Consider the following 55,240-nt stretch of genomic DNA (forward strand, 5'->3'; position numbering starts at 1 on the left):
AAGGCTCGAAAGAAACTCCAGCAGCGACATTCGCCGATATTGCCGGAAAAGCGTTTCGAACCGCTCTTCGCTCAGCGCATTCAGAGAAGGCAGCAGCGTTGATCTGCGAGAAACCTCCAGGTAACGGCTCTGAATCGGGACGCCCACGCGAGCGCAGTAGCAGTCGAACATTTGCTTGAGCGGTTGTCCCTCTCTGGAGAGAAAGAATACCTGCTTGACGCCGTTCTCAATGAGTTTGCGATGCAGTTCGCTCACCCAATACAGGAGCGTGTCTGCCATTTCTCCGAAAAGTTCGAACGAATCAGATCTTCCTTCAAAGCTAGCTCCTCTGATGTCACTCGTCGCCGATGGAGGTTTTTTCACTGCATATATTCCGTGTAGGGGGATCGATGTCGATTAGCGTTTTGAGGAGTGTGATAGCGGATAAGCCAGGTATATCCGGTAGACTGCGATACCGGAATGACTGCGCCTACCATATGCTCAAGCCGTTTTGCATGCCGCAGGCTGACCCGAACCCGCGGCATTCCCCTGCTTTCAAGTACGGCTGTCGATTGCTGTAAGGCTTTCAAAGTACTGACCAAACTTTGCAGCCTTTATAGACCAGTCCCATTCTTTGATTCTTTCAACGTTTTCTGTTGAAAGCCGGGTCAACAACGCAGGCTCTTCGACGAGCTTGCGGATACTGTCCTTGAGCGCTTCGACTGTTCTCTCAGGCAAGATAAAGGCCTTCTGCAATTCACCGAATGCCTGCGGCACGATGCCGACATCAGTACTGATAACCGGTACTCCGCAGGCCATCGATTCCAGAACAGGGTTAGGCGTACCTTCTATCTTCGACGTACACACATAGACGTCGATCTTTGAGTAGTAGTTAGGCATCTGGTCATGGGGGATGAATTGATCCTGTCGGTCAGCGAACAGACTTTTTACAGCAAAACCTTCTTGCTGAAGCTGCTCAATTGCTGGCTTGAGGATCGTATTCACACCTTTGAAGTCTTCGAGCTCTGCCGCCCACTGACTGTTTCCAACCCAGCCAATCACCAGTTCACGTTGACCGACTTCTTTAAGGCGTTCAATATTCATGGGCATGAATTTTGTCAGGTCGACACCATCCTCGATCACGCGGGTGGGTTCCGGATAGCCGCTTACTTCGGAATAAATACGGTTTAACTTTTCAGAGCCCACAGTGTAGCCAGCAACGATATCGGTAAAAAGATGGGCGCGACCACTGAGTTCTTCTTCTTCCAGAAGCAGGTGATCGTAAACACTTGTGCTGAGCTTTTTAGTGGCAATAAAGCGCTCATGGAACAGCTCATATGGCATGCCAAGGCTTTCAACATAACTTCTGTAGTACGGCGTGCCGATGAGTGTTAAATGCTCTCTCCAGAAGAAGTGCACGATGTCACAGTCTTCGGTCATCATGAATATTTTGTCGATGTTGTCGATGATATCCATCGGTATCACAACGAAATCGAACTGATCACTCAAGTAGCGTTCCAGTTGCCGGGCGATATTTCCAAACGCCCAGTTATCTGTATCGATGATCAGTGCGATTTTCGTCTTTTCATGCTCTTCCGGTACCAACTTTACGGGAGCGGAAATATGATCGGCTTCATTGTTGAGCCCTAGTTCATCGTGCCGTGACTGAACCCAATGATCTACCGCATCACCCCAGATCTTGAAACCGTGTTTTGCCTCAAGGTGCATCGCTGACTTGTGAAGAACACCGCGAGAAAAACGTTCTTTTTCATAGTTGCGATCAGCGTCTGAATCCGGCATTGGGTGGTCATGCACCAAAGCGCATACCGATGCGCAACCGACTTTGTAGCCTTGCTGGAACAGGCGCACCGAGAAATCGATATCCTCGAAGCCAACAAACATACCTTCGTCATAACTACCGACACGAGCGAACGTGTCCTTGTTAACGACGCAAGCGCCACCAAACAGGAACGTCCCGAGGAATGGCTGACTGATAACGTCCTGTATTTTTGTCTGCAGGGAAGCGCTTCCAGCACCGATATGAAGTTCGCCCTCTTCATACGACACATAAACGTGACCGCCCCTGGCGAAGATTGTTTGACCATCTGGGTCCAGCAAGGGAAGGCTCATGAAATGACAACCAAGAACCGCTAGATCATGCTGAATCTGCTTTAGCGGATTCATCGTGAAGTAGATATCGTTGTCGAGACACATCAGCCATTCCGTCGTGACATGTGGAATGGTTCTATTACGGCCGCCTGAAACACCGAAATTTTGCCCAAGCTCTACAATACGGGTGCGGAAAGATAGCGTTTTGCACGCCTCGCGCATCCGCTCGATTTCTTCTGCCGAAGAGCCGTTATCCATAATCAGCACTTCACCGGCGAAATGCGGTAAGAACTCTTCAATGGTCTTGAGCAGCTTGATCGAGAGCGACGAGCGGTTCATCGAAAGGAAAGAGATCGTTAGGTTCTCACCACTACTGCCGATGTTCGGCCCCGTTTCCCGCCAGGCATCAGACGCCAGAAGAGCGTGCGCATTGTCATAAACGTAGAGCCCGCGCGAAAGCCCCGGGATGATATCCAGCCCTAGCACTTTCATTAGTTAGGGTTCCTGCGAACAATTCTGAAGACCTTTTTTATCAACGTTCGAGCATGGCGAGGAACCAGCCCTCCCAAACGGAGATAACGGTAATAACCGACTCGCATTTGATCACGTTCTGCGGTTACTTTTGCCACTTCGGTCTGAAGCGCATGTACTACTGCATTCAACTCATGCTGAGTGGAGTTGAACACATGCAGTCTTTCTTTTACCAGTTCGTTTTCCGTCAGCGTTGCCTGATAATTAAGTCGTGTTTTTCTCAAGTCCGCCTTAAGCGTATCAACTTCCATTTGAATGGCCGTCAAACCCTGGTGGAGAGTGTCCACCTTCAACCTTTCGTCCACAAGCAACGTCCCGTCCATTGCATGAACCATGCGCGCATACGCGTCCATACTGATCGGGAAAACTGCAGCACCATTAGTGATTTCAGGTGCATTCCAGATGCCGAAATAATAGCTGCAGTTCTCAGTATTAAATTCCGGTTTTTCACCACCATTTACAAGGTATGCACCTTGGACTGAGTTGAATTTCATCCAGCTATCGGGAACTGTTTCATAGTCTCGCTCAATATCCAGCGACGTTGAGCCGAATCCAAAGACCGCGGTTCCTATGCTCCAATTGACGTTGTCTCCCAGTACGCTGCTGGCGAGCTGTTGAAACTCTTCGAAACGGTATTTGCGCAAGTGGTACGGGTTGCGCTGATGTTCTTCCGGGAAATACCAATAGTCATTTGGGCAACTAATGATAATGATCGCGTCTTTCTTTGCGACGCGTTTCAGCGATTGCAAATAGGCTGCCGGATCTTCAATGTGCTCAATGGTTTCACACGAAACGATTACGTCAAAATACTCGGACGGAAACTTTTCTTCGATGGTTGTCGCGTCAGCTGCAGTAAACTCGATCCCAGGACCACCAAACGAACGGGTTGCGCGATTCACTGCGTCGACGAACACATCTACGCCGACAACCTCTTCGGCTCCGGCCTGCTTTAAAAGGTAACTTCCATAACCCTCGCCGCAGGCGATATCCAGGACTCGCTTGTTTTTAACAAAGGGCGTGGCAACCGAGTATCTCGCGAAATGGATTGACGCTTCTATGTTCGCTCTCTCTGGAGCAGAGTTGATATCTAACCGTTCCATTTGTGGCCTATTCAAATACTGTTGAGATCGTTGGTTGAAAATTCCACTGTCGCGGAAGGCTTAACATGCCAACCGCTTTGAAGTTATCTTCAACACGGAACGAGCACGCATTTTTTGCTTCTGCGTAAGTTATGAATCCAACATTGTCGTTAATTGCTACCCGCCATTTGTACTGACCGCTCAGCAGAGGGAGATCTGCAAAGTCAATCGATACAGTTCCTGCGCTTGAGGAACGGTAGGCCGGGATTTTGTCCATCAATGTGGTAGCGCCACATAGATACAGCTCGTCATGTCTATATAGATTGAAGACGAAACTGATCTCTTCCGGCGGTGTATCAACCAGTGCGACAAAATCGAAACACACACTCACGGATTGCCCGGTTGTCACGGTCTCCAGTGCAGTGCCTTCGGTGTCAGTCAGGCGGACATCCGTAATTTTAAACAGCTGATCCGCAGATTCGCTGTTATTCAGAGTCGCTTTGGGGACGACACTTTTTGGCTTGCCGGCATCTGACTCTCCAGAATCTGAAGTGTCGTGATTTTCAGCAGCAGCTGCTGCCAGCGTGGCGGCGAATGCTGCGGTGGTACTTTGAGCAACCTGAGCTTCCATTTCGATCATGTATTGATCGATGACTCTAGGCGCAGGACCGAACATGACTTGTCGGCCTTCTTTGAGGTACAACGCTCGCTCACAAACCGATTTAACTTGATACTGGTCATGTGATACAAAAAGGATGGTGCAACCACGATCACGTATTTCGTAAAATTTCGAAAGGCAGCGTCGCTGGAATGCTGCATCGCCGACAGCAAGAATTTCATCGACGATCAATATTTCGGGTTCGACGTGAACAGACACCGAAAATGCCAGCCTGGCAAACATACCGCTCGAGTAGTGTTTTACAGGACTGTCTATAAACTGCCCAATGTCAGCAAAACCGGCGATTTTATCAAATCGATTATCAATTTCTTCTTTTGATAATCCCAATATCGACGCACTTAGGTAAACGTTCTCGCGCCCTGTAAACTCTGGATTGAAACCAGAGCCGAGTTCAAGCAAAGCTGATAAACGACCTTGACGTTCTACATGACCATGCGAAGGAGTAAGGGTCCCGCAGATGATCTGCAATAGCGTGGATTTGCCCGATCCGTTACGCCCCACAATACCGACGGTTTCGCCTTTCTTTACATCAAAGTTGATATCCCGCAGTGCCCAGAATTCATCGCTGGGATTAGTAGCGCCTTTCCAGAGAATTTGCTTCAGTCGGTCTTGTGGTTTTTCATAAAGATGATAAATCTTTGAGACGCCCGCAACCGAAATTGCTAAGTCATTAGAGGACATCAGCAAACCCCTTTCTTGTCTTCTGGAACCAGATATAGCCTAGCCATGCAATGATGACTGCGCACAGTGTGTAAACCGCCAAACCCTGAAAGTTTGGGGGTCTCCCCCATATCATCACTTCCCGTGCTTGCTCAATAATGAAGGTGAGTGGGTTGATCATTAGCCATGGACGTACCGCCTCAGGCAATGATGTGGCAGGGTAGAAAACCGGGGAAAGAAACATTAGCACGGTGGTGAAAAGACCAATAGTTTGAGCCACGTCGCGTAAATACACGCCCAGTGAAGCAAGAAACCAGGCCGCCCCCAGCGAGAGTATGATGAGTGGCAATATTACCAACGGTATAAATACAGCGGTCCATTGAACAAAGCCGTTGAAAATCAAGAAGGCGAACAATAAGACAGCAAGACTCACCGTCGCATGGAAAAGTGCCACGCCAATACTGATGGCCGGAAGTATTTCGATAGGGAATACAACTTTTTTGACGTAATTAGCATTATCCAGGATCAGCCTTGGAGAGCGATTCAGGATTTCTGAAAACAAGCCGTGAACGATCATGCCTACGAACAATATAACGGCAAAGTCAGTTTTGCTGTCGGTCCCGCCCGTGCCCCAGCGCGATTTGAACACTACCGCGAAGAAGAAGGTGTATACCAACAGCATCAGAACCGGGTTAAAAAAAGACCATGCCAAACCCAGCATTGACCCGCGATACCGTCCGATTACTTCTCTCTTTGTCATTTGTAGAGTGAGTCGGCGGTGGCGCCACAAACACGAAATCAAGGTGACCGGAGAAACTGAATGCTTGCTATGTGGATTGATCGGTGTTGCCTTATGCATCGATACACTCACTTTTTGAATCCTTTGGGGGGTTGCTCTGCCTGCGTCAATAATCTGCGTGCATAGTTTCAGTGCAGAGTTCAGCACACCAATCTGATTGCTTGCTTGCAAATGCCGGATCGGCATCACGAGCCACCTCTCCGTCCCTGCGTGGCCTAGTATAAGCGAATCACAGAGCCATTTTTTCAAGGATTGGTCGCCGAGAGGGCATGACCCTTTGTTGCGGAAAATGCTGCTGGTCTCCATCAACACTCACTGAGGAACTGAATCCCCCAAGAGCTAAAATCTTGCGGTTGAGAGGGGGGGAAGTAAATGATCTGAGTGGATCCGCCAAAAAGCTCTTGCCAGTGTCGGTGTCGCGAGTGATTGGAGCCTTTGTAGGGTCTGCTTTCTCTGAACGGATTCTGCCGAAGGTTGTTTCGGGGCTGGTAACGCACGATCGATACTTTCTAGCGAGCCTGATTTTTTCTTTATACGATAAAGCGCACCGACGTTAATCCGCGCCGTGTTGAATAGGCTCACCAGCTGATCTCCAGATCTACTCCCCAAAGCACTTCCGTTGGCTGTTTTTCTTGGGTGTCTCATGATAGGCATTCGCCCCTTGGAGGCGACAGAATCCAAACGTATGGAAGCAAGTGTAACACCCTCGAATTCGGTCGTATAACCCCTAAATTGTTCGTAACCGTTCATAATCCCCCACGTTCAAACCGAGGCTTGATCGCCGACACAGGTACATGATTTCTGTCGCGAAGGTGCCCTCATCATCCGCCCCCGGGTCGTGCCCTTAGGAGGGGGGGGCGCGCGCCGCCGATTTTGTAACACCACGACTCGCGCTCTACAGTGAAGTCGAAAGCATCGCCGCCTGTTGCTTTTCAGACCGATGAGGAGGTCGTGACATCGGCCGGAAGTGGCCAGCGTGGGCCATGCCGACAGACTCACTGCCTATCGAGGTCATCCACGAATTGTTCCGGCATGAGCTAATCTGCTTTGCGGTTGTCGCAAACAAGTCGTCGGCAAAAACTACTCGTATAGACCTGTAAGCGATTTTGTGCTCCTCTGCCTGAGTCAGCTTGGCGCAGGATCAATTTGCTAGCGGCTGTTGTCGTTGTACGTCTTGCGGGCATGCATACATATGGTGTGCGATTATTGATCGCTGGGAAGTCTCTATCGTCAGGTTTAAGGTGGTGAGGTGGGATGTTTATGTACAATGACGTAACAGATCTAGTGATGAGGGACAGGCCTGGCAGGTCAAGTACTTATGGACAAATTTAGAGTTTTTTTGCTGGGTCTGCCTCGTAGGCAAAAAAGATTGTTACAGGTGGCCACTGATACGGTGCTGGTTTGGTTTGCCCTATGGCTTGCCTTCATCGTTCGGCTGGGCATTGACGGTATGTACAATCCACTAAAAGTCCATTTCTGGCTTTTCGTGTGCGCGCCAGTGGTGGCCGTCCCTCTATTCGTCCGCTTCGGAATGTACCGTGCGGTCATGCGCTACTTTGGTAATGACGCATTGATTGCCATCATCAAGGCCGTCAGCCTGTCATCGCTGCTACTTGCGGTCGTTGTCTATTGGTACAGCAACCACGAAGCTGTAGTACCACGTTCGATTATCTTCAACTATTGGTGGTTGAGCCTCGTCATCATTGGCGGGCTTCGTCTTTGTATGCGTCAATATTTTATGGGGGACTGGTTCACCGCCGCCCAGCACGTTCCGTTCACCAATCGTGACAATGGCCTGACCAAGGTGGCTATTTATGGAGCTGGTGTTGCGGGCAATCAACTCGTTGCTGCTCTGCGTATGGGGCGGGTCATGCGGCCTGTCGCTTTTATCGACGATGATGCAAGCATTACGGATCGTTCGATTGCTGGCTTAAAGGTTTACAAACCTAAGCATATTCAGCAGATGATTGATGTGACGGGGGCGGAGGAAATCCTTCTCGCTCTGCCATCGTCTACTCGAGCGCGACGTCGGGAGATTCTCAATCTTCTGGAAGGTTTTCCGCTTCACGTTCGCAGCGTGCCGAATTTTACTGATTTGGCCAGTGGCCGGGTGACGGTCGATGACATCCAGGAGGTTGATATCGCCGATTTGCTGGGGCGCGATTCAGTTCCGGCGCAACCCGATCTGCTAGCGCGCTGTATCAAGGGTAAGACTGTGATGGTAACGGGAGCCGGTGGCTCAATTGGCTCGGAGTTGTGCCGGCAGATTTTTTCGATTGGTCCGACCACGCTTTTGTTGTTCGAACATAGTGAGTTCAATCTTTACAGCATCTTGTTCGAGCTTGAGCAGCGTATTGCCCGTGAGTCACTGTCTGTCCGTCTATTGCCTATACTGGGTTCCATTCGTCATCCCCATAAGCTAGTGGATGTAATGAAGACCTGGAATGTAGACACGGTCTATCACGCAGCCGCTTACAAACACGTTCCTATGGTTGAACACAATATTGCTGAAGGTGTGCTGAATAATGTGATTGGAACACTCAATACCGCTCAGGCTGCATTGCAGGCAAGTGTTGCGAACTTTGTACTGATTTCCACAGACAAGGCGGTACGCCCGACCAATGTGATGGGTAGCACCAAGCGGCTGGCCGAAATGATCCTTCAGGCGCTGAGTCGCGAGATTGCGCCGGTGTTTTTCGGCGATAAGGCTAACGTGTCGCGGGTAAATAAAACCCGATTCACGATGGTCCGGTTTGGCAATGTGCTGGGTTCTTCCGGATCAGTTATTCCTCTGTTTCATAAGCAGATCAAGTCGGGAGGGCCATTGACGGTCACCCATCCGAAGATCACCCGATATTTCATGACCATTCCTGAGGCGGCGCAGTTGGTCATTCAGGCTGGATCGATGGGGCAGGGTGGTGACGTGTTTGTGCTCGATATGGGCGAACCGGTGAAGATTGTCGAGCTGGCGGAGAGGATGATTCACCTTTCGGGCCTGAGCGTTCGCTCAGAGAAAAATCTTCAGGGCGATATCTCAATCGAATTCACTGGTCTGCGTCCGGGCGAAAAGCTTTATGAGGAGTTGCTGATTGGTGACAACGTGGCAGCAACCCCGCATCCAATGATCATGAGTGCAAATGAAGATCATCTGCCCTGGGAGGTGCTCAAGGCCAGGCTGACTGAACTGCTTGCTGCCGTTGAACTGGACGACTATTCCCGGGTTCGTCAGTTGCTGCGCGAGACAGTAAGTGGTTACACACCGGATGGCGATATCGTCGACTGGATTTACCAGCAGCGTCGCCTCGAACCTTGATCCCTACATCTTACGTTGAGAGCGGCGTGCTTTTACGTCGATGGATCGGGCGCTAAAGATCAAGAGTGGAGATTACTTGGCAATGGGGTTACAAAGTTGAGGCGATCAAGTAATTGAAGTTGTTATTTGAACCCGGTGAGCTCGGATTTATGGTTGCCCTGCAACAGTCATAATTAAAGAAAATACCCAGTGTCGAATCATGTAGGGTATTTTCGTCATTGTCTGATTGCAAGGCGACGCGTTTGACAAAACCAGTCTTGTTTAAATCTTCCACTTCTGAATATCAGCTTGTTTGTATGCGCTATGCAAATTCCTCCCGCTCTTTGTCGTCATCGTGGAAATATGAAGAGGTGGAGCAGTTGATTTGGAAAGCGTCAGAAGTTAAGTTTTCACGTACTGATGTCGGTGTTCAAGAGATCAACAAGTCTCTGTACCCAATAGCCGGGCTAATCCAACCTTCATCGGTGTCTGCTCAGGGAGTTTAAATCTTTCAAGAAGTCGTTGGTTATTTGCCCGCGAGTGGCGAATATCTCCGGAGCGCGCCGAACCATAGCTGACAGGTGGCAGTTCTCCTACTACCTCGCCCAAGGTTTCCAGCATCTGGTTGAGTGTGGTGGCTTGATTCATTCCGACGTTGATTGCGCCCACTTCGACCTGCGGTGCTTCGACGGCCTGCACCAACACCTTTACCAAATCTTCCACATAAACAAAGTCTCGGGTTTGTTCTCCGTCGCCGAAGACTGTAATGGGGAGACCTTTATGCGCCCGCTCGCTGAAAATGCTAATCACGCCAGAGTAGGGGGAGGAGGGGTCTTGGCGTGGGCCAAAGATATTGAAAAACCGGAACACAACCGGCTCAAGAGCGTGCTGGCGTCGGTAGAAGTCGAAGTAATACTCGCTCGCTAATTTGTCCGAGGCATAGGGTGTCAACGGTGCCTTAGGCGTCTCCTCGTCGATAGCTTGCCCTTCTCCATTGTTGCCGTATACCGCGGCACTCGAGGCAAATACCACGCGTTTAACTTCAGCTTGGCGCATGGCTTCGCAGACGTTCAAGCTACCTATGAAGTTGCTCTGGTGGGTGCGTACAGGATCGTCTACCGAGGCTTGGACCGAAGCCACTGCGGCTAAATGCACAACTGCCCGACAACCGATCATGACCCGCGCAACCAAAGCGGCATTGGCAACATCGCCTTCGATAAATTCGACGTTTGGATTTTCTTGCGGCAGGTTGCTGCGCTTTCCGGTGGACAAGTCATCGAGAATTCGCACTGCGTAGCCCTTGGCGAGCAAAGCATCGGTCAGATGGGAGCCAATAAAACCGGCGCCGCCGGTGATTAAAATAGGGGCGTTAGCCATGATGGTAAACCTATCAAATGATGTCGGGGTTTTGTGCCGTGAGCACAGCTTGTGCCCTGAAATACGCAGTTTTTTGCGAGCGAAGCCAGAAAAAGTGGCTCTTGGGTGGTATAGGGCTGTATGGTTTTCTGACGCTTAGCGGGAGCAAGTGTCCCATAACGACGCTACGCAATCGAGTCGTGTTTGTGATCAAACGGTCTTTCCACGTTCGTTTTTCCAGGTTTAGAAGGATTGACGCCGTTGCGTTATGACGCGCTGATAGAGTTGGGCTTGTCCGCTCTATACCTTTAATAACGCTTGCAGTAGTGAGATGCGTTTTGGTATCTCGACGTGTACGACAGTGCTAAGTTCGCTGCCAACTTCGAGCTCAGGATGATAATTTTTTGGTCCACTGAAGAGTTGCTGATTGGCGATAGCATGGCGGGGACGCAACATCCGATGATCATGACGGCCATCATGCGAATGATTATGCTCGTGTCGAAAAGCTCCTGCGCGAAACCGTCAGCGGTTACACCCCTGATGGCGATATCGTTGACTGGATCCACCAGCAACGTCGCCTCAAGCCCTGATTGTTTCACATCCTGTAACGGACACATTTTTGACAGACTCCAGACATCGCCTAAGTTTGGGAGGCAGCTTCGGAAAAGCTGCTTTCTCAATCGATGTCATGGAGCTTCATTTATGCGTACTGGCTATTTCTACTCTCTGGTTTTTGCCCTGCTCACCAGCGCCTCTATTGCGGCCATTGCTGCGCCGACGGCCAAGCCCGAGGCTGGCAATGCACCCGTGGTGCTGGAAGTTTCTCCCAAGGCACAGTCCGGCAAGATCGATCTGAATCAGGCCGATGCGCCAACCCTTCAACGTGAGTTGGCCGGTGTGGGCGAAGCCAAGGCCAAGGCGATTGTTGCTTACCGCGAGGGTAATGGGCCGTTTGCGTCCGTGGACGAGTTGCTCGAAGTGAAGGGGATCGGTAAAGCGATTCTGGATAAGAATCGCGAGAAGCTTGAGGTGAACTAAGCTTATACGTCAGCGCCAGGGGCCGGTCATTGATCGGCCTTTTTGCTTTCTGGCGAACGCTGTGATGGGGCGCCTTCCGTCGATACGCTAAAAATTACGGCTATCATATACAGCGAAGATTATGCCTATAATAAATTGCTTTCCGCCAAGCGTTTTGAGCCTCAGGCGCTTGTCTTTCCTTTAGGCATCTCCCCAGGAGCACAGTCATGAATTCTGTCCAGTCCCAAGGTACGGCCCTTGTCACCGGTGCTTCTTCCGGTATCGGTGCGATTTACGCCGAGCGGTTGGCGGCGCGTGGTTTTGATTTGTTGTTGGTCGCCCGTGATCAAGAGCGGCTGGAAGCGGCGGCGAGCAAGTTGCGCGTCGAGCATGGGGTTCAGGTCGAGGTGCTCAAGGCGGATCTGACGCAAAAGGATGAGGTGCTGAAGCTTGAGCAGCGTCTTCGCAGCGATTCGAGTATCAGCCTGCTGCTGAACAATGCCGGGGTTGCAGCGGATGGTTTGTTGGCCAATGCCGACATGGATCAGCTGGAACGTTTGATTCAACTGAACGTGACAACGGTCACGCGGTTGGCCTCGGCAGCGGCCGCCAGTTTTGCCAAGGCGGGTCGGGGGACGATCATCAATATCGGGTCAGTGGTCGCCTTGTTTCCCGAGCGCTTCAACGCGACTTACAGTGCCAGCAAGGCTTATGTGTTAAGTCTGACGCAGTCGTTGAACGCCGAGCTGGAAGGCACCGGGGTCAAGGTGCAGGCGGTGTTGCCAGGCGTCACACGCACTGAAATCTGGGAACGCTCCGGCGCCGATGCAACGCAGATTCCGGCGGATATGGTCATGGAAGCCGATGATATGGTCGATGCCGCGTTGTCGGGGCTGGACCAGGGTGAGTTGATCACCATTCCATCGTTGCCGGATGCGGCCGACTGGGATGCCTTCGTGGCGGCGCGTCATGTACTGGCGCCGAATCTTTCCAAAAGTAAGGCTGCCGCGCGTTACACGTGAGGCGTCATGAATCGGCTTGAGGTATTTGCGGTATGAGTGATCGTCGAGTAGTTGTTACGGGCATGGGTTTGGTGTCGCCATTGGGTTCTGGCGTCGAGGCCGTCTGGGCGCGTCTGTTGGCCGGGCGTTCCGGGTTGCGCAATTTGCCGGACGAGGTGGTGGCCGATTTGCCGGCCAAGGTCGGAGGTGCAGTGCCGACGCTCGCTGACGATCCCGAGGCGGGTTTTGATCCGGATCGGGCGACGGCGCCTAAAGAGCAGAAGAAGATGGACCGCTTCATTATGTTCGCCATGGAAGCGGCGCGTCAGGCGCTGGAGCAGGCCGGCTGGCAAGCGGCGGACGCCAATGCCCAGGAGCGTACGGCAACCATTATCGGTTCCGGCGTGGGTGGTTTCGGTGCGATAGCCGATGCGGTGCGCACCACCGACAGCCGTGGGCCGCGACGCTTGTCGCCGTTCACCATTCCTTCATTTCTGGTCAACCTCGCTGCGGGTCATGTGTCGATCCAGCACGGTTTCAAGGGCCCATTGGGTGCGCCGGTGACAGCTTGTGCGGCCGGGGTCCAGGCGATCGGTGATGCGGCGCGGTTGATTCGTTGTGGCGAGGCAGACATCGCGGTATGTGGCGGCGCGGAAGCGGCGATCGATCGCGTCAGCCTCGCCGGGTTTGCCGCCGCTCGCGCCTTGTCCAGCGGTTACAACGACACCCCGGAACGCGCCTCGCGGCCGTTCGACAGTGGCCGCGATGGCTTCGTCATGGGGGAGGGCGCAGGCCTTCTGGTGATTGAATCCCTGGAACATGCTTTGGCCCGTGGTGCTCAACCGCTGGCGGAATTGGTTGGTTATGGCACCAGTGCCGACGCCTATCACCTGACGGCGGGTCCCGAGGATGGCAGCGGTGCGCAACGAGCGATGTCGCTGGCATTGGCCCAGGCAGGCATTTCGCCGGGGCAGGTTCAGCATCTCAATGCTCACGCAACCTCGACCCCGGTCGGGGACTTGGGAGAGTTGGCGGCCATCAAGGCGTTGTTCGGCGCGGATAACAAAATCGCCGTGACATCGACCAAGTCGGCCACCGGGCATTTGCTCGGCGCAGCGGGCGGTATCGAGGCGATTTTCACGCTGTTGGCCATTCGCGACCAGGTCGTGCCGGCCACCCTCAACTTCGATAACCCGGACCCCGCCGCCCAAGGCGTGGATATTGTCCATGGTCAGGCGCGGCCGATGGCTATCGAATACGCGCTGTCCAACGGTTTTGGGTTTGGCGGGGTGAATGCCAGCGTGCTGTTCAAGCGTTGGGAGGGTTAGTCTCGGGGTTGTTTGAGATAGGCGCGAGTCACGTCGAGAATCCGCTGAGCCAGCTCGGGGTTCTCGACACTGCGTGACAGCAGTAAAGCCCCGACCAGTGTCGACATGATGACGATGCTTTGGTCGGCGGCGTCCTCGTCTTCAAGGGTGCCTTGTACTTGTTCGAGCCGTGCGTTGAGCACCACGTCAGTGGTCGGGCTTTGCTGCCCGCGCAGGCCGAGTTCCGATGACATGGTCGGCAACGGGCAACCTTCATCGGGTGAAGTCTGGTGCCATTCGGACAAATAGGCGTCGATGAACGCTTCCAGCGGACGATCCTGGGCGAAGAGCTCGGCGCAAATCCCATCGACCTGCTCGCCCGCGGCTTGCAAAGCCTTTTCTACCAGTTCGTCCTTGGATTTGAAGTGCGAGTAGAAACCACCGTGAGTCAGGCCCAGTGCTTTCATCAGCGGTTGCAGACCTGTCGCGCCAATGCCATCGCGGCGAAAGCGCGCTGACGCTTCCTTGATGATGCGTTGGTGGGTCTGGGCTTTATGGTCCTGCGAATAGCGCATCGGGTATCTCCGCAACAATGCGCCATATTAACCAATGAAAATGGGATGGTGATTGTACTTCTACTTCTAAAAAGCATGCAGATGCGTCGATCTTGGTAGAACGGCGTTTAAACACATGGCACGAATAGTGATTACTCATTAACTGACGATTGTTGAACAATCACGAGGCAATGAGCATGAACAGCGGACTGTCCCTGGCCGACCACATCACCCTTGAATTGCGCGCCGACATCATTGGCGGTCGTTTACTGCCGGGCATGGCGTTGGTGGAAAACGATCTGGTGTCTGCCTACAACGCCTCCCGCAATACCATTCGCGAAGCGCTGCATCGCCTGGGGCAGGAAGGGCTGACCCGTTATGTGCGCAACAAGGGCGTGATGGTGCGCAGGCTGGGCGTCGAGGACGTGCGGGATCTGTTCAAGGTCAGGCGCACGTTGGAGTTGCAGGCGATCAGCGCGAGTCAGCCGCTGCGTGACTATCAATCCGACCGGATGCTCGAAGCCCTGGAAGCCACCGAGCTTGCCCGGGAGCGCGAAGACTGGCGCGCCGTCGGCACCCACAGCCTGGCCTTTCATCAACACATCGTTGGATTGCTGCGCAGTCCTTTGTTCGACGAGTTCTTCACCAATGTCGTGGCGCAGTTGCGTCTGGTGTTCTGCACCGCTCCCGATGAATCACGTTTTCAAGCGCCCTGGCTGGCGCGCGACCGACAGATTCATGAGTTGTTGGTCGAGGGCGATAAACCCGCGGCCGAGGACGCCATGAGCCGGTATCTCGACGATTCCGAACACCTCTTGTTGCAGATGCTTACCCGTTCTTCCCATCACTGATCGAGGATTCGTGCCATGTACAAAGACTATCCGGCGGCCTATCAAGTCAGCAAAGGTTCGGCCTTGCAGGTGGACAAAGCCTTCTACGAGCGGATCCGCGACAAGAAGGACGGGCGCATGCTGATCGAAGAATTTGAGGTGCCGATCCGCACCGGTCGTGCCTGGAAGGTGCCGGCCGGGCATGTGTTCCGGGTGACCACCCCCGTCGGCCCGCAAGTCGGGGATTTCAACGTCTGGAATGCCAACGATCCGCGGGAGCGTTTGTGGGCGGCGCGGACCCGGCAGTTACAGGGGGCTCACGTCAGCACCCATGACCGGCTCTGGTCGAACCTGCCTTTTCTGCGGCCGCTGGTGACCATTACCGATGACAGCCTGGCCGGTTACGGCATCGACGAACATGGTGGTCGCTTGCACGATTTGCTCGGCACCCGCTGCGATCCTTATGTGAACAAAATGCTCACCGGCGAAGACTTCCATCATCACTGCCACTCGAACCTGACCCGCGCGGTGTTGCCTCATGGGCTGACCGAGTTCGACGTGCATGACGTGCTGAACATTTTCCAGTGCACGGGCCTGAACCACGACGACATGTACTTCATGAAAGCCTGTCCGGCGCAGAAGGGCGATTACCTGGAGTTTTTTGCTGAAATCGATCTGCTGTGTGCGCTCTCGACCTGCCCGGGCGGTGATCTGTCGCTGGCCATGTGGGGGCCGGATGCGCAAGACCCGCTAAGCGTGTGCCGCCCGCTCGGGGTGGAGATTTATCGGTTGGAGGATTCGTTGCTCAAGGGCTGGAGCCAGCCGGAGCGCGCGACATACAAAGGGCTGCATGGCCTGCACATCGCCAAGGCCGATTGGGAGTAACCGCAACGACACCCCCCTGTAGCAGCTGGCGAAGCCTGCGTTCGGCTGCGCAGCAGTCGTAAATTTAGTTGACGCGATCTTCCTGAGTCACCGCATTGACTGATTTTACGACTGCTGCGCAGCCGAACGCAGGCTTCGCCAGCTGCTACAGGTGGTTTTCGCCAGATCTGGCTGGCGAAGTTTGTTTTAGCGGTCCTGCGCATCCTTGGCGTCCGCTTCCGCGTTGCGTTCAGCGACGCGTTTGCGTTGCTCCTCGGTCAGTTCGACCTTATTGGCGGTGTCACGCAACATCATCAAACCACCAACGATCGAGCCAATAGCAACGATCAGAATCAACCAGGCATACCAGGGCATAGGGCTCTCCTTGAGGGCAGGCCGATTGGCGGGTTTCGCCAATCGATCGTGCATACCACTTTGAGCGATTAGTTTTCGCAGTGGTTCCATTCTATGCCTGTTCTGACAGCCGCACGTGGCCTGTTTAGAGCCCGGTCAGCATCGCGTCCGCCGGCGCATCGGCACGCAGTTGCGCCGTCAGCATGAAGTACACGAACCCTACCGCCATGAAGCCCAGGAAAATCAGCCCGATCAACGTGTTGAACCAGGCCATCGCCACCAGGCAGACCACCGCCAATACCAGCGCAATGAACGGTACCAACGGATAGCACGGCGCGCGAAAGGTGCGTTCCAGATTCGGTTCGGTTTTGCGCAGTTTGAACAGGCTGAGCATGCTCATGATGTACATCACGATCGCCCCGAATACCGCCATCGTGATCATCGCCGCCGTCAGCGTCATGCCACCCAGGTTGATCAAACCATCGCTATATATCGCGGCGATACCAATCACGCCGCCGGCGATGATTGCCCGGTGCGGAGTCTGAAAACGTGACAATTTGGCCAGGGACGCCGGCAGGTAACCGGCCCGGGCGAGGGCGAAGAACTGCCGCGAGTAGCCGAGGATGATTCCGTGGAAACTCGCCACCAGGCCGAATAGGCCGATCCATACCAGCATGTGCAACCAGCCCGAACTTTCGCCAACCACGGTTTTCATCGCTTGCGGCAGCGGGTCGTTGATGTTCGACAAGGTGCGCCAGTCACCGACGCCGCCGGCAAAGAACATCACGCCCATCGCCAGTAGTACCAACGTCAGAATGCCGCTGATGTAGGCCTTCGGAATGGTGCGTTTCGGATCCTTGGCTTCTTCGGCGGCCATGGCCGCGCCTTCGATGGCCAGGAAAAACCAGATCGCGAAGGGAATCGCCGCGAACATCCCGGCAATCGCCGGCGCGCCGAACACATCGGAACCGGCCCAGCCATTGAGTGCGAAATTGCTGAAGCTGAACGCCGGGGCGACCACGCCCATGAACACCAGCAGTTCGGCCACAGCGAGAACGCAGACCACCAGTTCGAAAGTTGCGGCCAGTTTCACCCCGAGGATGTTCAGGCCCATGAACACGATGTAGGCACCGACCGCTGCGTGTTTCGGATCGAGTGCGGGGAATTGCACGTTGAGGTAGGCACCGATTGCCAAGGCAATGGCCGGTGGGGCGAAGACAAATTCAATCAGTGTCGCCAGCCCCGCGATCAATCCGCCTTTCTCGCCAAAGGCCCGGCGGCTGTAGGCAAAGGGACCCCCCGCGTGAGGAATTGCGGTGGTCAGCTCGGTGAAACTGAAGATGAAGCAGGTGTACATCGTGGCGACCATAAAGGACGTCACCAGAAAACCGAGTGTGCCGGCCACGCCCCAGCCGTAACTCCAGCCGAAGTATTCACCGGAAATCACCAGCCCGACCGCAATGCCCCACAGATGCAGCGTGCCCAGCGTGGGTTTGAGTTGTGTGTTCATGCGTTGCTCCCTGAACGGTTTGGAAAGCTCGGGGAAGGGCGTTTGCAGTGGGCGTGCCAGTGTTGTCAGAGCGGTCGTAAAGTGCAGAAAGGCGTCGTATCGGGGATGTTCGCTATTGGATGCAGGCATTTTGGTGCGCCAGTTGGGGGCAGCGGCGTTTGTTATGCCGCCATCGCGAGCAGGCTCGCTCCCACATTGGAATGCCGTCGTCCATACAACGCCGAACTCCTGTGGGAGCGAGCCTGCTCGCGATGAGGCCGGCCGGAACACCGCTGTAACAAAGCTATAAACCCACTCTTTACGCATTCTTTATTCCCCGCCACACCCCTCGCTCTCGTTCCTTTACAGCCTCCCTGCCGACAATGGATCCACACGCGGCAATACGCCGTAACACGGAGAATTTCCATGAGCGTTCTGGACGGAGTGTCGCTGCTATTGGCAGTGGGGCTGTTCATTTATCTGTTGGTTGCGCTGTTGCGCGCGGACCGGAACTAGGAGCGGCTATGCACAGTTATGACTATTGGCTGATCCTCGCCTTCTTCGCCCTGGTGCTGATTCCGGCACCGTTTCTGGGGCGCTTCTACTACAAGGTCATGGAAGGTCAGCGCACCTGGCTTTCGCCGATTCTCGGACCGGTGGAGCGTGGATGTTACCGAGTGGCCGGCGTTGATCCGCAGGCCGAACAGAGCTGGCAGAAATACACCCTGGCCTTGCTCGCCTTCAACCTTGCGGGCTTTTTGCTGTTGTTCACGATCCTGTTGTTTCAGGATCATTTGCCACTGAATCCGCAAAACCTGCCGGGCCAGGAGTGGACGCAAGCGTTCAACACCGCCGTCAGCTTCATGACCAACACCAACTGGCAGTCCTACAGCGGCGAAGCGACCCTCAGCTACCTGAGTCAGATGGTCGGCCTCACCGTGCAGAACTTCGTCAGCGCCGCCACCGGCCTCGCCGTGCTGGTCGCCCTGTGTCGCGGGATCGGTCGCAAGTCGAGCAAGACCCTCGGCAACTTCTGGGTCGACATGACCCGCGCCACCCTCTACGGCTTGTTGCCGCTGTGCTTGCTGCTGGCGCTGTTTCTGGTCTGGCAGGGCGTGCCGCAAACCTTCGCTCAGTATGTGAATGCCGTGACGATGCAAGGTATCGATCAGGTGATCCCGCTCGGCCCGGCCGCCAGCCAGATTGCGATCAAGCAACTGGGCACCAACGGCGGTGGCTTCTTCGGCGTCAACTCGGCGCACCCGTTCGAGAACCCGACGGCGTGGAGCAACCTGTTTGAAGTCGGCTCGATCATTCTGATTCCGGTGGCGCTGGTGTTCACCTTCGGCCACTACGTGAAAGACCTGCGTCAGAGCCGCGCGATCATCGCCTGCATGCTGGCGCTGTTCCTGATCGGCGGCGCGACGTCGCTGTGGGCTGAGTACCAGCCGAACCCGACCCTGAACAATGTCGCCGTCGAACAGACCGCGCCACTGGAAGGCAAGGAAGCGCGTTTCGGCACCACCGCCACGGTGCTGTGGTCGGTGACTACCACGGCGGCGTCCAACGGTTCGGTCAACGGCATGCACGACAGCCTCAACCCGCTGAGCGGCATGGTCGCGATGGTCAACATGATGGTCGGCGAAGTGATCTTCGGCGGCGTCGGTGCCGGGCTCTACGGCATGTTGCTGAACGTGTTGATCGCGGTGTTCCTCGCCGGCCTGATGATCGGCCGCACGCCGGAATACCTCGGCAAGAAACTGCAGGCGAAGGAAGTGCAGTTGCTGGTCGTGACCTTGCTGGTGATGCCGGTCGGCGTGCTGGTGCTCGGCGCGATTGCCGCGAGTTTGCCCGGCCCGGTCGCGGCGGTGAGCAACCCTGGCCCGCACGGTTTCAGTCAGTTGCTTTATGCCTACACCTCGGCCAGTGCCAACAACGGTTCGGCGTTTGCCGGGTTAGGCGCGAACACCGCGTTCCACAACCTGATGCTGGGCCTGGGCATGTTGATCGGTCGCTTCGGTTACATCCTCCCGGTACTGGCATTGGCCGGCAGCCTGGCGATGAAGAAAAGCGCACCGATCGGCCAGAACAGCTTCCCGACCCATGGCCCGCTGTTCGTGACTCTGCTGACCGTGACCATTTTGCTGGTGGGTGGTTTGACCTTCTTGCCGTCATTGGCGCTGGGTCCTATCGCTGAACATTTGAGCCTGGGCTTCTAAGGGGAATCAATGATGAATATGCCCGCAACTAAAGCCGCCACCGTCAAGGCGCCGGAACAACCGAAAACCGCGATCTCGGCCCTCTGGCGTCCGGCGCTGGTGCAAGCCTTCGTCAAGCTCGACCCTCGGCAATTGCAACGCGCGCCGGTGATGCTGGTGGTCGAACTGACCGCGATCCTGACCACCGTGCTGTGCTTCATTCCCGACAGCGCCGTGCCGACTTTTGTCGCTGCCCAAATCGCGTTGTGGCTGTGGTTCACCGTGCTGTTCGCCAACTTTGCCGAAGCACTGGCCGAAGGTCGCGGCAAGGCCCGCGCCGACAGCCTCAAGGCCGGCAGCGAAGGTCTGAGTGCGCGACGCAAAACCAGCAACGGCGCCTTTCAAGTCGTGCCGGCGACCAGCCTGCGCAAGGGCGATGTGGTCCGCGTTGAAGCGGGGGAAATGATCCCCGGTGACGGCGAGGTGATCGAAGGTATCGCCGCGGTCAACGAAGCGGCGATTACCGGTGAATCGGCGCCGGTGATTCGCGAGTCCGGCGGCGACCGTTCGGCCGTTACCGGCAACACTCGACTGGTGTCCGACTGGCTGTTGGTGCGCATCACCGCCAACCCGGGCGAGTCGACACTGGACCGTATGATCGCCCTGGTCGAAGGCGCCAAACGCCAGAAAACCCCGAACGAAGTGGCGCTCGACATCCTGCTGATCGGCCTGACCCTGATCTTCCTGCTGGTGGTCGTCACCCTGCAACCGTTCGCCCACTTCGCCAACGGCAGCCTGCCGCTGGTGTTCCTGGTGGCGTTATTGGTCACGCTGATTCCGACCACCATTGGCGGCCTGTTGTCGGCCATCGGTATCGCCGGGATGGACCGTCTGGTGCGCCTGAATGTGATCGCCAAATCCGGTCGTGCGGTTGAAGCGGCGGGGGACGTACACGTCCTGCTGCTGGACAAAACCGGCACCATTACCTTCGGTAACCGTCGTTGCACCGCGGTGTACGCCGCGCCGGGTGTCACTGCCAAGGAACTGGCCGAGGGCGCGTTGTTTGCCTCCTTGGCCGATGACACGGCTGAAGGAAAATCCATCGTCGAGTACCTGCGCGGTCTTCACCCGCAACCCGAGCCGTCTCCCGAGGTGCTGACCGCCGTGCCGTTCAGCGCTGAAACCCGCTTGTCTGGCGTTGACTATCAGGGCCGGGTCTATCGCAAAGGCGCGGTGGATTCGCTGCTGGCCTTCGTCGACTTGAAACGCGCCAATCTGGCCGCACCGCTGTCCCGGGAAATCGACAAGATCGCCCAGAGCGGCGGCACCCCGTTGCTGGTTTGCGCCGACGGTAAATTGCTCGGTGTTATCCACCTGAAAGACGTGGTCAAACCCGGCATCCGCGAGCGTTTCGCCGAACTGCGCAAACTGGGCATCCGCACCGTCATGGTGACCGGCGACAACCCGCTGACCGCTGCAGCGATTGCGGCCGAAGCGGGCGTCGATGATGTGCTGGCTGAAGCCACGCCGGAGAAAAAACTGGCGCGCATTCGCCACGAGCAGAACGACGGGCGCCTGGTCGCCATGTGCGGCGACGGCGCCAACGACGCCCCGGCCCTGGCCCAGGCGGACGTGGGCATGGCGATGAACGACGGCACGCAAGCCGCGCGCGAGGCGGCGAACATGGTCGACCTCGACAGCGATCCGACCAAGCTGCTGGACGTGGTGCAGATCGGCAAGGAATTGCTGGTGACCCGCGGTGCGCTGACGACGTTTTCCATCGCCAACGACGTGGCCAAATACTTCGCGATCTTGCCGGCGCTGTTCGCCTCGATCTACCCGCAACTGGGCGTGCTGAACGTCATGCACCTGAACAGTCCGCAAAGCGCGATTCTCTCGGCGATTGTGTTCAACGCCTTGATCATCGTGGTGCTGATTCCATTGGCATTGCGCGGCGTGCGCGTGCAGGCGGCGAGTGCGGCGGCGTTGCTGCGACGCAATCTGTTGATCTATGGATTGGGCGGGATTGTGGTGCCGTTTGTGGGGATCAAGGCGATCGACATGCTGTTGACGGCGTTGCATCTGGTTTAGCGGTTGGTGCTTGAGGCTGGGGCTTTTGTGGCGAGGGAGCTTGCTCCCGCTGGGCTGCGAAGCGGCCCCCCCTCAGGCCAAAGTGTTTATTCAGGCACACTGCATTCACCGGGTTTACGACTGCTGCGCAGCCGAGCGGGAGCGAGCTCCCTCGCCACAGGTGATGTGTGTGCCTTCCTAGTCGAATCGAGGATTTTGAAATGTCCACAATGATCCGCCCGGCCCTGAGCCTGCTTGTCCTGATGACCCTGATCACCGGCGTCGCCTATCCACTGGTGGTCACCGGTGTCGCCCAGGTTGCATTCCCCGGCCAAGCCAACGGCAGCCTGGTACACGACGCCGATGGCAAGGTCCGCGGCTCGTCGCTGATCGCGCAGGATTTCGTTGGCGATACCTGGTTCCATCCACGGCCATCGGCCGGTGCATTTGCCACCGTGTCGAGCAGTGCCAGTAACCTTTCTCCGAGCAACCCGGCGTTGGCCACTCGGGTGATCGACGATGCCAACAAACTGCAGGTGCCGGGCCAGGGGCCGGTGCCATTGGCGATGGTCACCACCTCCGGCAGCGGTCTCGATCCACACTTGCCACCGGCCGCGATTGCCTATCAACTGGCGCGTGTTGCAGCGGCGCGCCATCTGCCGGTATCTACGCTTCAACAGTTGATGGATGCGCACATCGAGCAGCCCTTGGTGGGGCCGCCGGTGGTGAATGTGCTGGCGCTGAACATCGCGCTGGAAAATTTGTAGTAGACGATCGTTCCCACGCTCTGCGTGGGAATGCTTCAACGGACGCTCCGCGTTCGGCTCTGAAAGGGACGCGGAGCGTCCCGGGCTGCATTCCCACGCGGAGCGTGGGAACGATCAATGAGAGAGAACTTCAGCATGAGTGACTCCGGCCGCGCCGACGCGCTGTTAGCAGACCTGCCCCGCGACGGCCGTGGCCGGCTCAAGGTTTTTCTCGGCGCCGCGCCCGGTGTCGGCAAGACCTACGCCATGTTGCAAGCGGCCCACACCCAACTGCGTCAGGGCGTGAAAGTCATTGCCGGCGTGGTCGAAACCCACGGTCGCGCCGAGACCGAAGCGCTGCTCGGCGGCTTGCCGCAGCAGCCGTTGGTGCGCTCGGAATACCGTGGCGTGATGCTCGAAGAAATGGACCTCGACGGCTTGCTCGCCGCCAAACCGAAACTGGTGCTGGTGGACGAACTGGCGCACAGCAACGCCCCCGGCAGTCGCCACACCAAACGTTGGCAAGACATCCAGGAACTGCTCGCGGCAGGCATCGACGTGTACACCACGGTCAACGTCCAGCACCTGGAAAGTCTTAACGACAAAGTGCGCGGCATCACCGGTGTGCAGGTTCGCGAAACCCTGCCGGACTGGGTGCTGCAAGAAGCCTACGAACTGCTGCTGATTGACCTGCCACCGCGCGAACTGCTCGAGCGTTTGCGCGACGGCAAGGTCTACGTGCCGGAGCAGGCGAGGGCGGCCATCGACGCGTTCTTCACCCAGACCAACCTCACGGCCCTGCGCGAACTGGCGATGCAAACCGCCGCCGCTCAGGTTGATGATGATTTGACTCAGGGCTATCGCCAGCTCGGCCAAGCGGCGCCAGCGGTGCGCGGTCGCCTGTTGGTCGGCGTCGATGGCGATGCACAGGCCGAGCGTCTGGTGCGTCACGCCAGTCGCGTCGCCCAGCGTCGGCACTTGCCGTGGAGCCTGGTGCATGTGGACAACGGCAGCGTGCGAGACGAGCAGTCACGCCTGCGCCTGCAAAGTGCCCAGCAATTGGCCGAACGCCTCGGCGGCGAAGTGGTGCTGCTGCGCGCCGGCGAGGTGGCGAAAACCCTGATCCAGCATGCCGCCGAACGCCGCGCGAGCCTGGTGTTGGTCGGTCAGTCCCGGCAGCGTTTGCGTCGCCGGTTGTTCGGCGGCGGCCTGGCGTCACGGCTGCTGCGCGATGCGCGCGGACTGGAAATCAACGTCCTCGACAGCGATCACGAACAGCATCAGCCGCGTCAGCGTTCGGCGCAGTCACTGGTATGGTTCGACTACGCGCTGGCGCTGGTGGCGACGGTGCTCGCCACCGCATTGGCCTGGGCGGTGGCGAGTGTCTTGCCGCTGCCCAATATCTCGCTGGTGTTCCTCGCCGCGGTGTTGCTGGTGGCGGTGCGCAGCAGTCTGGGCCCGGCGCTGGCCTGTGCGGCGCTGTCGTTTCTGACCTATGACTTTCTGTTCATCCCGCCGAATTTTTCCTTCAGCATTCAGCGCGAAGAAGACGTGCTGACCTTGCTGTTCTTCCTGCTGATGGCGGCGCTCACCGGTAACCTCGCGGCCCGCCAACGGCGGCAATTGCAGGCGCTGCGCGACACCCAGGAAGAGACCAGCGAACTGCTCGACCTGTCGCGCAAACTCACCGCTGCCACCGACCGCCAGGCGGTGGTCAGCGCAGCGGCCCAGCACCTCGATGGCTGGAGTGATCTGCAACTATGCTTGCTCAATCGAGACGGCCAGGGCGGCTGGAAAGTCGAAACCGGTGGCCCGCTGGAGTTTTCCGAAGCCGAGCGTGCTGCCGCCGATTGGGCCTGGCAACACGATCAACCGGCCGGCGCGGGCACCGGCACGTTGCCGTTCGGGCGTTGGTGGTGGTGGCCGTTGTCGGTGGAAGACGGGCCGCTGGCATTGCTCGGTGTGTGCGCCAAAGAGGGCCAGACCTTGAGCGGCCAGCGTCGGCGTTTGTTGACCGCGCTGAGCCAGCCACTGGCCCAGGCGCTGGCCCGCGCGCAATTGGCCGAAGACCTGGAAGCCGCCCGGCTGCACGGCGAAACCGAGCAACTGCGCAGTGCCTTGCTGGCCTCGGTGTCCCACGATTTGCGCACGCCGCTGACCTCCATGCGCGGCAGCATCGACAGCCTGTTGGCCCTCGGTGAGGCGATCCCGCTGGAGGATCGCCGCGAACTGCTTGAAGGCACTCGCGATGAAGCCGAGCGCCTCGATCGCTACATTCAGAACCTGCTGGACATGACCCGCCTCGGCCACGGCGCCCTGAAACTGGCGCGGGACTGGGTGTCGCCGGCCGACATCGTCGGCAGTTCGCTCAATCGTCTGCGTGCCGTGCTGGCGCCGTTGCAGGTGACCACCGAAGTGCCGCCGCAGTTGCCGCTGCTGTACGTCCACGCTGCGCTGATCGAACAGGCACTGGTCAACGTGCTGGAAAACGCCGCGCGGTTTTCACCGCCTCACGGTCGCCTGCAATTGCGCGCCGGGGCCGACGACAGTGAGCTGTTTTTTTCGGTGAGCGATGAAGGGCCGGGGATTCCTCCGGAGGATCGGGAGAAGATTTTCGACATGTTCTACACCGCCGCGCGCGGTGATCGTGGCGGGCAGGGGACCGGGCTGGGGCTGGCGATCTGTCAGGGCATGGTCGGTGCCCATGGCGGGCGGATCAGCGTCGCCGATGGCATCGAAGGACGAGGCACCTGCATCACTTTGCACCTGCCGTTGCAGGCTCAGCCGACCTTTGAAAATTAAGAACCGAAAGTGAAGCCTGATCGCCCTTGCGTTACTCTCTTGCCACTTCTTTGTGTTGATGTGAATTCATGAGCCAGACCGCGACCATTTTGGTCATCGACGACGAACCGCAGATCCGTAAATTCCTGCGCATCAGCCTTGTTTCCCAAGGCTACAAAGTGCTGGAGGCCGGCACCGGCACCGAAGGCCTGGCCCAGGCGGCGCTGAATAAACCGGACTTGCTGGTGCTTGACCTCGGTTTGCCGGACATGGACGGCCAACAGGTGCTGCGCGAGTTTCGCGAGTGGTCGACGGTGCCGGTACTGGTGCTCTCGGTGCGCGCCAGTGAAGGGCAGAAAGTCGAAGCGCTCGACAACGGCGCCAACGACTACGTGACCAAGCCGTTTGGCATTCAGGAGTTTCTTGCGCGGGTGCGTGCCTTGCTGCGTCAGGCTCCGGCGGGAGAAGCGCAGCAAGCGGCGCTGGCGTTCGGCCCATTGACCGTGGATCTGGCGTATCGCCGGGTGTTGCTCGACGGCACCGAAGTCGCGCTGACCCGCAAGGAATACGCGGTGCTGGCGCAACTGGCGCGGCATCCTGGGCGGGTCATCACCCAGCAGCAATTGCTCAAGGATATCTGGGGGCCGACCCATACCGAGGACAGTCACTACCTGCGGATTGTGGTCGGGCACCTGCGCCAGAAGCTGGCGGATGACCCGACTCAGCCGCGATTCATCGTCACCGAGGCTGGGGTCGGGTATCGGTTGTTGAGTGAAGACAGTCTTTAGATTTTGTGTTGAATGATCCGGCCCCATCGCGAGCAGGCTCGCTCCCACAGTGATCCGGGTGTTCACAGATCATGTGACCGTCACAAAATTCTGTGGGAGCGAGCCTGCTCGCGATGGGGCCCTGAAATTCATTCGAGATTCTCAGGAATCCCGCTCATTTTCATACCGGTCCAATGTATCCCGTGCAATCTCCCGTCCCAGCGCGATCAATTCCGGCGCCTTGTAAAACTCGAAAAACCGGCACACTCGCTTTGGCACGTTGATCAGAATATCCGGCGGATAACCGGCGATCTTGTACTGCGCCAATGACGTCTGCATCACCTCGAAACTCTGGTTGATCAGGTCCAGCAAAGACGCTGGTCCGACGTTGTCGATGATGAACGACCCGGTTGCGGATTTTGGCGCGCCGTCGCGTTCGGGGGCGGCGGCGGGTTGCTGGGCTTCGGGTTCGGCGGACTCGATCCACGGGTTGATATCGGCTGCTTCAGCCATCAACGCTTCCTTTTCCAGCAGCAGCAATTGTTCCGCCTGTTTGCGGCGGAAAGGCAATTTTGAACCGAGCGAGTTGATCAGGCTGTCGAAACGGGTCTTGAATGCCGCCGGACGCTGGATCACCGGCAGTTGATAGTGGCGCTGGTTGGTGGAGTTGAGGTTGACCGCGATGATCAGGTCGCAATGACTCGACACCACCGGCACGATCGGTAAAGGGTTGAGGATGCCGCCATCCACCAGCATGCGGTTGCCCTGCATCACCGGGGTGAACAGGCTGGGAATCGCCGCCGAGGCGCGCATGGCCTGGTGCAGGCAGCCCTCCTGAAACCAGATTTCCTGCTGGTTGGTCAGGTCGGTGGCCACCGCCGTGTAGGGGATGCGCAAGTCTTCGATATTGATCTCGCCGACGATCTTGCGGATCTGCCCGAAAACCTTCTCCCCGCGAATCGCACCCAGACGAAAACTGACGTCCACCAGGCGCAAGACGTCGAGGTAATCCAGGCTTTCGATCCAGTTGCGGTAATCGTCGAGTTTGCCGGCGGCATAGATCCCGCCGACCACTGCGCCCATGGAACATCCAGCGATACAGGCAATGTCGTAGCCACGCCGTTCGATTTCTTCAATGACCCCGATATGGGCGTAGCCCCGGGCTCCACCTGAGCCCAGCACCAGCGCGACACGCTTTTTCATGAATCGCCCTCGTCTGACAAGGTTCAACAATGCACCTATCGAGGCCCGCGCTTCAATCGCTAAGGTCGTTCGGCGAGGCGAGGGCGTCGTTTTTTCGACACTCTTTGGCGGCAGATGGGTATTCTCGCGAGCGCTAGAGTTTCCGAGGCGGGGCCAAGGCACTTTTCACCTGCCAGACCGTCTTAACTGCACGATTGTTTACCTATCTTTGAGGTGTGAAAAATGAAAGTCTGGATCTGTGTGCCGTTGATTGCCCTGGCACTCGCCGGTTGTGCCGGTAAAACCGCTTACCGTGACAGCTGCGGTAGCCAGCTCGACGCCGCCTGGCATGAACTGGACCTGGCCAAAGTCGAGGGCTTTGCCGGGACCGTCAGCTACTCCAAGGCGCTGTCGTTGTTGACCGGTGCCAAGACCCAGCAGCAATTCGAAGCTTATGAGGGCTGTACCAAGAAGGCCGAGAAAGCACGTTTTTACATTCGTGAGTCGCGCGCGGGACGCTGAAAACCGCTCTAAGCTCTAAGCTGCTTGCGATAAGTCAGTCGCCCCGGATTTCGGCTGGCGGCTGGCAGCTGTTTACGGAGTAACTCCCATGATTAACCGGTTGGTGGCTCATGTCCTGGGCCTGGAAGTCCGTTTGCTGGCCTGTCAGGCACGCTTGAGTGCGCGCACCGACCCTGAAGCGCTGCACGATCTGCGCACCACGGTTCGCCGTTTGCGCAGTCTGCTGCGACCATTGCGTGGTTTGCCCGGGGTCGAACAGCTGGAAGCGGCGGCGTCCCGGGTCGGCGACCTGACCACGCCATTGCGTGATCGCGAAGTGCTGGCGGCCTACCTGCTCGAGCATGATCAACCCGAGGCTGCCCATCGGCGTATGGCGCAAATGGCCGAGGCTTATCCAGCGGTCGCGACGAGTCCTGAAGTGGCGCAGGTGCTGATGATCCTCGACGCCTTTCCGCGTTTTTTGCGGGCCGCCCAACGTCAGGGCCTGGTTAAGGGCTTGCGTCGGCGCATCGAAAAACGCTTGGCCAAGCAGTGGAAAAAACTCGACGAAGCCCTGCACGATCCGGCACATGATCGCCACCGTTTGCGCCTTCTGATCAAGCGCGTGCGCTATGGCATCGACGCCTATCCCGAACTGGATCGATTGCCGAAAGCGGCGATGGCGCGCTTGAAATCCGCACAAGGTGCCTTGGGCGATTGGCACGATTGCTTGCAATGGCTGGCCATGGCCGAACAGGAAACCGATTTGCAGCCCTGCGTCGCAGGCTGGAAAACTGCGATGGCCAAGGCCGAAGACCGCGCCGATCGTGTCCTCGACAAACTCAGCGCTGCCTGTTTCAAATCCTGATACCACCACAAACCGCTTATGTAGCAGCTGCCGAACGCAGCCTTCGGCAGCTGCTACAGAGATGGCGGTGTTATCCGGCCTATCTGTCAGTCTCTTTGGCCGGAATAAGCGCTGTGCCATCCTCGCCGGCTGGTTAAGATCCCTTCATCCTTTTCCCATACCGAGGTTTTCATGCGCTTTTCCGATCTGCTCGACGCTGTCCGCAGCCAGCCGCTGGAGCTGTCTATTCCGGCCAAATGGGCTCAGGGGCGCGCCAGTTTCGGTGGCCTGGTGGCCGCCTTGCAGTACGAAGCCATGCGCGCGAAGGTCCCGGCGGATCGTCCGGTGCGCTCGCTGTCGATCACCTTTGTCGGCCCGGTCGAGCCTGAGGTGCCGGTCAGCTTTGAAGTCGATGTGTTGCGCGAAGGGAAGGCTGTCAGCCAGGTGCTGGGTCGGGCGATGCAGAACGGCCAAGTGGTGACGTTGGTCCAGGGCAGCTTCGGCGCCTCGCGACTGTCGGAAGTGGCGGTGATCGCCGAACCGGCACCCGAGATGAAGCACTGGGACGATTGTCAGGAACTGCCGTTCATCAAAGGGGTGCTCCCGGAGTTCATGCAGCATCTGGCGATGCGCTGGAGTGTCGGCGGTCTGCCGTTCACGGGCAACAAATCCCGCGAGATGGGCGGCTGGGTGCGCTTGCGCGGGGACGTGAAGGAAGAAGCGGTCAGCGAAGCGCATATTTTAGCGCTGGTTGACGCCTGGCCACCGGCCCTGATGCCGCACCTGAGTAAACCGGCGATGGGCAGCACGCAGACCTGGACCATCGAATTCGTTCAGCCGTTGCTTGAACTGAGCACGCTGGACTGGTGCAAATACCTGGTTGAAACCGAACATGCCGCTGACGGCTACGGTCATGCGGCCGCGAAATTGTGGAACGCGGACGGTCAGTTGATTGCCATGAGCCGGCAGACGGTGACGATTTTCGCCTGATCAGTGACGACGGTGGCGCTCACGCCAGGCGCGCCACCAACCGCCGCTCAGGAAGAACCGCGGGAAGGTCAGAAATTGCTCGACCAGCAAGCGCGACACGGCATCCTTGCGATCACTGAACGGCTCGGAGGCTTGCGCCTCCAGGCGGTGGCCGTGGCGTTGCAGGCCGAGGGCAGCGAGTAGTCCGATAATGCCAATCGCGACATTGGTAAAACTCAGACTGAACACGCCCGAGACAATCAGCAGAAACGCCACGATGAACAGCGGCACGGCAATCAGGTGCAGCACCAGATTGGTCGGGTGCTGGTGATTGTTCGGGTACGCGCGCCATTGCCAGGCGGGAAGGTTGGGATGACGTTTGCCCATGATGCTAATCCTTGGTTCGTTGAGGCTCTTGAACAAAGAATAGGCCGGGGCAAACCAGTCGGCGAATCAAGGCTGGCTATTGACGTGATAGGTGTCATGTTCGCAATTGATGTTGAACGGGCTGACGCCTTCGCGAGCAAGCCCGCTCCCACAGTGGATCTCTTTTGTACCCAAATTTAATGGCCACTGAAGATCACCTGTGGGAGCGAGCCTGCTCGCGATGGGGCCCTTACAGTTTCAGCTGCCCGATAGCCTTGCTCAGTTCCCCGGCCAACGCCGCCAGCTCATTGCTGGTCGTCGCCGAATCCACGGTCTGCTGCACGGTGTTCTCGGTCACATCCCGAATGCTCACCACTGCGCGATTCATTTCTTCGGCCACATGGCTCTGCTGCTCGGCCGCCACCGCGATCTGCGTATTACTTTCACGCATCTGCGCGACAGCGCTGGTGATCTCCGCCAACGCTGCTCCGGCCTCCTGAGCCTGTTGCACGCAATCGTCGGCCTTGAACGAGCTTTCCTGCATGAAATCCACCGCGTCCCGAGTCCCGGCCTGCAACGCCGAAACCATGATCGTGATCTCGTCAGTGGAGGTCTGGACACGTTTGGCCAGGTTGCGCACTTCATCGGCGACCACCGCAAACCCGCGCCCCATTTCGCCGGCACGGGCCGCTTCAATCGCGGCGTTCAGCGCCAGCAGATTGGTCTGTTCGGCAATGCTGTGAATCACACTGACCACGCCGTTGATCTTCTGACTGTCCTCAGCCAGACGCTGGATCATCTCGGCAGTCTGTTGCACTCCGCTGGACAGGCCGGCAATCGACTTCTGCACCCGACTGACCACTTCCTGCCCGCTACCGGCCAGGGTGTCAGCGGTTTGCGAGAGGTCGCGGGTGGCGCCGGCGTGCTGGGCAATGTGATAGACCGTGGCGGTCATTTCGTTGATCGCCGTGGCGGCCTGATCGGTTTCGCTTTGCTGGCCGAGCATGCCGTGACGCACCTCGTTCATGCTCGACGCCAGCCGCGCCGCGCCGACATCCAGTTGTCGGGCGGTGCTGGCGACGGTGTTGACCACCCGCTGGTATCCGGCCTGCATGGCGTTGAAGGCATTGGCCATCTGCCCGACTTCGTCAGTGCAGGCCAGCGGCACGCGGGCGGACAGGTCGCCGGTTTTCTCGACGTGGAGCATCACGTCCTTCAGCGTATTGAGTTGGCTGAGCAGGAAGCGGATCAACAATTGCGAAGCGCCGAGCATCGCCAGCATCAGGACCGCCACCGCCACGGCGTAGTTGGGAAAACGCTCGCCAAATACCTGGGCCAGGCTCGGGCCTTGGGCAATCACCGCAACCTGGTTACCCTCCGTGCGCGTAAATACTTCAGCGCCCATCAACGGGTTGTCGCCGAACAGCGGCATGGCATTGATGGCGACCCAGCCGTTGGTATCGGCCAGTTCCAGGACCGGTTGCCCGTTCAGCAACGGTGCCTGCCCGCGACTGAACAACAGCACGTTATCGGCCTTGGGGAGCGGCTGCCCGGCGGGCCAGGCGTTGAGCAGTCGCGCCTGGGCTTGTGCCGATGCCTGAGAAGCATGGCTGCGGGCCTGTTGTTCGAGCTGTACGGCGTACAACACCAGCAGCAAGGTCGTGACGAAGGCGACGGCGTTGACCGCCCAGAATTTGTATTTCAGCGAGATATTGCTAAGCCAGGCACCCATGGAGGTCTTCTCTGATAGCGGAAACAGTTTTGGCAAGGTGCCAGTATTGTGCCGCTACTGAGGGGGCTGGATCTTGATGTGGGTCAACAACCCCGGCCCTGCTCGCGCACAGGAATTGCGGGGCGTAATGCGCTATCCTTCGCGCCTTCAAAATTCCCTCGCTACAGGATTCCGCCCCATGAAAGCCGCACTCGTCGAACTCATCAGCAAAATAAGCTCCGGCTGCATGAGCGATGACGAAATCCTCAAAGTCGCTGACGAAGCGGCCCAGGCCTACGCCGATCCCGAGGCTTTTCTGACGGCCAATCCGGATATCAACTACGACGAAACCTTCCCGATTCCGCTGGGCGAGTGGGTCGTCGTCGGCAGTCTTCCAGAGACCGTGCTGTTCCAGGCCGACACCTATGTGGACCTGTTCGCCCAGATCGTTTCCTCGTTCGGCCCCGGGGTCGATTTCAATATCAAGCCCAAGCAACTGGCCAAGACCGAAGCGCTGACCGCGCTCAATCGCATTCAGGTGCAGATGGGCAGCATGAACAAGGAAAACGGCGGTTACACGCTGATGAACTTCAGTCAGTTGCTCGACGACGATCTGCAAGTGGTGCTGGTCTACGGCAATGATGTGCCCCGCGTGCTCGAGTTGTGCGCCCAAGTCGGCATCGCTGCCGCACCCTCGCTCGAAGCCCTGAAAATCGCCGTTCACGTTTAAAATACGGAACCCTCGCAAGGCCCGGCTATCCTAAGAGTGCAAACCACTCTTAGGGAGCGACACCATGGGTTCCACGTTCAACGGTCTGATTGGCCTGATAATTCTTGCCCTGGATATCTGGGCAATCATCAACGTGCTCAAAAGTGGTGCCGACACAGGGATGAAAATCATCTGGGTGCTGCTGATCCTGTTGCTGCCAGTGCTGGGCCTGATCATCTGGGCCATCGCCGGGCCACGAGGCAACGTCCGGATCTGACGGCGTCTTCAGGCGCCAAGCCAGAAAGGGCTCTCTCAGGTTGTGTGAAAACACACCGCGGAGGGCCCTTTTTTCATGCTTCACTTATAGAAGGTCCGGTTGAACGATTGGCCGGGGAAGGATGTCGAGATACATGTAAGCCCATCCATGGGTTTTATCGAGGAGGCACTGATGCAAAAGTGGAAAGTCACTTTCGTTGATGATCACGGTGAACAAGTTGACGAGGTGTTCGAGAGCGATGAATGCCCGAACAACGAACAAGCCGCGAAGCTCATTCGCGCCCGCTGTCTGCCTGTGGCTGCCGAACTGGACCTCAACGATCTGGAAGGGCGCGCCGATGATCCGACTGTCAAAAGTCTGAAAACCCAGAACAGCATTGAAATCCTCAGCATCACGCCAATCTGAACATCTCCTGTCACATTTCTAACCAGGCCTTGGCAGTGGCTCTATCTTGAGGCTACTCTGCAACCGAGATCAGCGAACGGATCGCTAAGGTCTGGTCTTGTCAGCTACATGCTTGCTTCCCACCGGCAACGTTGTTGCCGCATCGCTCGCCCCATTCGGTTGCGAGTGCCGGGATTACGGAAAGTCTATCCATCAGTCTGAGGGGGACGTTTCATGAGCACAGCCTATCAAGAAGACATCAGCACCAGCGTGTTGCGCCGCATGAAAGAAGGCGGCTTCGACTTTTCAAGATTCCATCCCATCGAGTTCTACGCCATTTTTCCGGACGAGGAGCGGGCGCGCAGGGCGGCAGGGCATTACTGTGGTGAATCCTTGAATGCACAAATCAGCGTGCGCGATGACGGCGCGTGGTACCTGGAACTGAGCAAAGTGATGTACGCCACTTATGACGGCATCGGCGATTTCGAGCAGGATTTCGAGGCGGTGGTCGAGCCTTTGGGCGGCATCATCGAAGGATGGGGCGTCAAGCAGGAGGTACGAGGGCGACTCGCATAACTTATGAACAGTGACAACACTCAGCAACGGCTGACCTTCGGGTTGGCCGTTTTCGTTTTCGCGGTTTGAAAGACAAAGATCGTGTTTTTGATTCATAACGTTTCAACTACGCAAAAAAAAGCCGCCTAAACAGGCGGCCAAAGGGAAGTTCGTCAAGTTTTCCAGCGAATGCGCGGATTATCCGCAGCGACTCCCGGGCAGTGAAATCAACTCTGGCTATGCTGGTGATAGGCAACAACATTGCTTCGCAATGAAGCGGGGGCGATCAGGTGGGGGCATTTACCGCACAGGATTGGTGCGGTGCGTGCGATGCGATTATTCAACTGATTGATATCAAAGCGTTTATGCCGATGGCACGGGCCTTGCGAAGGCCTGCATGTCCGGGTGACAAGGAGTACGGCATGATCCGCACCTATTTTGATGAGATGTACGATGCCGGCGGCCAGGTCCGCCCGCATTATCGGGAGTTTGCCCGTTGGCTGGCCGAAACGCCTGACGAGCTTTTGGCACAACGGCGACGCGAGGCCGATCTGTTGTTTCATCGCGCCGGGATTACATTCACGCTCTATGGTGATGAGCAAGGGACAGAGCGCCTGATTCCCTTCGACACCATTCCCCGCAGCATCCCCGCCAGTGAGTGGCGAGTCGTCGAGCGCGGCTGCATTCAGCGGGTCAAGGCGTTGAACATGTTCCTCGCCGACCTCTATCACGAGCAGCGCATCATCAAGGCCGGCATCATTCCGGCCGAGCAAGTGCTGGCCAACGAGCAATATCAGTTGGCGATGCAAGGGCTGGATTTGCACCGCGATATCTATTCCCACATCTCCGGTGTCGATCTGGTGCGCGATGGTGACGGCACGTACTACGTGCTCGAAGACAATCTTCGTACTCCGAGCGGCGTGAGCTACATGCTCGAAGACCGCAAGATGATGATGCGATTGTTCCCCGAACTGTTCGCGGCCCAGCGCATCGCACCGATCGACCACTATCCCAACCTGTTGCTCGATACCTTGAAAAGCTCCAGCCCGATCGACAACCCGAGCGTGGTGGTGCTGACGCCGGGTCGTTTCAACAGCGCGTTCTTTGAACATGCGTTTCTGGCCCGGGAAATGGGCGTTGAGCTGGTGGAAGGCGCGGACCTGTTCGTGCGCGATGACAAGGTGTTCATGCGCACCACGGACGGGCCGAAAGCCGTCGATGTGATCTACCGTCGCCTCGACGATGCATTCCTCGATCCGCTGGCGTTCAACCCGGACTCGATGCTTGGTGTTCCAGGGCTGCTGTCGTCATACCGCTCCGGCAATGTCGTGCTGGCAAATGCCATCGGCACCGGGGTCGCGGACGACAAGTCGGTGTATCCCTTCGTCACGGACATGATCCGTTTCTACCTGGATGAAGAACCCATCTTGAAGAATGTGCCGACGTGGCAGTGCCGTAATCCCTCCGAACTTTCCCACGTACTGGCCAATCTTCCGGAATTGGTGGTCAAGGAAACCCAGGGCTCCGGCGGTTACGGAATGCTGGTGGGGCCGGCGGCGACGGCGGCGGAAATCGAGTCTTTCCGTGCGCGGATCAAAGCCAAACCCCATGCGTATATCGCGCAACCGACGTTGTCTTTATCGACCTGCCCGACCTTTGTCGAAAACGGCATCGCTCCACGCCACATCGACCTGCGTCCGTTTGTATTGTCTGGCCGCGAAACCCGGGTTGTGCCCGGCGGTTTGACTCGTGTTGCCCTGCGCGAAGGCTCCCTGGTGGTGAATTCATCCCAGGGCGGCGGAACCAAGGACACCTGGGTGGTCGAGGATTGAAGGAAGCCTGCCATGTTAAGTAGAACTGCCTCGGATTTGTATTGGATGTCGCGTTACCTGGAGCGGGCGGAAAACCTCGCACGGATGCTCGACATCAGTTATTCGCTGTCACTGATGCCGCAAGATGGCCGTGGTGACGGCCTGCACGAACTCGCCATGCCGTTGTTGATCACCGGCACCCTGGACGATTACCTGGAGCGCCACGGCGATCTGCATGCTGAACGGCTGCTGCATTTCTTCGCTTTGGACGCGGCCAACCCGGCGAGCATCTACAGCTGCCTCGGCGCTGCGCGGGCCAGTGCCCATGCGGTGCGTGGGCGAATCACCGCCGACATGTGGGAAAACATCAACGCCACCTGGCTGGAAATTCGCGGGATTGCCGATCAAGGCTTGAGTCGCTACGGCATGAGCCGTTTCTGCGAGTGGATCAAGGAACGTTCCCACCTGTTCCGCGGCGCGTCCTACGGCACGATCATGCGTAACGATGCGTTCCGCTTTATTCGCCTGGGGACGTTTATCGAAAGGGCCGACAACACGTTGCGCCTGCTCGATGCCCGTTACGAAATGGCTGGCGATCAGGCCGAGGCGGTCAGTGATGGCACCGCTCACGCGTATTACCAGTGGAGCGCCTTGCTGCGGGCGTTGTCCTCGTTCGAGGCCTACACCGAGATCTACCGCGACGCACCCGGCGCCCGGCATGTGGCCGAACTGTTGCTGCTGCGCGCCGACGTGCCGCGTTCATTGCGCGCCTGTACCGAAGAAATCGACCAGATCCTCGCCCAATTGCCGGGGGCCAACGGCCGTCCCGCGCAACGTCTGGCGGCGGAAATGGACGCACGCCTGCGCTACACCGGTATCACCGAAATTCTCGACGAAGGCCTGCACGCCTGGCTGACCGAGTTCATCCCGCTGGTGCGCCAGTTGGGTAACGCCATACACAGTTCCTACCTGGAGGCTGCATGAGACTTTCCATTAGCCACGAGACCACCTATCACTATGAAGATCAGGTGCGGGCGAGCATCCAGTACCTGCGACTGACCCCCCACGACAGCGAGCGCCAGCACGTGCTCAGTTGGCAGCTCGACTTGCCGCGCCCGGTGCGCGCGCAACTCGATCCGTTCGGCAACATCCTGCACGTGCTGACCATGGACGAGCCCCACGAGGCGATCATCATCGGCGCCCGGGGCCAGGTGGACATCGACGAATTGCGCGAGGCGGAGCATGAGAGCCAGTCGGCGCTGCCGTTCTTGCGTTTCACGCGCTTGACCGAAGCCGACGAAGCCCTGCGAGCGTTCGCCGAGAAGGCGTGCAAGCAACGCCGGGATCGCACGGCGCTGATCGACTTGATGCATGGCCTCAACCAGCACATGACCTACACGCCGGGCTCCACCGAAGTGGACACCAGTGCCGCCCAGGCTTTCGCCGGGCGTTCCGGTGTCTGCCAGGACCACACCCATGCGTTTCTCGCCTGCGCTCGCAGCCTGGGCATTCCTTCGCGTTATGTGTCGGGCTATTTGTACAGCGAGAACAGCGAACACCTGGCCAGTCACGCCTGGGCGGAAGCCTGGCTCGATGACGCCTGGTACAGCTTCGACGTGACCAATGAACTGGCGCGGCCCGAGCGTCATCTGAAACTGGCGGTGGGCCTGGATTACCTGGATGCCTGCCCGGTGCGTGGCATGCGGCGTGGCGGTGGGTGCGAGCAGATGCATGCGAAGGTGTTTGTCTCGCCGACGCCAGCGCCGGTGATCTCCGTCCAACAGCAGTAACCTACCACCGATCGTTCCCACGCTCTGCGTGGGAATGCCTCCACGGACGCTCCGCGTTCGGCTTTGAATGTGACGCAGAGCGTCACGGGCTGCATTCCCACGCGGAGCGTGGGAACGATCACTGAGCAGGCTCGCTCCCACAGGGGGGGAGTGTCAGGGCTTCGTCTTGCGCCCAGCCATGTGCTTCAAATACCCCACCAACCTCTCCAGATCCTCGTCCGGCAACACCGTCGCCGAGAACCCGGGCATCTTCGCCTGTGGCCACTGGCGCAAGCTCTGCGGATCACGAATGTAGCGCTTGAGGAAATCCGCGCCGAAGTACTCGGTCGGGTTAAACGGAATATTCAGGTCCGGCCCAAACTGCGCATCCCCGGCGCCGTTCAATCGGTGACACGCCAGGCAATTCTTCTGAAACAGCGCAAAGCCCTTGTTCACCGGGTCATCAGCCTTCAACGCCGGATCGGGCAGCAGGGCAGGGAAGCGCTCGGCCACCGCTGCCAAGCGCTTGATGCTTGCCACTTGAAAAGGCCATTGCTCGGGACTGATGTCGCCCGCCTGCGGATCGGTCCAGACCAGATAGAACGGCCCGGCGCCGCGTTTGGCTTCCGACAGCGGTGGCCACGGCTTGGCGGGATCTTCAATCGCCAACCAGGCGCGCGCACCCTGGGAATTGAGCAACGGCGCAGCCGACAGTTCTGCGGCAAAACCGTCCAGGGCTACCGCCTGTAAATGGTCTTCAGGCTTGATCCCCGTCAACAACGCAGCCACCGGAACAGCGCGATAGCTCATGTCCCGTTTGTAGGAAACGTCGTTGTTGATGGTGATGGCCTGAGCCTGAGGATGCTTGAGCAACTCCTCGGTTTGCCAGGTGCGACTGCTCGCGCCCAGCTCCAGGTTCAGCTGTGCGGCAGACAGGGGCGTGCTGAGCAGCAAGGCCCCGAACACAATGAGCGTTTTCAAATGATCGCCGTCCATGTCGTGGAAGTGCCGCAAAGGTTGGCACACTCACGCTGACCCGGGTAGCGAGCCAGTCACATTTTTAGAGGGCGATACAAAAACCTGGCGCCGTATTTTTTATTGACCGACTAACCGATCACCTTGGTCAGGTTCGGCAAAATCAACAACAGCGTAGTGGCGAAAAGAATGAGCCCGGCTTGACGTACTTTTGATTGTTTGAACATGGCTTGACCGCCTTTATTGTTATTTCCTGATGCCTGCCTGCATTTCTCCATGACGGCAGAGCGTTGCACTTCCTGTTTGACGAGCGCCTCGGCAAAACCCGACGACAACTTCGTACAAGTTCACCTTAGAGGCCGCGTCACGCTTGCTTTAGATCCATTTCGTATGGGCTTGGCATAAATTGCTCCTAAAAAGGCATGAGGCCTATTGCCAGCTTCTTGGGCGCCCGTTTGCTAGACAGCTTGCTGTCCTGAATCGGTTAATCCGCTGATTGCCTACCGTCCGTCTGAGCGTGACCGTCAACGTCTGTGAGCACTGCGGTCATTGAATCCCGGGCTGCTCGGCCTAAGGTGGAGACTCTGAATTTACTCCCCTGCCCAGGTTCGAGAACGTCATGACCCAAGCTTTTATTTTCGACGCGTTACGCACGCCCCGCGGGAAAGGCAAGGCCAATGGCGCCTTGCACAGCGTCAAACCGGTGAACCTGGTAGCCGGGCTGCTCACCGCGCTGCAACGGCGCACGTCTCTCGATACCAGTCAGGTCGACGATGTGGTGCTTGGTTGCGTGACGCCCGTCGGCGATCAAGGCTCCGACATTGCCAAAGCCGCGACCCAGGTGGCGGATTGGGACGTCAGCGTGGCGGGTTTGCAGATCAACCGCTTCTGCGCCTCGGGGTTGGAGGCGGTGAACCTCGGCGCAATGAAAGTGCGTTCCGGCTTCGAAGACCTGGTGGTGGTCGGCGGCGTCGAGTCCATGTCCCGCGTGCCGATGGGCAGCGATGGTGGCGCTTGGGCACACGACCCGGAAACCAGTTTTCACAGCCATTTCGCCCCTCAAGGCGTGGGCGCTGACCTGATCGCCACGCTGGAAGGCTTCAGCCGTCAGGACGTCGATGCCTATGCGCTGCACTCTCAGCAAAAGGCTGCGCGGGCGAGGGCCGACGGTTCGTTCAACAAATCGTTGGTGCCGGTGCAGGATCAGAACGGCATCATCCTGCTCGATCACGATGAATTCATCCGCGCCGGATCGACCCTGGAAGGCTTGGGCCAGCTCAAGCCTAGCTTCGAGATGATCGGGCAAATGGGCTTCGATGCCACGGCACTTCGGGTCTACAGCCATGTCGAGCGGATCGACCACGTGCACACGGCGGGTAACAGTTCCGGGATCGTCGATGGCGCCGCGCTGATGCTGATCGGCTCCGAGGCCAAGGGCCGCGCGCTGGATTTGCAGCCGCGGGCGCGAATCGTCGCCACCGCCGTCACCAGCACCGACCCGACCATCATGCTCACCGGCCCCGCGCCGGCCACCCGCAAGGCTCTGGCCAAGGCCGGGTTGCGGGTTGAAGACATCGACCTGTTCGAGGTCAACGAAGCGTTTGCCTCGGTAGTGCTGAAATTCATCAAGGACATGGCAATCGATCCGGACAAGGTCAACGTCAACGGCGGCTCCATCGCCATGGGCCACCCGCTGGGCGCCACCGGCTGCGCGATCCTCGGCACGCTGCTCGATGAACTGGAAACCCGGCGCCTGCGCTATGGCCTCGCGACGCTGTGTGTCGGCGGCGGCATGGGCATCGCCACCATCATCGAACGCCTCTGAGCCCCGACCGACTTCAAGGAAACCCTTTCATGACCGAAGCCATCCGTTACGAAAAAGGTCAGGACCAGATCGTCGTCCTGACCATCGACATGCCGGGCCAGAGCGCCAACACCATGAACGCGGACTACCGCGAAGCCATGGCCGCGTGTGTCGCCCGACTGGTTGCCGACAAAGACACTATCGCCGGCGTGATCATCACCTCGGCCAAGAAAACCTTCCTCGCCGGCGGGGACCTCAACGAACTGATCAAGGTCGGCAAGCCCGAAGCCAAAGCCTTTTACGACATGGTGCTGACACTCAAAGGGCAACTGCGCACCCTTGAGACTCTCGGTAAACCGGTGGTCGCCGCGATCAACGGCGCAGCGTTGGGTGGCGGTTGGGAAATCTGCCTGGCGTGCCATCACCGGGTTGCGCTGGACGATTCTTCGGTGCAACTCGGCCTGCCGGAAGTGACCCTCGGCCTGCTGCCGGGCGGCGGCGGGGTGGTGCGCATGGTGCGAATGCTCGGTATTGAAAAAGCCTTGCCCTATCTGCTCGAAGGCAAGAAAGTCCGGCCGCAGCAGGCGTTGCGGGCAGGTTTGATTGATGAGTTGGCAGCGGATCGTGATGAATTGCTGGCCAAGGCGCGTGCCTGGATTATTGCCCATCCTGCGGCTGTGCAGCGTTGGGACGTGAAGGGTTACCAGATTCCTGGGGGGACGCCGTCGAACCCGAAAGTCGCGCAAATGCTGGCCATCGCGCCGTCGATCCTGCGCAGCAAAACCCAGGGCTGCCTGCCCGCGCCAGAGAAGATTCTCTGCGCCGCGGTGGAAGGTGCTCAGGTGGATTTCGACACCGCGCACTTGATCGAAACCCGTTACTTCACCGAATTGACCACCGGCCAAGTGTCAAAAAACCTGATTGGCACGTTCTGGTTCCAGCTCAACGAAATCAATGCCGGTGGCTCGCGGCCCCAAGGCTTTGCGCCCTACGTGACGCGTCGCGTGGGTGTGCTGGGTGCCGGCATGATGGGCGCCGGAATCGCCTTTGTCAGCGCATCGGCCGGCATCGAGGTGGTGCTCAAGGACATCAATCTTGGGGCCGCACAGAAGGGCAAGGCTCATTCGGCAGCGCTGCTGGACAAGAAGGTTGCGCGTGGCCAATTGAATGCCGATCAACGCGATGCAACGCTGGCGCGAATTCACCCCACTGAAAGCGACGCTGACCTGGCCGGTTGTGATCTGATCATTGAAGCGGTGTTTGAAGATCGCGATTTGAAAGCCAGCGTCTCTTCGGCGGCGCAAAAGATCGTTGGCCCGGAGGCGGTGATTGCATCCAACACGTCGACCTTGCCCATCAGCGGCCTCGCGACTGCGGTGCCGGATCAGAGCAAGTTCATCGGCCTGCATTTCTTCAGCCCCGTGGAGAAAATGCCCTTGGTAGAAATCATCAAAGGCACCCACACCAGCGACGAAACCCTGGCGCGCGGGTTCGATTTCGTACAGCAAATCAAGAAAACACCGATTGTGGTCAACGACAGCCGTGGTTTCTTCACCTCGCGGGTGTTCGGCACCTTCACCAACGAAGGCATCGCCATGCTGGGCGAAGGCGTCAGCGCGCCGATGATCGAGACCGAAGCGCGCAAGGCCGGCATGCCGATCGGACCTCTGGCGATCTCCGACGAAGTTTCCCTCAGCCTGATGAGCCATATCCGCCAGCAAACCGCCAAAGACCTGCAAGCAGAAGGGAAACCGCTGATTGAGCACCCGGCATTCGCCGTGATTGACTTGCTGCTCAAGGAATACAAGCGTCCGGGCAAGGCTGCTGGCGGAGGGTTCTACGATTATCCGGCCCGTGGGCAGAAACATCTGTGGCCAGAGCTGAAAAACCTTTTCGAGAAGGCTAACGGGCAGATTTCGCCGAAAGACGTGCGTGATCGGCTGCTGTTCGTGCAAGCCATCGAAACCGTGCGCTGTGTGGAGGAGGGGGTATTGACCTCGACGGCGGACGCCAATGTCGGCTCGATCTTCGGCATCGGCTTCGCCGCCTGGACTGGCGGTGCGCTGCAGTTCATCAACCAATACGGCGTGAAAGATTTCGTCGCCCGCGCCCAGTACCTGGCGGAGCAGTATGGCGAGCGATTCGCGCCCCCTGCGCTATTGCTGGAGAAAGCGGCCAAAGGGGAGGCGTTCTAGGGGACGGATGACGCATTCCGGGGCTTGCCTTGCCACTGTGTTTCAAGGCAGGCTCTGGGGTGTGCATTATTCCCATCACGTGTCAGGTATTTTTTATGTCGTTACGCATCTGCATTCTGGAAACCGACATCCTGCGTCCGGAACTGGTCGATCAATATCAGGGTTACGGGCAGATGTTCCAGCGTCTGTTTTCGCAGCAACCCATCGCTGCCGAGTTCACCGTGTACAACGTGATGCAGGGCGAGTATCCCAGCGATGATCTGACCTTCGATGCCTACCTGGTCACCGGCAGCAAGGCCGATTCCTTCGGCACCGACCCGTGGATTGAAACCCTCAAGGCTTACCTGCTGACCCGCTACGAGCGCGGCGACAAACTGCTGGGCGTGTGCTTCGGCCATCAACTGCTGGCGCTGCTGCTGGGCGGCAAGAGCGAACGCGCGACCCAAGGCTGGGGCGTCGGCACCCACAAGTACAAACTCGCCGCCAAGGCGCCGTGGATGAACCCGGTGAGGGAAGAACTGACCTTGTTGATCAGCCATCAGGATCAGGTCACCGCGCTACCGGAAAACGCCACGGTCATCGCTTCCAGCGATTTCTGCCCATTTGCCGCGTACCACATCAACGATCAGGTGCTGTGCTTCCAGGGGCATCCGGAGTTCATTCACGATTACTCGCGTGCCTTGTTGGATATTCGTCAGGAAGCGTTGGGCGAGCAGATTTACTCGAAAGGGATGGCGAGCCTAGAGCATGACCATCACGGCACAACTGTTGCGGAGTGGATGATGCGGTTTGTTGCGCACAAGCCTGCATCCGGGTCGATTTAAAGGGCTGACAAAGAACCTGTGGCGAGGGAGCTTGCTCCCGTTGGACTGCGCAGCAGTCCCCTCTTTTTTGGGCCGCTACGCGACCCAGCGGGAGCAAGCTCCCTCGCCACAACGCTTGTCACAACCACCCGGATTTTTTGAAGCTCGCCCATAAACCCACACAACCGACCGCAATAAACCCCAACACCCCGAAATACCCGTAATGCCAACTCAACTCCGGCATGTTCTGGAAGTTCATCCCGTAAATCCCCGCCACCGCCGTCGGGAACGCCAGAATCGCCGCCCACGCCGCAAACTTGCGCTGCACCACGCTTTGGCGTGACGCCTCAAGCAATACCCCGACTTCGATGGTCTGGCTGGCAATGTCCGCCAGGGTCGTCAGGTCTTCCATCTGCCGCGTCACGTGGATCTGCACATCGCGAAAGTACGGGCGCATGTTCTTGTCGATGAACGGGAAGTTGAGCTTTTGCAGTTCCTCGCCAATTTCTACCATCGGCGCCGCATAACGACGCAAACGCAAAACATCCCGGCGCAGACTATGGAGTTTTTGAATGTCGCGCTCGTTCAGGGAACCGCACATGACGTTGCGTTCCAGCTCATCGATCTCTGCGTGGATCGCCTCGCCCATTGGCTGGTAGTTTTCGATCACGAAGTCGAGGATGGCATAGAGTACGAAATCTTCCCCGTGCTCCAGCAACAGCGGACGCGCCTCACAGCGCTGTCGGACATAGGCGTAGGAAGCGGAGTGGCCGTTGCGTGCGGTAATGATGTAACCGTTGCCGGCAAAGATATGCGTTTCGATGAACTGCAGTTTGCCTTCATGGCGGATCGGCGAATACGTGACGATGAACAGCGCGTCGCCGAAGGTTTCCAGTTTTGGTCGACTGTGTTTTTCCAAGGCGTCTTCGATGGCCAGTTCGTGCAGGTTGAACTGGCGTTGCAGATTGAAAAGTTCTTGAGCGTTGGGCTCTTCAAGGCCGATCCAGACAAAGTGGCCAGGCTTTGCAGCCCAGGCAGCGCCTTCGTCGAGGGTGATATTGGTGACTTTCTTACCGGCGCTATAAACCGCAGCAGCAACAACTCTACCCATGATAGTGATTCACTTCTTATTGGCAGCTTTCAATTAGCAATGATTGCAGTGGCAGGCAGTCTCCAGCTTAGCCCTGTCTGCTGTTTGAGAGTCAGTGAAATCTGTTGAGTTCGCAGGCAAAAGCTCGCAGGCAAAAGAAAACCCGCACCAGGCGGGTTTCTTTTAAGCGGCTTGCAGTTGCCGATCCATCGAAGCGATGCACTCGCGCATCTGCTCGCGGCACTGAGCAATCAGCAGCGGCATATCGTCCAGGCTCAATCCAGCCGTAGGAATCGCCGGTAACGAGCGGATCAGAATCTTCCCACTGCGCCAACGGTTCAATCGCATGTGTTTAACGTAACTGCTGACACACACCGGAACTATCGGCACCCCGGCGGCAATGGCCATCTGAAAGGCGCCTTTCTTGAACGGCAGCAACTCTTCACCCAGGTTGCGCGTGCCTTCCGGGAAGACCCAGATCGAAGTGTCTTCATTCTGCAGCGTGTGAGTCGTGGTCAGCATCGACTGGCGCGCTTTCTGCGCATTGCCGCGATCGATCAGCACATTGCCCGCCAGCCAGAACAACTGACCGAACAGCGGCACCCACTTCAGACTCTTCTTGCCGATACATACGGTGCGGCGGGGCACCACGTTACCGAACACAAACAGATCGTAGTTGGACTGGTGGTTGGCGATGATCACGCAGCTGTCGGGCTTATCCAGCAGCGGTCCGACCTCGGCCTTCACCCGCAAACGCAAAATGCACATCGCCGGCCATGCATAAAGGCGCGCGCACAATCGGCTGTTGTCCGGGTTGAACGGTCGGCACAGGCCGAGAATTACCCCAAGCACACCGGCCAGAATAAAGTGCAGGCCCATCAATAACATACGAAACACAAACAACATTTACAGGCCCCACCGGGACAAAAGGTGGCGCAGTGTACGGATGTGCACTGTTTTCGGCAATTGCCACTATAGAGGTAGGAGATAGGCGATGTTTGAGCGCATGTTTCCGACTTATGGGGCAGATGCGATCTAGAGCGGTTGTCGGCTTTTCAACGGAGCACGTAAGAAAAAGCCCGACACGACGGTCGGGCTTTTCCGTGCAGCACGTTTGGGTTTAAACCGAAAAATCCTGATCCAGGATAATCGCGTTGTCCAGCCTCTCCAGCAGCGCCTTGCGCACTTTTAGCTTGGTGTTCTTGTGAGCGATCATGTTGATCTTCTTCAACTGACGAGCTGCCGCCAGCGCCGCGCCTTGCAGCTCTTCGGCCGATACCACCAGGTCAAAGAACCCGGCATCCACGGCACTTTGCGGATTAAACATCTCAGCGTTGATCACCGCGCGGTGGAACGCCGACTTGCGCAGACGATCACGCGCCAGCTCGATACCGGCGTGGTGCATGGTCATGCCGATCTGCACTTCGTTTAAACCAATGGTGAACGGGCCGTCGACACCAATGCGGTAATCCACCGACAACAGCAGGAACGCGCCCTTGGCCACCGCATGCCCAGGGCACGCGACGATCACCGGGAACGGGTGCGACAACAGACGACGAGCCAGGGTCGAACCGGCAGTCACCAGCGCCACGGCTTCTTTAGGGCCGGAGGTCATCACCTTCAAGTCATAACCGCCCGACAGCATCCCCGGCGTACCGGTAATGATCACCACCGCACGATCAGTCACCGCCTGATCCAGCGCAGCGTTAAACGCAGCAATCACGTCCGGAGAGATGGCATTGACCTTGCCATTGCTCAAGGTCAGGGTCGCGATACCGTCTTCGAGATGGTAGGAAATCAACTCACTCATGACGCTATTCCTTTCAATAAAGTAGCGCAGACGTTACCCACCGCCGCAGGCCAGGTAAAGCGCCATGACTGACCGCCCAGTCACCCTTTCCCCGCCCGGCAAGCGTGGCCCGCCACGCCAACCGCGCATTCCCCTCTATATAGAGGAAGTCGCGAAGCCGGAGATTGGCGGGTTTGCCATGGACTGGAACCTGCTCGAACGACTGAAACGCTAAGCGCATGAAAATTCTGCAAAAAAAGTTTGCCATCGGAAAAGCTTTCGACTACATTAGCGCGCCTCGACAGACAGAACTTGTTTGACGAGATACGGTGAAGTGTCCGAGTGGCTTAAGGAGCACGCCTGGAAAGTGTGTATACAAGAAATTGTATCGAGAGTTCGAATCTCTCCTTCACCGCCAAATTCTGCAAACACAAACCCCTGATTTTCCTAGAGAAAGTCGGGGGTTTGTGGTTTTTTGCGTCTGAAAAATGCCCATATGGGACTGATATGGGACTGGAGCGTCTTTTTCTGGCTTAAAAGATGCGAGCCGCATCTCGTTGATCGCTGTGCCTAAAATCAGCATTTAGTACACTCAATCCACGGAACCGACGACTGCCGCCGGCCAACTGAAAGGAATACCCTATGACTTGGTTCGGCTTCGTCGGCAATTTGCTCGCCGTTGCGCTTATTGAGTACGTAGCGTTTGGCGCCTATGGCGAATTTAACGTGATGCGCTGGTCGCTCGGCATCTGGCTCTGTTATGCCGCCACGCTCGCCATGTTTGTGGCATACCTGCTACCTGAAGTTCTGGAAGCCCGGCGCAAGGCCAGGACGCGTGATGCATAACGCCCATTGATCGGACCGGGAAAACCCTATATCTAACCGGACAAACTTTCCCCGGAAAGGAACCCCGCCATGCCGATGATCGACAGTGACAAACTCAAGCCTGCCAGTGATGCTGTTCTGGCGGCGAAACAGATCTGGCTCGCCACGAGTGATGTGCTGCGCGAGCTGCGCGAGCGCGACCCGAAGAACGAACACCAACTGATGCTGGCCCAGGCACGGGCAGAGACGGCCCGCGTACGTTTCGAGACATTGGCCGGCAAACTGGTCGCCCTGGTGCAAACCCTGATCGAGCAGGCCGAGCGCGAAGGGTAGCCCGCCGCGTTACCCATAACGGCGTTTATGGTAAATCCGGCGAGGGATCTATCCTAGCTGTAGCTGGCGAGCGCTCATCCAAAGACTGTTTCCGGGTAGTGTCATATATGAAGAATTCTAATCAGTGTTTGCAATTAAAATAATTGCCGACACGAGTGTGATTTTAAAAAAACATAGAGGGAAGTTATGGAGTTTTTTAAAGAATTAATGCCATTTATTAAGCCTTTATTAATGATAATTGAACATATAAAAAAATACGATTACCTAAGAAAAGCTAAACCGATGACATTTACTATTGGGACAAAAACAAATGTCGGATCTACACTATTCACCACAGGCAGGGTGGTTTCTATTAACCTGCTCACAGTCATAGTTGAAGGGTACCAAGTAGATGATCCAGTAAGTACGAACGGTATCTTTAAAATAAGTTTACACAAGGTTTCCGGGATAAATCCAATCTAAGCTGTTAGTTTAAAAGAGGATTTTTAAATGGCGTTAAAACCATGCAAGGAATGCACAGCGATGGTCAGCCCAAAGGCAACATTCTGTGCAAAATGCGGCGTACCGAAACCAGTTGCCGCGAAAAAGCACACTTGGGCGCTAGTTCTTCTTGGCATCATCGTGTTCTTCGTTTGGCTTGCTCCTAAAAACAAAGAGCCAAGCGTTGCCGTGACCGCGCCGAGGCAAACGAAGGTTTCTGTCGAAGCATTTCCACGCTGCCTTGCCACACGAGCGGAGGCCGGTGGCTACGTTTCCTCGGACGGCGGAAAGTCGGCCCTGCGCTTAACAGGAGATTGCGAAGAAGAGTGGAATTCTTGGATTGACCTCTGTATGGCGAACGGCAGAACGGATAGCAATTGCACGGTGACAGCCGGACTCATGGCTCAAGCCGCCATCAAACTTGTCGAATCAGGCCTAGTGCCCGACAAAGCAAAGCCAGCCTCCGTTCCATTCGACGTTTCTTTCGAAGTTGTCATGGATTTTAACGACCGAAAACCGCTTGTCAGGGTCAGAACAAACCTTCCTGAAAATACAATATTCATGAGCGGTATTTCCAGTCCTACCCACGAGGGTGGGACTGGATATTTAAGCCAAGCTAAAGGGGTCGTTTCCCCTACCGGTTTGGTTGAATTTGGCCCGTTTACCAACCACGGGGAAGCGTTACGACCGGGAAAGTACCGCATGACGATTGAAACCCTCATGGCTGCCATTCAGCCAGAAAATGTTAGGACTGTCTTTGGTCAAAACGGCGAAAACCTAACAGGAAACAAGGTTTCAAAATTGCTCATCGGTTCAGAAAAAGGCGTTTCGCAAGCCTTTGTTTTCAAAGTGCATCAGGACGGTACGATTACCGTACAGTAACGGATCAAAGAGGAGGCGATTCAGAAAACGGAATTTAAAGCACGGTAAGGAATGCTCAATGCAGCAACAGGGCGTGGTTCCGGTGCGCTCTCGACGTGAGTTGCAGCGTACCTGGGCAAGCTTGTCGGCCGTGGGGCGCTTTGCCGAGACCGTGGGCATCAGTGGATTTAGTGTGGAGCTGTAACCGGTGACAGCTTTAAGGCCAGTTGCAACATCCCCACCACATCCGGTCCGTCCTCATTGATCCACGTCCCATAGTGCTGGCGGATCATGTTTCCGTTGGTATGCCCCATCTGTTCGGCGATCCAGTCGATCGACGCGACACCGGTGGTCAGCAACTGGCTGGCGTACGTGTGCCGGCATTGACCAGGTCCACGGTAACGAACCCCAGCCGCAAGCAAGTGAGCCTTGAAGAACCGGTCTCGTACCACGAAGTCGTTGACATGTGGCAGGCCACTTTTCGTATTCAGGAAGACGAAGTGCAGTTTGTGCTGCCGTACCGTCTTGTTGTCCCGCTCGACGATATCAACGGTTTCCGCTTTCCTTTTCCGGTTGAGCGCATCGATCTTCTGCAGTGCATCCCAAGCGGGTGCAAGTAGCCGAACCCTACGCGTCGATCGCCGGGTTTTCGTCACCCGGTAAGCCCCACGCACCTTGGACCTGCGGAAGGTCACTGTGCCTTGCTCCAAGTCGACATCCTCCCAGGCTAGAGCGATTGTCTCGGATACCCGGGGCCCAGCCCACATCATGAACTGCACCATCAACAGCTCTTGCGTGCGGTTGGTCGGGGTTTCGAGGATCTGTTTGATTTCTGCCCGGGTGAACGGGTCCGGCGCCTCGGGATCTGGCAGGCGCACCATCAAGCCCTCGGTCGGGTCGTGCGCGACTTTCATCCGGGTGCGGTACAGCCTGAACACCTGCCGCACGTTGCTGATGATGTCGCGGATGGTCTTGTTCTTGAGCGTTTTCGACAGGGTGCCCTGGATCCACTCCTGCAGGTCCAGGTGATCGATCTTATTGATCTGTACCTTCCCCCAGCGCGGCCGCACATGAACCTCTGCCTTGTTTGCATAGCCTCGATAGCTCGAGGCGGCCACGCTGTTGGCCTTGATCTTTAACCACAGGTCCAGGTAGTGACCGAAGGTGTTTTCGACCAGCTTGGCCGAGTTGGGGAAGTGCCGCGCGTAATCAAAGGTGCCGGTCTGGATCTCGTACTCGATGATGTCGACCAGGCGCCTGGCCTGGGCCACGATGGCCGGCGTATTGCCTCCCGGGATTGCTTCCCGGCACTTTTCCCCATTGTGTTGAAAATAGATTCTCACGGAATTACCGCGAGCTTCGACCCCACTCATGTAAACCCCTAACGCTGTGCTTGTGTATCGACAGTCTGACGATCGGAAACAAAAAGGCCCGTTTCCGGGCCAAGTATCTGGAAGCGCATCTTCTGGTGGACGCGGCTTATGGCTTGGGCTTGTGGTTGCGCAGATGGGCATTCTGCTGCTTGCGCCGCCGGCTGCATTTCAGATGGTTGCCCTGGGCGCGCCACTTGCCGCATTGGTCGCAAACGCTGGTGTAATCAATGTTCCAGGGAAAGCGCCGTACTGGTGTTACTGCGGGGGTATTAAACATTGCGTGATTCACCCCGGGTTGCGGGGTTGGCGAGCAGTTGGGTCACCACGGCGGCATCCGTTTCGCTCAGTTCACCCAGTGTGCTAGCCATCTGGCTGAGGCTTTCGAGGCGCGTTCGTGATTCAGGGGTTTTGTGCACCAGGTAGCCAATGACGGCCGCGCCGATAATCGCGGTGGCCACTAGGTGTCGTGCCGGTGTGGTAGCCTTCGTGCCGCTGCTGCTTTGGTTCTGTGCTTGCATGGTATAGCCCTCAGTGGTGGTTAGGTGTCGGGGAGGTGCAACTCCTCGGCACTGCTTCTTTTACGGTCAGTCCTTACGGGCCAGGTGGATCACCAGGCCGTCAAAATCCGGCTCATGTTCAACACATGATTGCCATTCCAGAACCCTCAAAATCTGTTGCCCGCTGCAGTCGTCCACCAGGATTTCGCGCTGGCCACCTGCTGCCCGGACTTCCAGGATCTCCAGCAAGCCATCCTCCCCATAAGCACCGGCCTGAATGATCGGCGCGCTTTGTCCTGTGAAGTCCAAACGGTCCTGCACTGATTGGAGCTTGCTTGTTTTGCCGTCGCCGGCATTGCCCATAAACACTTGGATCTGCATCGGTCTTGCTCTCCTTTACGCTTTGAAAGTCCAGCACTTCACTGTCGTCGGCCGGGGTTGTGAACAGGGGTTGCGGTTGTTGAACGCGGCGCGTACGGCGCTGTGCACGGCCTTGTTGCTATCTAGGAACTTGCGGGAACGGGACTCTTTGAGCAGATCGCGCAACGTGGCCACGTCGGCCAGCTTCTGTTTGTGTTCGGCGGCGCGCTCGCAGAATTCGTTGAGGTTGATGGCGATCACGGTCGGATCACTGCTGTGGTCAACCACCGGATCCTCACTCAAGGATTCGAGGTAGTCGTAGACCTCCCAAAACTCGGCAACGGCCGCATGGTCGGAGCTGATTGAGGCTTGGCGCTCGATGGCCATCCGTACGATCTGGCGCTGGGTGGCGGCGACTTGGGGATCACTCAGTTTCAGGACCAAGCGAAGGCCGTCCAGTAGCGAGAGCAATTGAGCGTGGTTCTTGCTGATGCGCTCCACACGGATGTAGCCGCGAAGGTCATAACCGCAACTGCTGCAGTTGCCCTGGTCGCTGATGTAGGCCGTGCTGCAGGCAAAGCAATGGGTGTGCAGACGGCGCAGCTTCGCCTCGTGTTCGGGCATCCGCTGGGCGAACAGATCAAGCACCGCGGATTCTTTACCCACGGCACGCAACAGGAAGTGGCTGAGGGTGCCGCCCTCCAACGCGTTCAACTGATCCGCTGCAGCACGGCTTTCCGGTGTGACGATCGGGCGCACAAAGTGCAGTTTTACGATGCGCGTCATGATCGCTTCGTGGGCGACCACGGCCGCGTTCTGACTGATAGCGATCGTTCCCCTGAATGGGGGTTCGTACGTCTCGTTGCCTGCTGTTTTGACGCCCTTTGTAGCCAGAGTGCCGCCGCCGTAGAAGTCTTTCAGCTCATCCCATTCGAAGGTCTTAGCGTGTGCACGATCGTCGCCGTGGCGATCGGCTTCCAGAAACACGACCGGCATGCCGGAGACTTGTCCCATCAGGCGAGAGCGCCCGGCCTTGGTGGATTTCATCGGGTCGAAGCCTTCATAGCCTTCGCGGCCGAGTAGTTTCCACAGCAGGTTCAACAGGGTTGTTTTGCCGGCGCCCGCCTCACCGGTGGCTTCCAGGAAAGGAAATGACTGGTAGCGAGCCCGGATCTGTTCACAAAACAGCGAGCCAAAAAAGAACACCAAGGCAACGAAGCCTTGGGCGCCGAAGCAGGTCCACAGCAGCTGCACCCACTTCTCGTCAAAACCCTTTGCTTCGCGCTGCAGCTTGATGGGCACGCCTTTCTGCAGGGTTTTCAGGCGCAGCTTGCCGAACTCGAAATAGTCTTCACTGTTGACCTTGTAGGTAGTGCCGTCCTTGATCGCGATATCGCCGTAGACGTAGCAGGCGTACTCCTTGCTGTAACCGACGTAGTCGATCGTCGAAACTGTTTTGATGCCGAACAGCTGGTCTTTCATGAGCTTGTCGAGCTGCTGGCCACTGCCGGTAAACATGGCGCCTGCCGCCATGCCGAGCAGCCGCTTTTTGAATTCGCTCGCGGCCGACAGTTGGCCGCTGGTGAAGGTGTTTTTCACGCTTTCGGAGTCGTGAGGGAAGTCCACGCGCAGGTAGTACCAGGACTCGTCCGTTACCTCGTTGCGCTGGAAATACAAGGCTTGCGGGTAGCAGTTAGCAATCTCCACGACGCTGCCGGACTGCTGCAGCGCCTTTTCGCGCTGTTGTGCCTGATTGAGCAACTGGTCGTCGTGGTTTTCGCTGTCCTCGATGTCGGACATGGCCCGGTTGAATTTCTCCATGTCCAACTTGAACCAATACAGGCGACTCCCAAAGCCCAGGTGAAATTCCCCACGCTTGTTCCAGTCGTACATGAGCAGGGCTTTTTCCGCAGCGCTCTCTGCCAGCAGCAAGGCTCCCTGGTGGCGGGCTTGTTTGAGGTCGGTAGCGATCTGTTCGGCACGCTTGGTGTCGTCCTGGATGAAGCTCCAGCGCTGATGAAGATCGTTCCAATCAGCCTTACGGCCATCGCGTTGCGGGATCTGCGCTGACTCACAGACGAAGCCCAGGGCACGGGCTTCGCGTACCCAGCGCCGGGTATACGCGTTGGCGCTCGGCTCGTTATCAAGCGCCCATACCAACTTGGGCAGCTTCCCTCCCTCGCGGGTTTTAACCAATGCCTTGAGCGAGTCCCCAGGAAACGCGTTAGACGACATGGCTGATACGGCCGCGATGTCGTTGTGCACCAGGGCGATGGCGTCGAAGATCCCTTCAACGATCCAGATTTCCTTGGCTTCAAGAAGGTCGACGCAAGGCGGGCACCACCAGACTCCGCGATAACTGTCCTTGGATTTGAAGCGGGCCTTCATCTTGCCGAAACGGTGCGGCTGATCGATCAGCCGTTCCCACCAGCCGCCTTTTTCCAAGGCAAAGCGCACAGTGGCGCTGCCGGCGTTGTGTTCAGCGGAGTAGAAACTTTCCTGAGTGAACCAACCCTGGATCAGCTCAAACCGAAAGCCTCGTGCGAACTCCAGGTAGGCACGCGCAGTGGCGTTGGGGTGCTGGTCTGTAGCCGGCGCACGCTTGCTCCAGTCTTCAAACAGATCGTCGTACAGCTCTTTAACGTGCAGGGTGTGGCCACATTTTTCAGGGCGACCACAGATCACCATCCATGGTGTATCGAACCGGGAATACAGCTCTTTCTTCTTGCACTTGGGGCAGGTGCCGCCGCGCATGTAGTCGGTGCCCGTGCGGTGCTTGAGCCCGAAGTCGGACTGAAGGCGTTGCAACACGTCGTGGCGAAGATCTTCTTTCATGGGGTTACTTCACTGCTTTGAGGCTGTGGGACAGGGCTGCCATAAGGCGTTTTTGCGCAGCCATCACCGGAATGTGGGCGAGAATTGCGCCGTGGCGCAGACCGTCCGCAACAAGGCGGAACTGATCGGCATACCAGTGTTCGTTGAGGCTCAAGCGATACTGTTCACGCAGGTTGGCCAGCAATGCTTCGGCCTCTGCGGGGGGCAGTTGAGTGGTGACAATTACGGCGTTTGCCATCGTTAAACCTCGATTTCGGGCGCAGCTCACCCAAACCCACGGAGGTGGGACAGGCGGTTTATTGGTTGGGAGTTACGGTGCGACTACGCGGAAACGACCGTTGTCCGGTGCGTTGAGAATGCGTTCGTAAATCAGACTGACCGGAACTGCCCAGGCATTGCCTGTGGCGGGGTCGATGATGACGGTGTGCGTCGACGTGCTGCTGACGATGTCCAGGCGCTGCCGATCTCGGACGGCGGACATATCGCTGCAGGCTAAATGCACCAGTTTTTCAGCAGTCTGTGTCAGCACGTCATAGTCGCTGACCAAGTGCTGCACGGCGCGGTCGAACAACTGTTGATCGTCGCCCAGGTGTTCGCAGTGGTGGCGTTCCAAGAACACAAGCGCTGCGGCTTTGAGTACGTCCTGATATTCCTGTCCTGCAGGCAACTGAGTCATTTGGATTTCCCCGCCTGCGACGCGTGCAGTTGGATGACGGCAAGAACCTCGGCGTGCCGGGCCGCCAGGTGCAAGGTGTCTGCATGGAGGATGGCTTCGGCCTCGGTGTCGTTGATGATTCCATCTTTCAATGCCTCGGCAATGAGGTGGTCAACGGTGCCCCTCTTAGCGGCGGCTTGGACGCATCGGGCATACATCTCGATGTTGTCCAGCGAGTCGGGCTCAGCTACAGGAACGAACATTCCGCTGTACATGGCCGCAATATATTCAGGTAAGAAAGTTGTACCTGCCTCGAGCTCGAGCTGATGGATCTGAGCGTCAGTCAACGGCCGACTGTTGTTGTTCTCGTAGGCGTGGTTATCAAACTTCTTGAGTGACAGGCCGATGTGAGCCGCCGCGCATTCGCGTCCGCCTGGGTAGGCGCAGATAACTGCGCTAACTACCTGACGCCGAGTCTTTAGAACTGTGCTTTTCATGTTCTGCTTTCTCCCTTGGCCCAGTGCCATTACTGTTCAATCACGCCGTCTTTGATCCCGAGCAACACGGCGGCGCGATGTGCCTCCCCACGGCGACCTTTGATCCGACCGTTCAATAGGTCGCTGACTAAATTTTTGTTCAGTCCGTGCTTTCGGCTGAATTCCGCAATGCTCACTCCTCTGCGATCCAGATCCGCACGGGCTTGCTCGGGCGTAACAGTGGCGGGCATAGTGTTCACTCTGTTCAATTGTGTTTGTTTGCGTTTGTCTGTGGTGATTCATGGTCAAAAAATTGATCAAGTCAACGGTGGTGAATAAAAAAATG

General features: G+C 57.4%; 56 protein-coding genes, 1 tRNA gene and 1 pseudogene (2 of these 58 only partly in view). 34 read left to right on the forward strand and 24 right to left on the reverse strand.

The features are described from left to right. From AC3WP4_RS13565 to AC3WP4_RS13585, 5 genes are all read right to left on the reverse strand, one after another. Nucleotides 1–363, reverse strand: partial view of a hypothetical protein gene (locus AC3WP4_RS13565; RefSeq protein WP_256581133.1) — the 5' portion only. 933 nt of this gene lie to the left of the window's left edge; 363 of the gene's 1,296 nt are visible here — the first part of the coding sequence; it begins with the start codon at nucleotides 361–363; the stop codon falls past the left edge of the window. 171 nt (nucleotides 364–534) lie between these two features. Further along, complete coding sequence (locus AC3WP4_RS13570) at nucleotides 535–2,580, reverse strand: glycosyltransferase (RefSeq protein WP_102614627.1); 2,046 nt, start codon at nucleotides 2,578–2,580, stop codon at nucleotides 535–537. Then, the gene (locus AC3WP4_RS13575) at nucleotides 2,580–3,719 is read right to left on the reverse strand and encodes a class I SAM-dependent methyltransferase (protein WP_102614626.1); all 1,140 of its coding nucleotides are present in this window, start codon (nucleotides 3,717–3,719) and stop codon (nucleotides 2,580–2,582) included. The genes AC3WP4_RS13570 and AC3WP4_RS13575 overlap by 1 nt, the downstream gene beginning before the upstream one ends. 7 nt (nucleotides 3,720–3,726) lie before the next feature. Then, nucleotides 3,727–5,058 carry an ABC transporter ATP-binding protein gene (locus AC3WP4_RS13580; protein WP_102614625.1) on the reverse strand — a complete coding sequence of 444 codons (1,332 nt, stop codon included), beginning with the start codon at nucleotides 5,056–5,058 and terminating at the stop codon, nucleotides 3,727–3,729. Then, the gene (locus AC3WP4_RS13585) at nucleotides 5,048–5,878 is read right to left on the reverse strand and encodes an ABC transporter permease (protein ID WP_256581137.1); all 831 of its coding nucleotides are present in this window, start codon (nucleotides 5,876–5,878) and stop codon (nucleotides 5,048–5,050) included. Before AC3WP4_RS13585 ends, AC3WP4_RS13580 begins: the two co-directional genes overlap by 11 nt. A 1,276-nt stretch (nucleotides 5,879–7,154) precedes the next feature. Between AC3WP4_RS13585 and AC3WP4_RS13590 the strand changes: the two genes are divergently transcribed. Further along, entirely contained in the window at nucleotides 7,155–9,149 is a 1,995-nt protein-coding gene (locus AC3WP4_RS13590) for a polysaccharide biosynthesis protein (RefSeq protein ID WP_102614624.1), read from the forward strand. Between the two features lie 417 nt (nucleotides 9,150–9,566). Here the strand turns inward: AC3WP4_RS13590 and AC3WP4_RS13595 are convergent, their stop codons facing one another. After that, complete coding sequence (locus tag AC3WP4_RS13595; protein ID WP_102614623.1) at nucleotides 9,567–10,505, reverse strand: NAD-dependent epimerase/dehydratase family protein; 939 nt, start codon at nucleotides 10,503–10,505, stop codon at nucleotides 9,567–9,569. Nucleotides 10,506–10,969: 464 nt separating this feature from the next. Between AC3WP4_RS13595 and AC3WP4_RS13600 the strand changes: the two are divergent. The 4 genes and pseudogenes from AC3WP4_RS13600 to fabF form a co-directional block, all read left to right on the forward strand. Beyond that, a pseudogene (locus AC3WP4_RS13600) lies at nucleotides 10,970–11,074 on the forward strand (hypothetical protein); the annotation flags it as partial. A gap of 112 nt (nucleotides 11,075–11,186) precedes the next feature. Next, nucleotides 11,187–11,522: a ComEA family DNA-binding protein gene (locus AC3WP4_RS13605; protein WP_074874817.1), complete on the forward strand. Its 336-nt coding sequence runs from the start codon at nucleotides 11,187–11,189 to the stop codon at nucleotides 11,520–11,522. Nucleotides 11,523–11,728: 206 nt separating this feature from the next. Next, nucleotides 11,729–12,523, forward strand: coding sequence for an SDR family NAD(P)-dependent oxidoreductase (locus tag AC3WP4_RS13610; RefSeq protein WP_102614622.1), 795 nt, complete (start codon nucleotides 11,729–11,731; stop codon nucleotides 12,521–12,523). 32 nt (nucleotides 12,524–12,555) lie between these two features. Next, nucleotides 12,556–13,830, forward strand: a complete 1,275-nt coding sequence (gene fabF / locus AC3WP4_RS13615) for a beta-ketoacyl-ACP synthase II (RefSeq protein WP_074874821.1) — start codon at nucleotides 12,556–12,558, stop codon at nucleotides 13,828–13,830. Here fabF and AC3WP4_RS13620 read toward each other — a convergent pair. Beyond that, entirely contained in the window at nucleotides 13,827–14,384 is a 558-nt protein-coding gene (locus AC3WP4_RS13620; RefSeq protein ID WP_076030288.1) for a TetR/AcrR family transcriptional regulator, read from the reverse strand. The genes fabF and AC3WP4_RS13620 overlap by 4 nt on opposite strands. A gap of 176 nt (nucleotides 14,385–14,560) precedes the next feature. Here AC3WP4_RS13620 and AC3WP4_RS13625 point away from each other — a divergent pair, with 176 nt between their 5' ends. Beyond that, nucleotides 14,561–15,214: a GntR family transcriptional regulator gene (locus tag AC3WP4_RS13625; protein ID WP_102614621.1), complete on the forward strand. Its 654-nt coding sequence runs from the start codon at nucleotides 14,561–14,563 to the stop codon at nucleotides 15,212–15,214. Nucleotides 15,215–15,229: 15 nt separating this feature from the next. Further along, nucleotides 15,230–16,078, forward strand: a complete 849-nt coding sequence (locus AC3WP4_RS13630; protein WP_074874827.1) for an urea carboxylase-associated family protein — start codon at nucleotides 15,230–15,232, stop codon at nucleotides 16,076–16,078. 186 nt (nucleotides 16,079–16,264) lie between these two features. On the opposite strand, the gene AC3WP4_RS13635 is transcribed toward AC3WP4_RS13630, so the two are convergent. Together AC3WP4_RS13635 and eat are read right to left on the reverse strand one after the other, a co-directional pair. Continuing rightward, entirely contained in the window at nucleotides 16,265–16,432 is a 168-nt protein-coding gene (locus AC3WP4_RS13635) for a DUF2897 family protein (RefSeq protein WP_008006000.1), read from the reverse strand. 124 nt (nucleotides 16,433–16,556) lie between these two features. Continuing rightward, entirely contained in the window at nucleotides 16,557–17,921 is a 1,365-nt protein-coding gene (eat, locus tag AC3WP4_RS13640; protein ID WP_033055766.1) for an ethanolamine permease, read from the reverse strand. Nucleotides 17,922–18,326: 405 nt separating this feature from the next. Here eat and kdpF point away from each other — a divergent pair, with 405 nt between their 5' ends. The 6 genes from kdpF to AC3WP4_RS13670 all read left to right on the forward strand — a co-directional run bounded on the left by kdpF (nucleotide 18,327) and on the right by AC3WP4_RS13670 (nucleotide 26,483). Further along, complete coding sequence (gene kdpF / locus AC3WP4_RS13645) at nucleotides 18,327–18,416, forward strand: K(+)-transporting ATPase subunit F (protein ID WP_007899818.1); 90 nt, start codon at nucleotides 18,327–18,329, stop codon at nucleotides 18,414–18,416. Nucleotides 18,417–18,424: 8 nt separating this feature from the next. Further along, a complete protein-coding gene (gene kdpA, locus AC3WP4_RS13650) occupies nucleotides 18,425–20,119 on the forward strand; it encodes a potassium-transporting ATPase subunit KdpA (RefSeq protein ID WP_074874829.1) in 1,695 nt (564 codons plus the stop codon). Between the two features lie 12 nt (nucleotides 20,120–20,131). Next, nucleotides 20,132–22,189: a potassium-transporting ATPase subunit KdpB gene (gene kdpB / locus AC3WP4_RS13655; protein ID WP_102614620.1), complete on the forward strand. Its 2,058-nt coding sequence runs from the start codon at nucleotides 20,132–20,134 to the stop codon at nucleotides 22,187–22,189. Between the two features lie 200 nt (nucleotides 22,190–22,389). Then, complete coding sequence (gene kdpC / locus AC3WP4_RS13660) at nucleotides 22,390–22,935, forward strand: potassium-transporting ATPase subunit KdpC (protein ID WP_102614619.1); 546 nt, start codon at nucleotides 22,390–22,392, stop codon at nucleotides 22,933–22,935. Nucleotides 22,936–23,070: 135 nt separating this feature from the next. After that, nucleotides 23,071–25,716: a DUF4118 domain-containing protein gene (locus tag AC3WP4_RS13665; RefSeq protein ID WP_102614618.1), complete on the forward strand. Its 2,646-nt coding sequence runs from the start codon at nucleotides 23,071–23,073 to the stop codon at nucleotides 25,714–25,716. Nucleotides 25,717–25,784: 68 nt separating this feature from the next. Then, nucleotides 25,785–26,483 (forward strand): response regulator, encoded by a 699-nt coding sequence (locus tag AC3WP4_RS13670; RefSeq protein WP_074874837.1) that lies wholly within the window; start codon nucleotides 25,785–25,787, stop codon nucleotides 26,481–26,483. Nucleotides 26,484–26,624: 141 nt separating this feature from the next. Here AC3WP4_RS13670 and AC3WP4_RS13675 read toward each other — a convergent pair whose 3' ends face one another. Further along, the gene (locus tag AC3WP4_RS13675; RefSeq protein ID WP_074874839.1) at nucleotides 26,625–27,665 is read right to left on the reverse strand and encodes a patatin-like phospholipase family protein; all 1,041 of its coding nucleotides are present in this window, start codon (nucleotides 27,663–27,665) and stop codon (nucleotides 26,625–26,627) included. Between the two features lie 222 nt (nucleotides 27,666–27,887). Between AC3WP4_RS13675 and AC3WP4_RS13680 the strand changes: the two genes are divergently transcribed. From AC3WP4_RS13680 to AC3WP4_RS13690, 3 genes are all read left to right on the forward strand, one after another. Beyond that, the gene (locus AC3WP4_RS13680; RefSeq protein ID WP_052964059.1) at nucleotides 27,888–28,166 is read left to right on the forward strand and encodes a hypothetical protein; all 279 of its coding nucleotides are present in this window, start codon (nucleotides 27,888–27,890) and stop codon (nucleotides 28,164–28,166) included. An 88-nt stretch (nucleotides 28,167–28,254) separates the two neighbouring features. Next, nucleotides 28,255–29,013, forward strand: coding sequence for a CHAD domain-containing protein (locus AC3WP4_RS13685; RefSeq protein WP_074874841.1), 759 nt, complete (start codon nucleotides 28,255–28,257; stop codon nucleotides 29,011–29,013). Between the two features lie 171 nt (nucleotides 29,014–29,184). Continuing rightward, on the forward strand, nucleotides 29,185–29,982 hold the full coding sequence (locus tag AC3WP4_RS13690) for an acyl-CoA thioesterase (RefSeq protein ID WP_074874843.1): 798 nt from the start codon (nucleotides 29,185–29,187) through the stop codon (nucleotides 29,980–29,982). Here AC3WP4_RS13690 and AC3WP4_RS13695 read toward each other — a convergent pair whose 3' ends face one another. Further along, the gene (locus tag AC3WP4_RS13695; protein ID WP_074874845.1) at nucleotides 29,983–30,348 is read right to left on the reverse strand and encodes an Mpo1-like protein; all 366 of its coding nucleotides are present in this window, start codon (nucleotides 30,346–30,348) and stop codon (nucleotides 29,983–29,985) included. Nucleotides 30,349–30,577: 229 nt separating this feature from the next. After that, nucleotides 30,578–32,059 carry a methyl-accepting chemotaxis protein gene (locus AC3WP4_RS13700; protein ID WP_102614617.1) on the reverse strand — a complete coding sequence of 494 codons (1,482 nt, stop codon included), beginning with the start codon at nucleotides 32,057–32,059 and terminating at the stop codon, nucleotides 30,578–30,580. Between the two features lie 178 nt (nucleotides 32,060–32,237). Between AC3WP4_RS13700 and AC3WP4_RS13705 the strand changes: the two genes are divergently transcribed. The 7 genes from AC3WP4_RS13705 to AC3WP4_RS13735 all read left to right on the forward strand — a co-directional run bounded on the left by AC3WP4_RS13705 (nucleotide 32,238) and on the right by AC3WP4_RS13735 (nucleotide 37,564). Next, nucleotides 32,238–32,768, forward strand: a complete 531-nt coding sequence (locus AC3WP4_RS13705) for a hypothetical protein (protein ID WP_074874852.1) — start codon at nucleotides 32,238–32,240, stop codon at nucleotides 32,766–32,768. Between the two features lie 64 nt (nucleotides 32,769–32,832). After that, the gene (locus tag AC3WP4_RS13710; protein WP_008148797.1) at nucleotides 32,833–33,024 is read left to right on the forward strand and encodes a PLDc N-terminal domain-containing protein; all 192 of its coding nucleotides are present in this window, start codon (nucleotides 32,833–32,835) and stop codon (nucleotides 33,022–33,024) included. Between the two features lie 171 nt (nucleotides 33,025–33,195). Continuing rightward, nucleotides 33,196–33,429 (forward strand): hypothetical protein, encoded by a 234-nt coding sequence (locus AC3WP4_RS13715; RefSeq protein ID WP_008148802.1) that lies wholly within the window; start codon nucleotides 33,196–33,198, stop codon nucleotides 33,427–33,429. A 213-nt stretch (nucleotides 33,430–33,642) separates the two neighbouring features. Beyond that, a complete protein-coding gene (locus AC3WP4_RS13720; protein ID WP_008148805.1) occupies nucleotides 33,643–33,984 on the forward strand; it encodes a ribonuclease E inhibitor RraB in 342 nt (113 codons plus the stop codon). A gap of 401 nt (nucleotides 33,985–34,385) precedes the next feature. Further along, on the forward strand, nucleotides 34,386–35,795 hold the full coding sequence (locus tag AC3WP4_RS13725) for a circularly permuted type 2 ATP-grasp protein (RefSeq protein WP_074874854.1): 1,410 nt from the start codon (nucleotides 34,386–34,388) through the stop codon (nucleotides 35,793–35,795). A gap of 12 nt (nucleotides 35,796–35,807) precedes the next feature. Then, nucleotides 35,808–36,758: an alpha-E domain-containing protein gene (locus AC3WP4_RS13730; protein WP_033055742.1), complete on the forward strand. Its 951-nt coding sequence runs from the start codon at nucleotides 35,808–35,810 to the stop codon at nucleotides 36,756–36,758. Then, nucleotides 36,755–37,564 carry a transglutaminase family protein gene (locus AC3WP4_RS13735; RefSeq protein WP_074874856.1) on the forward strand — a complete coding sequence of 270 codons (810 nt, stop codon included), beginning with the start codon at nucleotides 36,755–36,757 and terminating at the stop codon, nucleotides 37,562–37,564. The genes AC3WP4_RS13730 and AC3WP4_RS13735 overlap by 4 nt, the downstream gene beginning before the upstream one ends. Before the next feature lie 153 nt (nucleotides 37,565–37,717). Here the strand turns inward: AC3WP4_RS13735 and AC3WP4_RS13740 are convergent, their stop codons facing one another. Next, nucleotides 37,718–38,539: a c-type cytochrome gene (locus tag AC3WP4_RS13740; RefSeq protein ID WP_102614616.1), complete on the reverse strand. Its 822-nt coding sequence runs from the start codon at nucleotides 38,537–38,539 to the stop codon at nucleotides 37,718–37,720. Nucleotides 38,540–39,137: 598 nt separating this feature from the next. Between AC3WP4_RS13740 and AC3WP4_RS13745 the strand changes: the two genes are divergently transcribed. From AC3WP4_RS13745 to AC3WP4_RS13755, 3 genes are all read left to right on the forward strand, one after another. Next, nucleotides 39,138–40,343 (forward strand): acetyl-CoA C-acetyltransferase, encoded by a 1,206-nt coding sequence (locus tag AC3WP4_RS13745; protein ID WP_102614615.1) that lies wholly within the window; start codon nucleotides 39,138–39,140, stop codon nucleotides 40,341–40,343. A gap of 29 nt (nucleotides 40,344–40,372) precedes the next feature. Continuing rightward, nucleotides 40,373–42,517, forward strand: a complete 2,145-nt coding sequence (locus tag AC3WP4_RS13750; protein ID WP_102614614.1) for a 3-hydroxyacyl-CoA dehydrogenase NAD-binding domain-containing protein — start codon at nucleotides 40,373–40,375, stop codon at nucleotides 42,515–42,517. 95 nt (nucleotides 42,518–42,612) lie between these two features. Next, entirely contained in the window at nucleotides 42,613–43,341 is a 729-nt protein-coding gene (locus AC3WP4_RS13755; protein WP_102614613.1) for an amidotransferase, read from the forward strand. A 118-nt stretch (nucleotides 43,342–43,459) separates the two neighbouring features. Here the strand turns inward: AC3WP4_RS13755 and AC3WP4_RS13760 are convergent, their stop codons facing one another. From AC3WP4_RS13760 to AC3WP4_RS13770, 3 genes are all read right to left on the reverse strand, one after another. Next, nucleotides 43,460–44,431 (reverse strand): magnesium and cobalt transport protein CorA, encoded by a 972-nt coding sequence (locus AC3WP4_RS13760; RefSeq protein WP_074874866.1) that lies wholly within the window; start codon nucleotides 44,429–44,431, stop codon nucleotides 43,460–43,462. A gap of 162 nt (nucleotides 44,432–44,593) precedes the next feature. Beyond that, complete coding sequence (locus AC3WP4_RS13765; RefSeq protein ID WP_076030304.1) at nucleotides 44,594–45,316, reverse strand: 1-acylglycerol-3-phosphate O-acyltransferase; 723 nt, start codon at nucleotides 45,314–45,316, stop codon at nucleotides 44,594–44,596. Between the two features lie 214 nt (nucleotides 45,317–45,530). Further along, nucleotides 45,531–46,220: a crotonase/enoyl-CoA hydratase family protein gene (locus AC3WP4_RS13770; protein ID WP_074874870.1), complete on the reverse strand. Its 690-nt coding sequence runs from the start codon at nucleotides 46,218–46,220 to the stop codon at nucleotides 45,531–45,533. Between the two features lie 64 nt (nucleotides 46,221–46,284). On the opposite strand from AC3WP4_RS13770, the gene AC3WP4_RS13775 reads away from it, so the two are divergent. From AC3WP4_RS13775 to AC3WP4_RS13805, 7 genes are all read left to right on the forward strand, one after another. After that, nucleotides 46,285–46,434 (forward strand): hypothetical protein, encoded by a 150-nt coding sequence (locus AC3WP4_RS13775; protein ID WP_156886736.1) that lies wholly within the window; start codon nucleotides 46,285–46,287, stop codon nucleotides 46,432–46,434. Nucleotides 46,435–46,527: 93 nt separating this feature from the next. Beyond that, nucleotides 46,528–46,617: transfer RNA gene (locus AC3WP4_RS13780), tRNA-Ser, on the forward strand. 224 nt (nucleotides 46,618–46,841) lie between these two features. Continuing rightward, a complete protein-coding gene (locus tag AC3WP4_RS13785; RefSeq protein ID WP_102614612.1) occupies nucleotides 46,842–47,045 on the forward strand; it encodes a hypothetical protein in 204 nt (67 codons plus the stop codon). Between the two features lie 69 nt (nucleotides 47,046–47,114). Next, nucleotides 47,115–47,357, forward strand: coding sequence for a hypothetical protein (locus AC3WP4_RS13790; protein WP_102614611.1), 243 nt, complete (start codon nucleotides 47,115–47,117; stop codon nucleotides 47,355–47,357). A 186-nt stretch (nucleotides 47,358–47,543) separates the two neighbouring features. Further along, nucleotides 47,544–47,819 carry a hypothetical protein gene (locus AC3WP4_RS13795; RefSeq protein ID WP_102614610.1) on the forward strand — a complete coding sequence of 92 codons (276 nt, stop codon included), beginning with the start codon at nucleotides 47,544–47,546 and terminating at the stop codon, nucleotides 47,817–47,819. 27 nt (nucleotides 47,820–47,846) lie between these two features. Next, nucleotides 47,847–48,719 (forward strand): zinc ribbon domain-containing protein, encoded by an 873-nt coding sequence (locus AC3WP4_RS13800; protein WP_146011626.1) that lies wholly within the window; start codon nucleotides 47,847–47,849, stop codon nucleotides 48,717–48,719. A 58-nt stretch (nucleotides 48,720–48,777) separates the two neighbouring features. Then, a complete protein-coding gene (locus tag AC3WP4_RS13805; RefSeq protein ID WP_256581140.1) occupies nucleotides 48,778–48,903 on the forward strand; it encodes a hypothetical protein in 126 nt (41 codons plus the stop codon). On the opposite strand, the gene AC3WP4_RS13810 is transcribed toward AC3WP4_RS13805, so the two are convergent. The 8 genes from AC3WP4_RS13810 to AC3WP4_RS13845 form a co-directional block, all read right to left on the reverse strand. Further along, complete coding sequence (locus AC3WP4_RS13810; RefSeq protein WP_102614608.1) at nucleotides 48,887–50,071, reverse strand: site-specific integrase; 1,185 nt, start codon at nucleotides 50,069–50,071, stop codon at nucleotides 48,887–48,889. The genes AC3WP4_RS13805 and AC3WP4_RS13810 overlap by 17 nt on opposite strands. A gap of 269 nt (nucleotides 50,072–50,340) precedes the next feature. After that, nucleotides 50,341–50,589: a hypothetical protein gene (locus tag AC3WP4_RS13815; protein ID WP_102614607.1), complete on the reverse strand. Its 249-nt coding sequence runs from the start codon at nucleotides 50,587–50,589 to the stop codon at nucleotides 50,341–50,343. A gap of 66 nt (nucleotides 50,590–50,655) precedes the next feature. Beyond that, a complete protein-coding gene (locus AC3WP4_RS13820; RefSeq protein ID WP_074874888.1) occupies nucleotides 50,656–50,949 on the reverse strand; it encodes a hypothetical protein in 294 nt (97 codons plus the stop codon). 15 nt (nucleotides 50,950–50,964) lie between these two features. Beyond that, the gene (locus AC3WP4_RS13825; RefSeq protein WP_102614606.1) at nucleotides 50,965–53,763 is read right to left on the reverse strand and encodes a toprim domain-containing protein; all 2,799 of its coding nucleotides are present in this window, start codon (nucleotides 53,761–53,763) and stop codon (nucleotides 50,965–50,967) included. A gap of 4 nt (nucleotides 53,764–53,767) precedes the next feature. Beyond that, entirely contained in the window at nucleotides 53,768–54,001 is a 234-nt protein-coding gene (locus AC3WP4_RS13830) for a hypothetical protein (RefSeq protein ID WP_074874892.1), read from the reverse strand. Between the two features lie 72 nt (nucleotides 54,002–54,073). Further along, nucleotides 54,074–54,439, reverse strand: a complete 366-nt coding sequence (locus AC3WP4_RS13835) for a hypothetical protein (RefSeq protein WP_074874894.1) — start codon at nucleotides 54,437–54,439, stop codon at nucleotides 54,074–54,076. Then, nucleotides 54,436–54,915 (reverse strand): YmfL family putative regulatory protein, encoded by a 480-nt coding sequence (locus AC3WP4_RS13840; RefSeq protein WP_102614680.1) that lies wholly within the window; start codon nucleotides 54,913–54,915, stop codon nucleotides 54,436–54,438. The genes AC3WP4_RS13835 and AC3WP4_RS13840 overlap by 4 nt, the downstream gene beginning before the upstream one ends. 29 nt (nucleotides 54,916–54,944) lie before the next feature. Beyond that, nucleotides 54,945–55,145: a DNA-binding protein gene (locus AC3WP4_RS13845; RefSeq protein ID WP_102614605.1), complete on the reverse strand. Its 201-nt coding sequence runs from the start codon at nucleotides 55,143–55,145 to the stop codon at nucleotides 54,945–54,947. Between the two features lie 92 nt (nucleotides 55,146–55,237). Here AC3WP4_RS13845 and AC3WP4_RS13850 point away from each other — a divergent pair, with 92 nt between their 5' ends. Continuing rightward, nucleotides 55,238–55,240 carry the start of a helix-turn-helix domain-containing protein gene (locus AC3WP4_RS13850; protein WP_102614679.1) on the forward strand. It continues 345 nt past the right edge of the window, so only the first 3 of its 348 coding nucleotides appear in the window; the start codon lies at nucleotides 55,238–55,240; the stop codon falls past the right edge of the window.

Source organism: Pseudomonas sp. FW305-20 (assembly GCF_058788075.1).

Coding starts and splice junctions, on each gene's coding strand:
- eat (WP_033055766.1), bottom strand. CDS start 17,921: ATGAACACACAACTCAAACCCACGCTGGGCACGCTGCATCTGTGGGGC.
- AC3WP4_RS13795 (WP_102614610.1), top strand. CDS start 47,544: ATGGAGTTTTTTAAAGAATTAATGCCATTTATTAAGCCTTTATTAATG.
- AC3WP4_RS13750 (WP_102614614.1), top strand. CDS start 40,373: ATGACCGAAGCCATCCGTTACGAAAAAGGTCAGGACCAGATCGTCGTC.
- AC3WP4_RS13715 (WP_008148802.1), top strand. CDS start 33,196: ATGCAAAAGTGGAAAGTCACTTTCGTTGATGATCACGGTGAACAAGTT.
- AC3WP4_RS13675 (WP_074874839.1), bottom strand. CDS start 27,665: ATGAAAAAGCGTGTCGCGCTGGTGCTGGGCTCAGGTGGAGCCCGGGGC.
- AC3WP4_RS13775 (WP_156886736.1), top strand. CDS start 46,285: ATGACTGACCGCCCAGTCACCCTTTCCCCGCCCGGCAAGCGTGGCCCG.
- AC3WP4_RS13790 (WP_102614611.1), top strand. CDS start 47,115: ATGCCGATGATCGACAGTGACAAACTCAAGCCTGCCAGTGATGCTGTT.
- fabF (WP_074874821.1), top strand. CDS start 12,556: ATGAGTGATCGTCGAGTAGTTGTTACGGGCATGGGTTTGGTGTCGCCA.
- AC3WP4_RS13830 (WP_074874892.1), bottom strand. CDS start 54,001: ATGGCAAACGCCGTAATTGTCACCACTCAACTGCCCCCCGCAGAGGCC.
- kdpF (WP_007899818.1), top strand. CDS start 18,327: ATGAGCGTTCTGGACGGAGTGTCGCTGCTATTGGCAGTGGGGCTGTTC.
- AC3WP4_RS13700 (WP_102614617.1), bottom strand. CDS start 32,059: ATGGGTGCCTGGCTTAGCAATATCTCGCTGAAATACAAATTCTGGGCG.
- AC3WP4_RS13845 (WP_102614605.1), bottom strand. CDS start 55,145: ATGCCCGCCACTGTTACGCCCGAGCAAGCCCGTGCGGATCTGGATCGC.
- AC3WP4_RS13635 (WP_008006000.1), bottom strand. CDS start 16,432: ATGCCCTGGTATGCCTGGTTGATTCTGATCGTTGCTATTGGCTCGATC.
- AC3WP4_RS13765 (WP_076030304.1), bottom strand. CDS start 45,316: ATGTTGTTTGTGTTTCGTATGTTATTGATGGGCCTGCACTTTATTCTG.
- AC3WP4_RS13825 (WP_102614606.1), bottom strand. CDS start 53,763: ATGAAAGAAGATCTTCGCCACGACGTGTTGCAACGCCTTCAGTCCGAC.
- AC3WP4_RS13710 (WP_008148797.1), top strand. CDS start 32,833: ATGGGTTCCACGTTCAACGGTCTGATTGGCCTGATAATTCTTGCCCTG.
- AC3WP4_RS13570 (WP_102614627.1), bottom strand. CDS start 2,580: ATGAAAGTGCTAGGGCTGGATATCATCCCGGGGCTTTCGCGCGGGCTC.
- AC3WP4_RS13730 (WP_033055742.1), top strand. CDS start 35,808: ATGTTAAGTAGAACTGCCTCGGATTTGTATTGGATGTCGCGTTACCTG.
- AC3WP4_RS13720 (WP_008148805.1), top strand. CDS start 33,643: ATGAGCACAGCCTATCAAGAAGACATCAGCACCAGCGTGTTGCGCCGC.
- AC3WP4_RS13835 (WP_074874894.1), bottom strand. CDS start 54,439: ATGACTCAGTTGCCTGCAGGACAGGAATATCAGGACGTACTCAAAGCC.
- kdpA (WP_074874829.1), top strand. CDS start 18,425: ATGCACAGTTATGACTATTGGCTGATCCTCGCCTTCTTCGCCCTGGTG.
- AC3WP4_RS13755 (WP_102614613.1), top strand. CDS start 42,613: ATGTCGTTACGCATCTGCATTCTGGAAACCGACATCCTGCGTCCGGAA.
- AC3WP4_RS13745 (WP_102614615.1), top strand. CDS start 39,138: ATGACCCAAGCTTTTATTTTCGACGCGTTACGCACGCCCCGCGGGAAA.
- AC3WP4_RS13680 (WP_052964059.1), top strand. CDS start 27,888: ATGAAAGTCTGGATCTGTGTGCCGTTGATTGCCCTGGCACTCGCCGGT.
- AC3WP4_RS13740 (WP_102614616.1), bottom strand. CDS start 38,539: ATGGACGGCGATCATTTGAAAACGCTCATTGTGTTCGGGGCCTTGCTG.
- AC3WP4_RS13800 (WP_146011626.1), top strand. CDS start 47,847: ATGGCGTTAAAACCATGCAAGGAATGCACAGCGATGGTCAGCCCAAAG.
- AC3WP4_RS13620 (WP_076030288.1), bottom strand. CDS start 14,384: ATGCGCTATTCGCAGGACCATAAAGCCCAGACCCACCAACGCATCATC.
- AC3WP4_RS13785 (WP_102614612.1), top strand. CDS start 46,842: ATGACTTGGTTCGGCTTCGTCGGCAATTTGCTCGCCGTTGCGCTTATT.
- AC3WP4_RS13725 (WP_074874854.1), top strand. CDS start 34,386: ATGATCCGCACCTATTTTGATGAGATGTACGATGCCGGCGGCCAGGTC.
- AC3WP4_RS13595 (WP_102614623.1), bottom strand. CDS start 10,505: ATGGCTAACGCCCCTATTTTAATCACCGGCGGCGCCGGTTTTATTGGC.
- AC3WP4_RS13770 (WP_074874870.1), bottom strand. CDS start 46,220: ATGAGTGAGTTGATTTCCTACCATCTCGAAGACGGTATCGCGACCCTG.
- AC3WP4_RS13815 (WP_102614607.1), bottom strand. CDS start 50,589: ATGCAAGCACAGAACCAAAGCAGCAGCGGCACGAAGGCTACCACACCG.
- AC3WP4_RS13820 (WP_074874888.1), bottom strand. CDS start 50,949: ATGCAGATCCAAGTGTTTATGGGCAATGCCGGCGACGGCAAAACAAGC.
- AC3WP4_RS13805 (WP_256581140.1), top strand. CDS start 48,778: ATGCAGCAACAGGGCGTGGTTCCGGTGCGCTCTCGACGTGAGTTGCAG.
- AC3WP4_RS13685 (WP_074874841.1), top strand. CDS start 28,255: ATGATTAACCGGTTGGTGGCTCATGTCCTGGGCCTGGAAGTCCGTTTG.
- AC3WP4_RS13760 (WP_074874866.1), bottom strand. CDS start 44,431: ATGGGTAGAGTTGTTGCTGCTGCGGTTTATAGCGCCGGTAAGAAAGTC.
- AC3WP4_RS13630 (WP_074874827.1), top strand. CDS start 15,230: ATGTACAAAGACTATCCGGCGGCCTATCAAGTCAGCAAAGGTTCGGCC.
- AC3WP4_RS13610 (WP_102614622.1), top strand. CDS start 11,729: ATGAATTCTGTCCAGTCCCAAGGTACGGCCCTTGTCACCGGTGCTTCT.
- kdpB (WP_102614620.1), top strand. CDS start 20,132: ATGAATATGCCCGCAACTAAAGCCGCCACCGTCAAGGCGCCGGAACAA.
- AC3WP4_RS13665 (WP_102614618.1), top strand. CDS start 23,071: ATGAGTGACTCCGGCCGCGCCGACGCGCTGTTAGCAGACCTGCCCCGC.
- AC3WP4_RS13840 (WP_102614680.1), bottom strand. CDS start 54,915: ATGAAAAGCACAGTTCTAAAGACTCGGCGTCAGGTAGTTAGCGCAGTT.
- AC3WP4_RS13580 (WP_102614625.1), bottom strand. CDS start 5,058: ATGTCCTCTAATGACTTAGCAATTTCGGTTGCGGGCGTCTCAAAGATT.
- AC3WP4_RS13605 (WP_074874817.1), top strand. CDS start 11,187: ATGCGTACTGGCTATTTCTACTCTCTGGTTTTTGCCCTGCTCACCAGC.
- AC3WP4_RS13735 (WP_074874856.1), top strand. CDS start 36,755: ATGAGACTTTCCATTAGCCACGAGACCACCTATCACTATGAAGATCAG.
- AC3WP4_RS13695 (WP_074874845.1), bottom strand. CDS start 30,348: ATGGGCAAACGTCATCCCAACCTTCCCGCCTGGCAATGGCGCGCGTAC.
- AC3WP4_RS13690 (WP_074874843.1), top strand. CDS start 29,185: ATGCGCTTTTCCGATCTGCTCGACGCTGTCCGCAGCCAGCCGCTGGAG.
- AC3WP4_RS13575 (WP_102614626.1), bottom strand. CDS start 3,719: ATGGAACGGTTAGATATCAACTCTGCTCCAGAGAGAGCGAACATAGAA.
- AC3WP4_RS13670 (WP_074874837.1), top strand. CDS start 25,785: ATGAGCCAGACCGCGACCATTTTGGTCATCGACGACGAACCGCAGATC.
- AC3WP4_RS13705 (WP_074874852.1), top strand. CDS start 32,238: ATGAAAGCCGCACTCGTCGAACTCATCAGCAAAATAAGCTCCGGCTGC.
- AC3WP4_RS13810 (WP_102614608.1), bottom strand. CDS start 50,071: ATGAGTGGGGTCGAAGCTCGCGGTAATTCCGTGAGAATCTATTTTCAA.
- AC3WP4_RS13590 (WP_102614624.1), top strand. CDS start 7,155: ATGGACAAATTTAGAGTTTTTTTGCTGGGTCTGCCTCGTAGGCAAAAA.
- AC3WP4_RS13625 (WP_102614621.1), top strand. CDS start 14,561: ATGAACAGCGGACTGTCCCTGGCCGACCACATCACCCTTGAATTGCGC.
- kdpC (WP_102614619.1), top strand. CDS start 22,390: ATGTCCACAATGATCCGCCCGGCCCTGAGCCTGCTTGTCCTGATGACC.